The 57,671-nt window shown below is 63.1% G+C and carries 52 protein-coding genes, 1 other RNA gene and 1 riboswitch (1 of these 54 running past the window's edge); of the genes, 11 read left to right on the top strand and 42 right to left on the bottom strand.

Going from position 1 to position 57,671, the window contains the following annotated elements; all coding sequences use genetic code 11:
• The 24 genes from BHD06_RS09495 to BHD06_RS09380 form a co-directional block, all read right to left on the bottom strand.
• Positions 1-273: the 5' portion of a hypothetical protein gene (locus tag BHD06_RS09495; protein ID WP_080456764.1), read on the bottom strand. 39 nt of this gene lie to the left of the window's left edge; only the first 273 of its 312 coding nucleotides appear in the window; it begins with the start codon at positions 271-273; its stop codon lies beyond the left edge, outside the window.
• A gap of 13 nt (positions 274-286) precedes the next feature.
• Positions 287-673, bottom strand: a complete 387-nt coding sequence (locus tag BHD06_RS09490; RefSeq protein ID WP_217805654.1) for a hypothetical protein — start codon at positions 671-673, stop codon at positions 287-289.
• Between the two features lie 68 nt (positions 674-741).
• The gene (locus tag BHD06_RS09485) at positions 742-2,340 is read right to left on the bottom strand and encodes a nickel-dependent hydrogenase large subunit (RefSeq protein WP_080456763.1); all 1,599 of its coding nucleotides are present in this window, start codon (positions 2,338-2,340) and stop codon (positions 742-744) included.
• Between the two features lie 22 nt (positions 2,341-2,362).
• On the bottom strand, positions 2,363-3,325 hold the full coding sequence (locus tag BHD06_RS09480) for a hydrogenase (RefSeq protein ID WP_080456762.1): 963 nt from the start codon (positions 3,323-3,325) through the stop codon (positions 2,363-2,365).
• A gap of 230 nt (positions 3,326-3,555) precedes the next feature.
• Complete coding sequence (locus BHD06_RS09475) at positions 3,556-3,780, bottom strand: hypothetical protein (protein WP_080456761.1); 225 nt, start codon at positions 3,778-3,780, stop codon at positions 3,556-3,558.
• A 3-nt stretch (positions 3,781-3,783) separates the two neighbouring features.
• A complete protein-coding gene (locus BHD06_RS09470; protein WP_217805653.1) occupies positions 3,784-5,226 on the bottom strand; it encodes a sigma-54 dependent transcriptional regulator in 1,443 nt (480 codons plus the stop codon).
• A 558-nt stretch (positions 5,227-5,784) separates the two neighbouring features.
• Complete coding sequence (locus BHD06_RS09465; protein WP_080456759.1) at positions 5,785-6,504, bottom strand: alanyl-tRNA editing protein; 720 nt, start codon at positions 6,502-6,504, stop codon at positions 5,785-5,787.
• The gene (locus BHD06_RS09460) at positions 6,501-8,951 is read right to left on the bottom strand and encodes a DUF3772 domain-containing protein (RefSeq protein ID WP_080456758.1); all 2,451 of its coding nucleotides are present in this window, start codon (positions 8,949-8,951) and stop codon (positions 6,501-6,503) included. Before BHD06_RS09460 ends, BHD06_RS09465 begins: the two co-directional genes overlap by 4 nt.
• The gene (locus tag BHD06_RS09455) at positions 8,948-9,979 is read right to left on the bottom strand and encodes a cysteine synthase A (RefSeq protein ID WP_080456757.1); all 1,032 of its coding nucleotides are present in this window, start codon (positions 9,977-9,979) and stop codon (positions 8,948-8,950) included. The genes BHD06_RS09460 and BHD06_RS09455 overlap by 4 nt, the downstream gene beginning before the upstream one ends.
• Positions 9,980-10,037: 58 nt before the next feature.
• Positions 10,038-11,150: an NUDIX domain-containing protein gene (locus BHD06_RS09450; RefSeq protein WP_254892372.1), complete on the bottom strand. Its 1,113-nt coding sequence runs from the start codon at positions 11,148-11,150 to the stop codon at positions 10,038-10,040.
• Positions 11,147-11,605, bottom strand: coding sequence for a TrgA family protein (locus BHD06_RS09445; RefSeq protein ID WP_080456755.1), 459 nt, complete (start codon positions 11,603-11,605; stop codon positions 11,147-11,149). The genes BHD06_RS09450 and BHD06_RS09445 overlap by 4 nt, the downstream gene beginning before the upstream one ends.
• Positions 11,606-12,811, bottom strand: coding sequence for a cyclopropane-fatty-acyl-phospholipid synthase family protein (locus BHD06_RS09440; RefSeq protein ID WP_080456754.1), 1,206 nt, complete (start codon positions 12,809-12,811; stop codon positions 11,606-11,608).
• 84 nt (positions 12,812-12,895) lie between these two features.
• Complete coding sequence (locus tag BHD06_RS09435; protein WP_080456753.1) at positions 12,896-14,317, bottom strand: deoxyribodipyrimidine photo-lyase; 1,422 nt, start codon at positions 14,315-14,317, stop codon at positions 12,896-12,898.
• A gap of 48 nt (positions 14,318-14,365) precedes the next feature.
• Positions 14,366-15,586 (bottom strand): aminotransferase class V-fold PLP-dependent enzyme, encoded by a 1,221-nt coding sequence (locus BHD06_RS09430; protein WP_080456752.1) that lies wholly within the window; start codon positions 15,584-15,586, stop codon positions 14,366-14,368.
• A 98-nt stretch (positions 15,587-15,684) separates the two neighbouring features.
• On the bottom strand, positions 15,685-17,388 hold the full coding sequence (locus BHD06_RS09425) for a BCCT family transporter (RefSeq protein WP_080456751.1): 1,704 nt from the start codon (positions 17,386-17,388) through the stop codon (positions 15,685-15,687).
• Positions 17,389-17,679: 291 nt separating this feature from the next.
• Positions 17,680-17,907: a ribbon-helix-helix domain-containing protein gene (locus BHD06_RS09420; protein WP_080456750.1), complete on the bottom strand. Its 228-nt coding sequence runs from the start codon at positions 17,905-17,907 to the stop codon at positions 17,680-17,682.
• Positions 17,908-17,989: 82 nt separating this feature from the next.
• On the bottom strand, positions 17,990-18,172 hold the full coding sequence (locus BHD06_RS09415; RefSeq protein WP_080456749.1) for a DUF4169 family protein: 183 nt from the start codon (positions 18,170-18,172) through the stop codon (positions 17,990-17,992).
• Positions 18,169-19,560: a class II fumarate hydratase gene (gene fumC / locus BHD06_RS09410; protein ID WP_080456748.1), complete on the bottom strand. Its 1,392-nt coding sequence runs from the start codon at positions 19,558-19,560 to the stop codon at positions 18,169-18,171. The genes BHD06_RS09415 and fumC overlap by 4 nt, the downstream gene beginning before the upstream one ends.
• A 101-nt stretch (positions 19,561-19,661) precedes the next feature.
• Positions 19,662-20,117, bottom strand: coding sequence for an SspB family protein (locus BHD06_RS09405; RefSeq protein WP_080456747.1), 456 nt, complete (start codon positions 20,115-20,117; stop codon positions 19,662-19,664).
• 73 nt (positions 20,118-20,190) lie between these two features.
• A complete protein-coding gene (gene chrA, locus BHD06_RS09400) occupies positions 20,191-21,435 on the bottom strand; it encodes a chromate efflux transporter (RefSeq protein ID WP_080456746.1) in 1,245 nt (414 codons plus the stop codon).
• A 79-nt stretch (positions 21,436-21,514) separates the two neighbouring features.
• Positions 21,515-21,869, bottom strand: a transfer-messenger RNA (tmRNA) gene (gene ssrA, locus BHD06_RS09395).
• Positions 21,870-23,231 (bottom strand): cytochrome P450, encoded by a 1,362-nt coding sequence (locus tag BHD06_RS09390; RefSeq protein ID WP_080456745.1) that lies wholly within the window; start codon positions 23,229-23,231, stop codon positions 21,870-21,872.
• Positions 23,228-24,442, bottom strand: a complete 1,215-nt coding sequence (locus BHD06_RS09385; RefSeq protein WP_080456744.1) for a hypothetical protein — start codon at positions 24,440-24,442, stop codon at positions 23,228-23,230. The genes BHD06_RS09390 and BHD06_RS09385 overlap by 4 nt, the downstream gene beginning before the upstream one ends.
• A 54-nt stretch (positions 24,443-24,496) precedes the next feature.
• On the bottom strand, positions 24,497-25,249 hold the full coding sequence (locus BHD06_RS09380; RefSeq protein WP_080456743.1) for a cytochrome c biogenesis CcdA family protein: 753 nt from the start codon (positions 25,247-25,249) through the stop codon (positions 24,497-24,499).
• Positions 25,250-25,343: 94 nt separating this feature from the next.
• Between BHD06_RS09380 and BHD06_RS09375 the strand changes: the two genes are divergently transcribed.
• On the top strand, positions 25,344-25,574 hold the full coding sequence (locus BHD06_RS09375) for a sulfurtransferase TusA family protein (RefSeq protein WP_080456742.1): 231 nt from the start codon (positions 25,344-25,346) through the stop codon (positions 25,572-25,574).
• Positions 25,575-25,639: 65 nt separating this feature from the next.
• On the opposite strand, the gene BHD06_RS09370 is transcribed toward BHD06_RS09375, so the two are convergent.
• The 6 genes from BHD06_RS09370 to purC all read right to left on the bottom strand — a co-directional run bounded on the left by BHD06_RS09370 (position 25,640) and on the right by purC (position 33,733).
• A complete protein-coding gene (locus BHD06_RS09370) occupies positions 25,640-28,318 on the bottom strand; it encodes a ribonuclease E/G (RefSeq protein WP_080456873.1) in 2,679 nt (892 codons plus the stop codon).
• A 585-nt stretch (positions 28,319-28,903) separates the two neighbouring features.
• On the bottom strand, positions 28,904-30,238 hold the full coding sequence (locus tag BHD06_RS09365) for a sigma-54 dependent transcriptional regulator (RefSeq protein WP_176214322.1): 1,335 nt from the start codon (positions 30,236-30,238) through the stop codon (positions 28,904-28,906).
• A gap of 5 nt (positions 30,239-30,243) precedes the next feature.
• Positions 30,244-32,004 carry an ATP-binding protein gene (locus BHD06_RS09360; RefSeq protein ID WP_080456740.1) on the bottom strand — a complete coding sequence of 587 codons (1,761 nt, stop codon included), beginning with the start codon at positions 32,002-32,004 and terminating at the stop codon, positions 30,244-30,246.
• 45 nt (positions 32,005-32,049) lie between these two features.
• A complete protein-coding gene (gene purQ, locus BHD06_RS09355; protein ID WP_080456739.1) occupies positions 32,050-32,718 on the bottom strand; it encodes a phosphoribosylformylglycinamidine synthase subunit PurQ in 669 nt (222 codons plus the stop codon).
• Complete coding sequence (gene purS, locus BHD06_RS09350) at positions 32,718-32,957, bottom strand: phosphoribosylformylglycinamidine synthase subunit PurS (RefSeq protein ID WP_080456738.1); 240 nt, start codon at positions 32,955-32,957, stop codon at positions 32,718-32,720. Before purS ends, purQ begins: the two co-directional genes overlap by 1 nt.
• Before the next feature lie 14 nt (positions 32,958-32,971).
• A complete protein-coding gene (gene purC, locus BHD06_RS09345; protein WP_080456872.1) occupies positions 32,972-33,733 on the bottom strand; it encodes a phosphoribosylaminoimidazolesuccinocarboxamide synthase in 762 nt (253 codons plus the stop codon).
• 161 nt (positions 33,734-33,894) lie between these two features.
• On the opposite strand from purC, the gene BHD06_RS09340 reads away from it, so the two are divergent.
• From BHD06_RS09340 to lexA, 3 genes are all read left to right on the top strand, one after another.
• Positions 33,895-34,209, top strand: a complete 315-nt coding sequence (locus BHD06_RS09340; RefSeq protein ID WP_080456737.1) for a DUF1476 domain-containing protein — start codon at positions 33,895-33,897, stop codon at positions 34,207-34,209.
• Between the two features lie 176 nt (positions 34,210-34,385).
• Entirely contained in the window at positions 34,386-35,396 is a 1,011-nt protein-coding gene (bmt, locus tag BHD06_RS09335) for a betaine--homocysteine S-methyltransferase (RefSeq protein WP_080456736.1), read from the top strand.
• 71 nt (positions 35,397-35,467) lie between these two features.
• On the top strand, positions 35,468-36,166 hold the full coding sequence (lexA, locus tag BHD06_RS09330) for a transcriptional repressor LexA (RefSeq protein ID WP_080456735.1): 699 nt from the start codon (positions 35,468-35,470) through the stop codon (positions 36,164-36,166).
• On the opposite strand, the gene BHD06_RS09325 is transcribed toward lexA, so the two are convergent.
• On the bottom strand, positions 36,160-38,178 hold the full coding sequence (locus BHD06_RS09325; RefSeq protein WP_080456734.1) for a ComEC/Rec2 family competence protein: 2,019 nt from the start codon (positions 38,176-38,178) through the stop codon (positions 36,160-36,162). The two genes, lexA and BHD06_RS09325, sit on opposite strands and share 7 nt — an antisense overlap.
• A 77-nt stretch (positions 38,179-38,255) precedes the next feature.
• On the opposite strand from BHD06_RS09325, the gene gltX reads away from it, so the two are divergent.
• Together gltX and gltA are read left to right on the top strand one after the other, a co-directional pair.
• Positions 38,256-39,668, top strand: a complete 1,413-nt coding sequence (gltX, locus tag BHD06_RS09320; RefSeq protein WP_080456733.1) for a glutamate--tRNA ligase — start codon at positions 38,256-38,258, stop codon at positions 39,666-39,668.
• A gap of 74 nt (positions 39,669-39,742) precedes the next feature.
• On the top strand, positions 39,743-41,038 hold the full coding sequence (gltA, locus tag BHD06_RS09315) for a citrate synthase (RefSeq protein ID WP_080456732.1): 1,296 nt from the start codon (positions 39,743-39,745) through the stop codon (positions 41,036-41,038).
• A gap of 395 nt (positions 41,039-41,433) precedes the next feature.
• Here gltA and BHD06_RS09310 read toward each other — a convergent pair whose 3' ends face one another.
• Genes BHD06_RS09310 through BHD06_RS09300 form a run of 3 tightly spaced genes read right to left on the bottom strand, consistent with a single transcriptional unit; the run spans position 41,434 to position 44,426 of the window.
• The gene (locus BHD06_RS09310; protein ID WP_080456731.1) at positions 41,434-42,576 is read right to left on the bottom strand and encodes a PLP-dependent aspartate aminotransferase family protein; all 1,143 of its coding nucleotides are present in this window, start codon (positions 42,574-42,576) and stop codon (positions 41,434-41,436) included.
• Positions 42,577-43,329, bottom strand: coding sequence for an aspartate/glutamate racemase family protein (locus BHD06_RS09305; protein WP_254892371.1), 753 nt, complete (start codon positions 43,327-43,329; stop codon positions 42,577-42,579).
• Positions 43,326-44,426, bottom strand: a complete 1,101-nt coding sequence (locus tag BHD06_RS09300; protein ID WP_080456729.1) for an anhydro-N-acetylmuramic acid kinase — start codon at positions 44,424-44,426, stop codon at positions 43,326-43,328. The genes BHD06_RS09305 and BHD06_RS09300 overlap by 4 nt, the downstream gene beginning before the upstream one ends.
• A gap of 63 nt (positions 44,427-44,489) precedes the next feature.
• Between BHD06_RS09300 and tyrS the strand changes: the two genes are divergently transcribed.
• Positions 44,490-45,743 carry a tyrosine--tRNA ligase gene (gene tyrS, locus BHD06_RS09295; RefSeq protein WP_080456728.1) on the top strand — a complete coding sequence of 418 codons (1,254 nt, stop codon included), beginning with the start codon at positions 44,490-44,492 and terminating at the stop codon, positions 45,741-45,743.
• A gap of 188 nt (positions 45,744-45,931) precedes the next feature.
• On the opposite strand, the gene aroB is transcribed toward tyrS, so the two are convergent.
• Together aroB and BHD06_RS09285 are read right to left on the bottom strand one after the other, a co-directional pair.
• Entirely contained in the window at positions 45,932-47,050 is a 1,119-nt protein-coding gene (gene aroB / locus BHD06_RS09290) for a 3-dehydroquinate synthase (protein ID WP_080456727.1), read from the bottom strand.
• A complete protein-coding gene (locus tag BHD06_RS09285; RefSeq protein WP_376764846.1) occupies positions 47,047-47,649 on the bottom strand; it encodes a shikimate kinase in 603 nt (200 codons plus the stop codon). The genes aroB and BHD06_RS09285 overlap by 4 nt, the downstream gene beginning before the upstream one ends.
• 70 nt (positions 47,650-47,719) lie before the next feature.
• Here BHD06_RS09285 and BHD06_RS23700 point away from each other — a divergent pair, with 70 nt between their 5' ends.
• The 4 genes from BHD06_RS23700 to BHD06_RS09270 all read left to right on the top strand — a co-directional run bounded on the left by BHD06_RS23700 (position 47,720) and on the right by BHD06_RS09270 (position 51,734).
• Positions 47,720-47,869 (top strand): hypothetical protein, encoded by a 150-nt coding sequence (locus BHD06_RS23700; RefSeq protein ID WP_176214321.1) that lies wholly within the window; start codon positions 47,720-47,722, stop codon positions 47,867-47,869.
• Positions 47,856-49,385, top strand: a complete 1,530-nt coding sequence (locus BHD06_RS09280; protein WP_254892370.1) for a hypothetical protein — start codon at positions 47,856-47,858, stop codon at positions 49,383-49,385. Before BHD06_RS23700 ends, BHD06_RS09280 begins: the two co-directional genes overlap by 14 nt.
• A 23-nt stretch (positions 49,386-49,408) precedes the next feature.
• Positions 49,409-50,347, top strand: coding sequence for a tyrosine recombinase (locus BHD06_RS09275; RefSeq protein ID WP_080456724.1), 939 nt, complete (start codon positions 49,409-49,411; stop codon positions 50,345-50,347).
• A gap of 76 nt (positions 50,348-50,423) precedes the next feature.
• On the top strand, positions 50,424-51,734 hold the full coding sequence (locus BHD06_RS09270) for an HlyC/CorC family transporter (RefSeq protein ID WP_080456723.1): 1,311 nt from the start codon (positions 50,424-50,426) through the stop codon (positions 51,732-51,734).
• 106 nt (positions 51,735-51,840) lie between these two features.
• Here BHD06_RS09270 and BHD06_RS09265 read toward each other — a convergent pair whose 3' ends face one another.
• The 6 genes from BHD06_RS09265 to metZ all read right to left on the bottom strand — a co-directional run bounded on the left by BHD06_RS09265 (position 51,841) and on the right by metZ (position 57,361).
• Positions 51,841-53,289 carry a TrkH family potassium uptake protein gene (locus BHD06_RS09265; RefSeq protein WP_080456722.1) on the bottom strand — a complete coding sequence of 483 codons (1,449 nt, stop codon included), beginning with the start codon at positions 53,287-53,289 and terminating at the stop codon, positions 51,841-51,843.
• Positions 53,290-53,354: 65 nt separating this feature from the next.
• Complete coding sequence (locus tag BHD06_RS09260; RefSeq protein WP_080456721.1) at positions 53,355-53,582, bottom strand: hypothetical protein; 228 nt, start codon at positions 53,580-53,582, stop codon at positions 53,355-53,357.
• Positions 53,583-53,748: 166 nt separating this feature from the next.
• Positions 53,749-53,970: a hypothetical protein gene (locus tag BHD06_RS09255; RefSeq protein WP_080456720.1), complete on the bottom strand. Its 222-nt coding sequence runs from the start codon at positions 53,968-53,970 to the stop codon at positions 53,749-53,751.
• A gap of 126 nt (positions 53,971-54,096) precedes the next feature.
• Positions 54,097-54,759, bottom strand: a complete 663-nt coding sequence (locus BHD06_RS09250; protein ID WP_080456719.1) for a hypothetical protein — start codon at positions 54,757-54,759, stop codon at positions 54,097-54,099.
• Positions 54,760-54,951: 192 nt separating this feature from the next.
• A complete protein-coding gene (folE2, locus tag BHD06_RS09245; protein WP_080456718.1) occupies positions 54,952-56,052 on the bottom strand; it encodes a GTP cyclohydrolase FolE2 in 1,101 nt (366 codons plus the stop codon).
• Between the two features lie 124 nt (positions 56,053-56,176).
• The gene (metZ, locus tag BHD06_RS09240; RefSeq protein WP_080456717.1) at positions 56,177-57,361 is read right to left on the bottom strand and encodes an O-succinylhomoserine sulfhydrylase; all 1,185 of its coding nucleotides are present in this window, start codon (positions 57,359-57,361) and stop codon (positions 56,177-56,179) included.
• A 56-nt stretch (positions 57,362-57,417) separates the two neighbouring features.
• Positions 57,418-57,495: riboswitch (SAM riboswitch) on the bottom strand.
• Positions 57,496-57,671: the final 176 nt, after the last annotated feature.

The raw sequence follows: 57,671 nt of genomic DNA, 5'->3' as shown, positions 1-57,671 counted from the left end.
CGGCAGCATCAGCTCCGGCAGATCGCAGAACCTCGCATGGACCTTGTAATACATACAGGTCTCGCACGGCTGTTCGATCCCGTCGGCCTCGATGGTGTGATCGGTGAACCCGGCGATCACCAGTTTTCTCTCCAGATTATCACCTGCCTCGACCTGCAACCGCGCCACGATGGCATTGACCTCCTCGCTGGTGCCGGCACGGGGCCAGACTTCGGTTTCGAGGCCACAGGCCAGCATCCCGGCTATCGTCGCGCGCATCTGATCGTCGTCCATTTCGGCGCTCCCTTCAAATCCGCCACAGGCGACACCACCATTCCGGCTTGGCCGGAAGATCAAGCTCGGGCAGGTCGCACCAGCGCTTGTGCACAAGGTAATACATGCATTCCTGACACCGCATCTGGTCCTCGCCATAGGGCTGCAAGAGCCAGCCCGAGATCACCAGCTTCTCGCGCAGCTGATCCGCGCTCAGGGGCCGAAGCTTGTCCAGCAGGGCCCCGAATTCGCGGTCGGTTTCGGGAAACGGCTCGACCTCGGTGGTCAGGCCCTCCTTGAACATGTCCTCGATCATCTGGATCAACATGTCATGCCCCGCCTCGGCGGGCGTCAACCCGTATCGTTCGAGATAGGCCCGGCGCTGCTCCTCTCCGAAAGTCGTCTCTGAATCCTTTGACATTCAGCTTCCTCCCTGATTGCCGCATGGCACACGGTCGGCAGGCCTGACCCGCCGACCGATACGCAACATCAGGCGGTTCGGAAGCGGGCCAGTTCGTCACCGGATTTTGCATCATGCGCATGAACCGTGCACACAAGGCAACTGTCATAGGACCGGCAGACATGGCCGACCTCGACCGGGTCGGCGGTGTTCTTGATCGGGGTGCCGATCAGCGCCTCTTCGATCGGGCCGCGCGTGCCTTCGGCGGTGCGCGGACCGACATTCCAGGTGGTCGGCGCGATGATCTGGTAGTTGGCGATCTTGCCGTCGCGCACGTCGATCCAGTGGCACAGCGCCCCCCGGATCGCCTCGGTCGCCCCCCAACCCTGACCATCCTTTTCGGTGGGCTTGATGTACCATTCGTCGTTAAGCCTGAATTCACGCAGGTTACGCTCGGCCTCGCGGTAGAGAATACACAGCTCATGCATCCGCGCGAAATGGCGCAGCATGGTCGAGGCCCCGCCCATCTTGCGATACATATCGAGCACCAGCCCATCCTTGTGCTGGAAATCATGGCCCGCCTCGTTGCCCGCGATCAGCCGGCGCGCCAGCGGCCCGGCCTCCAGCCGCCCGGCCTCGGCATGCGATACCGCCGTCGACCACGAATATTTGCCCGCCGGGTCGATGGTGTTCTTGGCCACCGGGTTGGTGGTGCGGTCGAAGGGATGCACCGCCCCGCCCTCGTCATACCAGGCGTGCTGCGTGTCTTCGCGCACGAAGGATTGATCCATCGGGCTGAACGTGTCGCTCGCCCCGTCATAGATGCCCGATTTCATGATCACCGCATCGGCGCGGCCATTGATGGTCGGGTTTTGATACTTGTCCTCATGTGGCAGGTAGCCCCAGGTCGTGAACCGACCGTGACCCTTGCCGTATTTGTCGAGGCCGATATCCTTGGACATGCGCCAGAACAGGCCGAGATCCGAATTGGCGTGTTCGGGCTTCTCATCCAGCCACGCCTCGAACTGCTCCAGTGTCTGGATTTCCTCGTAGCGTTCCATCGAACAGCCAAACCACAGCGGCTCGATCCAGTTCTGGCGGAAATGCTCCAGGATCGACCAGGCCCGGGTGATATCGGTCAGCGTCGGCGAACACATCACGCCGCCCGGCACCATGAAGGACGAATGCGGCCACTGCCCACCCAAAAGCGCGTAGATCTCAACCGGACGTCCCGAAATCGTCACCCCAGCCTCGTAAGAGGTCCCGGTGAAGGGCGAATAGCGCTTGACGGCTTCCTCGTAGAACGGGCTCATCGCGTAGTTGTCATTGGTATAGTCGATCATCCACAGCCCGTAATGGTGTCGGGGCAGTGATTGCAGGGATTCCACGATCTGCCCGAGGTTGCGCGCCAGAATGGCGTTGCGCGGCACCGTCGTGCCCCAGGCGGTATCGAGCGCCCAGGCCGCGCAGGTCAGGTGCGACGCGCCGCAGATGCCGCAGGCCCGTGGCGTGACGACCAGCCCGGCCTGCGGGTCCTTGTCCTTGAGGATCACCTCGAAGCCGCGGAACATCTCCGCATGGGTCCAGGCATTGGTGACGACGCCGTTTTCGATATCGACCCGCACATCCAGATCGCCCTCGACGCGGCCGACCGGTGAAATGTCGAGTGTTTCGACTGCTGTAGACATGTTTCTCTCTCCCAAATCGCGGTCAGACCACGAAGATATCTTCTTCGGCCCAGGCCGGTGCCGCGCCCTTGGCGGCGGCGGTCAGCTTGATGTAGCCCTTCTTGTCCACGCCCTCGGGCATGTCTTTGGGCACGCCCATCACGGTCTGCGTCTTGAAGACCGTGCCCGGTGCCAGATCGAAGAATGGAAACTCCGGCTCGGTACAGCCCAGGCACGGCATGCCTGCGCGGGTCTTCGACGAATGGCGGTTCCACAGAATCCGGTTGCAGGGGCTATGGGTCATCGGGCCGCGACAGCCCAGATCATAGAACAGGCAGCCCTTGCGCTGCCCGAACGCCGTGGTCGAGACCTTGTAGGCGAAATGCATGTTGCGCGTGCAGCCGGTCTGGGTGAAGGACGAAAAGAATGTCTTGGGACGATGGAACTCGTCCAGAGTCAGATCACCGGCGCGGCCCGTCGCCACGGCGACAAGGATCTGCGTGACCCAGTCGGGATGTGCGGGGCAGCCGGGAATGTTGATGACCGGAAGGCCTGATTTTGCGGTAAAGCCGTCGCCCAATGCGCCGCCCTTGGCGCGCTTGAGAAATTGCAGCCCGACGCTGTCGGTGGGGTTGGGCGCGGTAGCCGGAATGCCGCCATAGGTCGCGCAATCTCCGATCGCGACCACGAAATCGGCGGCAGCGCTCAGCTCCTTGACCCAGTCCTTCATCGGCCGCCCGCAGAACCGGTTCCATTCCCCGGTGCCATTGGGCGCATTGATCACCGTGCCCTCGAAGACAAAGATATCGAGCTTGATCTCGCCCGAGATGCATTTCTCGATGATCTCCTTGACCTGATCACCCAGTTCGAGACCGAGCGACGGCTGCCACAACACGTTGATGCCGAAATCGGTCACCAGATCGCAAGCGCTTGGTTCCTCGGCATTCAGAAAGGACATCGTGTTGCCGGAACACGCCCCCCCCTGAAGCCACAACAGGTTTGCCATTTTTCTTCCTCCCAAAGATCGACGCGCGTGGCGCGAACCTCCTCTCCGGGATCCAAGATATAGGCTTGGCTGTGGCGAGTATGGCTCGGGCCTGACCATTCGATTGTGTCGCCCGACGGGCAGTGACACAAATCAACACTGACGCGTGGCGCGGTGAATTCCCGAAACAAAGTGTAAACTGATAATCAAGTTTTCTGTCGCGATGCTAACTTGGTTTGCGCCTCTTGCGCTTATCCGCGCCGCCCGCAGACCGGGCATTGCACCTCCGGAAAGTAGCTGTACCAGATGCCCTTGCAGTCGGCACACCAATGCCCTTTGGCACCGCGCCCCTCAGTCGCTACCGCCTTCGACATCGGCGTCAGGCCCAGGTTGCGCGGGGCATCCCGGCTCATCGCCACCCCGGAGCGGGCAAACGGAAATCTGATGATCTTGCTTTTCGGATCATCGTTCTGCATGTCTCACACCTTGCGCAGCCCATAGCGTTTGATCTTGTTGGCCAGACCGACGCGCGACAGGCCCAGATCCTCCGCGACCTTGCTCTGGTTCCAGTGGAAGGTCGTGAGCGCCTGCCTCAGAACGTCCTTTTCAAGGGTCTCCACCTTGTCCTTCAGGGTCGCCCCCGCAACCGCGAGACTCGCGTTTCCGTTGGTTTCAACCGGCGTGCGCGCGATCTTCTCGGAGAGGTGCCGCAGGGCGACATAGCCGCCCTGCTCCGCCACCGCGACCATGCGCTGAACCTCGCTTTCAAGCTCCCGTACATTACCCGGAAACGGGTAATGCTCTAGCCGCTTGAGCACGTCCGACGTCACCCCGAGCACCCGCCGCCCCACCACGCCCGCGTATTTCTCCACAAAGAACTGCGTCAGCACCGGGATATCCTCGGATCGCTCCCGCAGCGCGGGCAGATCGAGCTGAAACCCCCTGAGCCGATAATAGAGATCGCGCCGGAACGTGCCCTGCTCCACCATCTCGTCAATCGAGCGGTTCGACGCCGCAATTATACGGACATTGCTGTGCAGCGTCTTGTCCGAGCCCAACGGCTTGACCTCGCCCTCCTGCAAGAACCGCAGCAGCGCCACCTGAAAATGCGGCGAGACCTCTGACACCTCATCAAGGAAGACAGTGCCGCCATCAGCCGCGCGAAACAGCCCCAGCCGATCAGCGATGGCACCGGAAAAGGCACCGCGCACATGGCCGAAGAATTCCGAATAAAGGGCATCGTCGGACACGCCCCCACAATTCTGGCTGTGCATCGGAGAGTTCACGCGATGCGAGTTGAAGTGGATCGCGCGCGCCAGAAGCTCCTTGCCGGTCCCGGTTTCCCCACGGATCAGCACTGGCATGTCTGTTGTCGCCGCGACCTTGGCCTCGGCCACCAGATCGGCCATCTTGGGGCTGGCATAGACCAGCCGTTCAAAGCGCGAAACGCCCCCCTGAACCGATCCTGCCTCTTCCCCGCCGAAGATCTCGTCATCCAGCGACAGCTTCAGCTCGCGGCTCAGGATCCGGTGCCGGCGCGACAGTTCCGCATGTTCCAGCGCGCGCTTGACGACGATGCGAAGCTGCTGGTGTTGCAGCGGTTTGGCCAGATAGAGATAGGACGCGGTATCCTCGCAAAGCTGCGCCCCGGCGCTCACGTCGTCTTCGTCACAAATCACGATACGCCAGCAAGCGGCATGTGAGAGGCGGGATCGAAGCAGCGCATTCTCCGGCCCGAAATCGCCCTTGTCAAAATCATACAGGATCAAATCGACCTTCAACTCATCAAGCCTGCTCTTTGCCGCCTCGTCATCGGCGCAAAAGATCAGCCGATAGCCGTCCAACTCGCTCAGTGCCTGCGACGCGGCATTGATGACCGCCTCATCCTTCGATTTCAGCAGGACAGTCGAGATTGCAGACAATTTATTCGTTTCTCCGTTCACGCGATGATAGTGACAATCGACGTTCGCAAACCTAATTTGCATAACGGTAACAAGTTTGGCAAGATTAGGTATTGCTTCAAAGCCAAAGGGGCGCTGCAACATCCTCACCGAGACCTCTGTGCGTCGGTTTTTATCGTGCTTACCCGGTTTCCACGCCAGTAGACGCGCTGAAATGGCAACTGAAAGATCTTGTTACGGGCGGGAGGCATGAAATTGTGCAGCCACTTTCAGTCTCATGGCGGGGGGGATGCCGCCGATGGCCATGTTGGGGCGGTCGTTGTTACAGGTCCATAGCGATTGCGTGGCCTGGCCCTGGGCCTCCTCGATGCGTTCTAAGGACCTCAGCGTGATGCGATCTGATCCGCATCCCCGGAAAGACGCGATGCCGTCGTATGACGATCACGAACACACCGGAGGATTTCCAGCGGCTGCGTGCTGCTCTTGCCAGCTCGGTGCTGCCGGTGAGGGTCGGCTTCGAGGCGACCGGCATGTCAATCGGGCATTCCTCGCCCTACAGAGCATCTCTTGTGCCGGCCCCTACCCTTCCAGATTCAGGTAAACGCGACGGTTCTGGCGGCCTTTCTTCTCGAATTTCCCAAGCCGCAGCGCACCAATCTCGCCGGTTCGCGCGACATGGGTGCCGCCGCAGGGTTGCAGATCGACCTCGCGTTCGCCCTGCCCGATCCGGATCAGCCGCACCCGGCCCCCACCCCTCGGCGGGCGCACCGACTTTGTCTTGACGAGACCGGGATCCGCATCGAGACCGGCCTCGGTGATCCAGTCCTCGCTCACCGGCAAATCGCGATCCACCAGCAGGTTGAGATGCTCTTCGAGCGTGGCCCGATCCTCGGGCGCATCGGGCATGTCGAAATCAAGCCGTGACCGGGTCTCGCCGATGGCACCGCCCGTGACCTTCAACGGAATGACCACCGACAGCAGATGCAAGGCCGTGTGCATCCTCATATGCCGGTGCCGCCGCTCCCAGTCCAGAATCTGGCGCAGTTCGGTTCCTATCGGCGGCAGGGTCTGCGGCTCTGCGGGAACAAGGGCGATCTGCGCGCCTTCCGCCTTGACGCTGGTGGCGACGCTCAGACCGCCCCGCCCCCAGTCGAGCCGTCCGCTGTCGCCCGGCTGACCGCCCCCGGCGGGATAAAAGATCGTCCGGTCGAGCACGACGCCACCCTCGGGCGTATGCCCAACCACGCACGCCTCGGCCTCGGCCAGATAGGGGTCGGTGAGAAAGAGACGCTCGGTCATCGCCCGTCGCCCTCGCCGCCCGCCGCATCGGCGTCGAAATCCGCCTCGGTCTTCTGGACGGGGGCCGAGCTCGGCGAAGTCTTCTGCACCGGCGGGATCGAGGGCACATCGGCCCCGCCCGCCATCGAAGCGGGCGTGGCGTTGCGGAACCACACATCCTGCTGCGGGAGGGGAATCTCGATGCCCTCCTCGACAAAGCGGCGAGCGATCTCGTGGTTCATATCGGAATGCACGGTCATCACCCAATTTACGTCACGCAGGATCGCCCGGATCTCGAAGTCGAGCGAACTGGCGCCAAAACCGCGAAAAACGACGTTGGGCGGCGGGTTCATCAGAACCATCGGATGATCCTCGGCAATCTCCTGCAGGATTTTCTCGACCCTGTGCGTGTCCGTGCCATAGGCCGCCCGTACCGGCACAATCACCCGACCAACGGTGTTGCCACGCGTGTAGTTGGTCACCGTGCCGCTGACGAAATCGGCATTGGGCACGATCACATCGGTGCGGTCGAAGGTCTCGATCCGGGTGGAGCGCACCGAGATCGATTTGACATATCCGTGCTGGCCGCCCACCTCGATCCAGTCGCCTTCTGAAATCGGCCTCTCGATCAGGAGGATGATGCCCGAGACGAAGTTCGACACGATATTCTGCAGGCCGAAACCGATCCCGACCGAGAGCGCACCAGCGACGATAGCGAGCGAGCTGAGGTCGATCCCCGCACTCGTGATCGCAATCAGCGCAGCCAGGAATATCCCCACATACCCCGTGCCCGACACGATCGCATTGCGACCGCCTGTGTCGAGCCGGGTCTTGGGCAGGATGGTGTTGCGCAACGCCCCCTGCAACAGCCGGGTCGCCAGATAGCCAAGCGTGAAGACCAGCGCGAGGGTCAGGAAGATCGCCGGAGAAATCTGTGTGCCGCCAAGGCTGACGCCCTCGGTGAAGCGGGTCCAGAACTCCTGCAGTTGCGCCGGGCGCGCGCCCCAAATCAGCGCGAAGACCGGCAGCGACATCAGAATCAGAACAAAGCCCGCCAGAACCGGCAAGAGCGACTCCTGCGCGCCCTGACGATTGCCGGTGATCATCACATAGAGCTCTGTCAGTAGGCGTTGCAGGATCAGCAGGGAGGCCAGCAGCATCAGCGACAGCACGGTTGGCAGCAGCATCGCCTGCGCCGCCTTGACATAACCGATCGCCGCCAGCACCGGCGCCAGCAACGCAAGCGCCGTCAGCAGCCGCGACAGAAACCGCGCGATCCGTTCGCGAAAGCCGGTCTCACTGTCGGAATCGGCCTCACATGCACACACATGCAACGTCAGCAGGTGCGAGAGCCGCCACAGCAACAGCCCGGTAAGCACGATCACCGGGAAGACAACCACATTAGTCGCCAGTTCGCTCCAGTTCGCCCCTTCGGCCACCGCCTGAATAAAATAGAAGGCCGCCACCACCAGCCCCATGAGCGCCCCGTAGAGACGACCCGAATAGCGACAGCGGTCATCGAGCTTGAGCACCGGGCCACGCGGTTCGTGACGCGGAAACACCCGTTGCGCCAGCCAACGGGCCAGTAGGAAGATGAACGCCGCAGGCAACAGATTTGAGAGGACAAGATCGGCATGTGTCCCGGTGAGGCCGGTCGCCTCCGCGGATCGCAGCAGCGCATAAACCCCGGCATAGGGCAAGAACCATTCACCGAGCGAAATCAGAAAGGTGCTGATCCAGCGTCCCGCGCTCGGCTCGTCCTGGCTAAGTTGCCGCATCAGGCGCAGGGGCCAGTATCGCCCGCGTGCCAGGAGGACCAGACCGAGCAGCAACCAGCCCACCACCGCAGGCAAGCTGTCGTTGAATACGGAACGGGCGACCGGGTTGCGCCAGTCAAGCACAACCTCGGCCCGGATCGACTCGACAAAGCCGTAGATCTCGCCCAGTGCTGCAGGCCAGTGCAGCGGATTTACCGGCGTCGGCCCGAGGCGCAGCAATTCGGCGGTCTGCCGGTCGCGGATGGTCCGGTCTATTCCCTGGATCAGGCCGTCAGCGCGGCTGCGGGCCAATTCGGCGGTGCGCACCGGTGCCTCGAGCCGCGTTAACCGTCGGTTAAGCTCCTCGCGTTGCGCCGCGACCTCTTCTGCTTCGCTTCCGTCCTCGGGCACTGGCCCAAGTGCCGAAAGCTGGTCTCGAACGGTCTTGATCGTGGTCGCATTGGTGTCTTGGGCGTCGACGAATTCTTGCCGGAAATCGACGATGAGTCCACGCAGAGCTTCCAGGATCTGGGTATCGACCCGACCGCTTTCCAGCGCGTTCTCGACCCGATCGGCCAGCGATTCCCAGGCCTCGAAATCCGGACCACCCAGTGATTGCTGCGCCTGTGCCACCGGCACCGATGATATCGCCGCGATACCACCGAAGGTCACTGTCAGAACCAGGCAGAGGAGGCGCAGAAACCCTGTCACTCCGCAAAGACTCCGGGGATGGAGCGCGGGGCCTGATCGAGCCACGCAGGCGTCGGCAGGCCCTTTTCTCGCAGGAATTCCGGGTTGAACAGTTTGGATTGGTAGCGAGTGCCATAATCGCACAGGATGGTGACGATGGTATGCCCCGGTCCCATCTCGCGTGCCATGCGCATTGCGCCGGCGACGTTGATACCGGTCGAGGCGCCCATGCACAGGCCTTCATGCTCCAGCAGGTCAAAGACGATGGGCAGCGCCTCCTCGTCTGGGATCTGGCAGGCGAAATCCGGCGTGAACCCGTCGAGATTGGCGGTGATGCGCACCTGACCGATCCCTTCGGCGATGGACGACCCATCGCTCTCCAATTCGCCGCTGGTGTAGTACGAATAGAGCTTGGCCCCCATCGGATCGGCTATGCCGACCTTTACGCCCTTGGGCTGCAATGCCATGCCGACACCGGCCAGCGTGCCCCCCGAGCCTACAGCACAGATGAAACCGTCGACCTCGCCACCGGTCTGTTCCCAAATCTCGGGACCGGTGGTTTCAATATGCGCCTGACGGTTCGCCACATTGTCGAACTGATTGGCCCATATCGCGCCGTGAGGTTCGGTTTTGGCAAGTTTTTTCGCCAAACGCTCGGAGTAACGGACAAAATTGTTCGGATTTGAATAGGGCGCTGCCGGCACCTGAACAAGGTCCGCCCCCGCCAAACGCAGCATGTCCTTCTTTTCCTGGCTCTGCGTTTCGGGAATGACGATCACCGTCTTGAAACCGAGCGAGGCACCCACCAACGCAAGGCCGATCCCGGTATTGCCCGCCGTGCCCTCGACAATGGTGCCGCCCGGCTCCAGCTCCCCGCGCGCAATGGCGTCGCGGATGATAAAGAGCGCGGCGCGATCCTTGACCGATTGGCCAGGGTTCAGAAACTCGCATTTCCCGTAGATTTCGCAGCCGGTTTCCTCACTCGCGCGGCGCAGCCGGAGTAGCGGTGTATTCCCGACGGCGGCGGCCAGATCCTGTGCAATGCGCATTTCCGTTGCTCCTGTGCTCGGCATGTTCCCTCGGGTTTAGGCCCTCAGTTGACGGAACTCAAGCCGATGCGCGCAGCCGTGCACGTTCCCGTTCCAGCCAGATCAGGCTCAGCACCAGCGGCCCGTTATTGGCCTCGCCACTGTGCAACAGCGCCATCGCCTGAGCGAAATCAATCACATGACTGCGAATGTCCTCGTTCTCGGTCTCCAATCCGCCCTGCCACTGCGCGACATCCGGCAGATCACACAGCCCCAGAAAGAGGTGAAACACCTCCGTGGAATAGCCCGGCGTGCAGTAATGCGTCGAAATCTTTTCCAGCCCGCGCAGATCGAGCCGCGCTTCCTCGCGACATTCGCGCAGGGCGGTCTCTTCCGGCGTTTCGCCCGCGTCGATACGGCCCGCCACAGGCTCCAGCATCCAGGGACGCGGATCGCCGCGCCCATAGGGGCCCATCCTGAACTGCTCGATCAACAACAGCCGGTCGCGTAACGGATCATAGGGCAGAACAAGCGCCGCGTCGGTCGCCACGAACACCTCGCGATGCAGGACGGGGCTGGCCGTGCCGTCAAAACGCGGATGGCGCAGGTGATAGCCCCGCGTGCGAAAGAACCCGGCATGGAGCGTCTCGACTTGCAGTGCCTCGACGTGGTCCGCTCCGGCGGCGCTGCGCAACGCGGCAGGCACCGCGTCGCGGGCGGCGACCCGCGCGGCGGCACGCGACAGGATCATCGAGCGCGTGGCTACCAGATCGGCTGCCGGACGGTGTGCCATATCCTCCACGATCTCGCGCACCGCCTCGCATAGCGTCAACTGTGACGACCGCGACCAGCAATCAGCTTGCCAGGCCAACGTACCCGGTCGTCCGGTCAATGCGCACGCCGAGATGTCCTGAGCCTCGCAAGACAACCGCACCTGCTGCACGGGTTCTAGCCCCAGCACCTCTCCGATATAAAGCAACCGCGCGATCGCATCCGCGTCGCCCACGGCGCGCCCCTTGACCACTCCACGCCCGCTCGCGAGGCCCGGAAGCGGCAGCGACACGGGCTCTGCGCTCAGGTTGTGATCGCGCAAAAGTGCCTCCGGCACGGCATTGGCCCCGACCGCGCCGAGAGCCGCCTCCAGAAAATCGTGCTCTGCCATCGGCCCGTAAAGAAAAAGCGGGACGGTCATGACCAGCGGCGCGCCACCCATTCCGAGATCACGCCCACCACAACACCACCCGCAAGCAGAGTGCCTATCAATGTACCGTCGAGCATGGTCAGAACATATTCCGCCGCCAGTTCGACCATCGAAGTGAGGCCCTCAACCGCGCCGTCATAACGATTGTCGAGCGCGCGCTTGAGCATCTCGTTGAGGCTCTGGAGAAACACCGCCCAGAACACCAATGCGGCCACGCCCGTCAAACCGGCGCTGAAGCCCTGCGCATAGCCAAATCCTAGCCTGCGGCCCGTAACCCGCCAGCCGCACAGCATTCCGAGCCCGGCATTGACGTAATTGAACCAGCCAAAATTCGTGTCATCCGGCATGAGAGGGCGAAACAATTCAGACCCGACCCAGCCCACGATGCCGAGCCCGATGGCGGCGGCGAGCTTGCCCATCGTGGGCATACTATCGGTTACAGGCATCTATCCGGGCCTTGCGATGGTGATCTGTGTCACATCGCAACTACCCCCTTTGAAGGCTCCCGCGCAAGAGGTCAGATAGAAATTCCACATCCGGCGGAACCGCTCGTCAAAGCCCCTATCGGCAATCTGATCCCATGCTTCATTGAAACTCTTGTGCCAGCGGCGCAGCGTCTGGCTATAGCTTTCGCCGAATTCGATGGTGCTCGCGACAATCAGGCCGGCGCGCTCGATCTGCTGGCGCAGCACCGTCGGACTGGGCAGCATGCCGCCCGGAAAGATATATTTCTGAATGAAATCCACGTCATTGCGATAGCTGTCCCAGCGGCTGTCCTCAACCGTGATGATCTGCAACGTCGCCTGCGCCCCGGGGCTGAGCCGGTCGCGCAGGCTCTCGAAGAAGACCGGCCAGTAGCGCTCGCCCACGGCCTCGAACATCTCGATACTGGCAATGCCGTCATAGGTGCCGCGCTCATCGCGGTAATCCTGCAATTTCAGCGTCACCCTGTCCGACAGCCCGGCGCGGGCGATGCGCTCACGGGCATATTTCAACTGTTCCTCGCTGATCGTGAGGCCGGTCACGCGCAGGCCGCGCTCGCCCGCCGCATATTCCGCAAAGCCGCCCCAGCCACAGCCGATCTCCAGCACGTGATCGCCGGGCTTTACACCCATCCGGTCGACCATGCTGGCATATTTCGCGATCTGCGCCTGCTCCAGACTGTTGCGCCCCTCCTCAAAAAGGGCGCTGGAATAGGTCATCGTGTCATCCAGCCACAGCCGGTAGAAATCATTACCCAGATCGTAGTGATAGCTGATGTTGCGACGTGCCTGTGCCTTGGAATTACGCTTGAACCAAAAGCGGATGCGCTCGTAAAGCTGCGCGATCTTCTGGCCGGGATAGCCGTTGTAGATCCCGTCATCATCGTTCAGCAGATCCATGAATGATTGCAGATCAGGCGTCGACCAGTCACCGTCGAGATAGGCCTCGCAAAATCCCAGGTAACCCTCGCGCACCAGCCGCGCGAAAACCTCCGGGTCGTGGATTTCCAGCACCGCCACCGGGCCGGGGCGCGGCCCTTCGGCACGGAACGTGCGGCCATCGGGCAGCACGATGTCAAGCCGCCCGGCGCTGATATGGCGGGCCACGGCAAAAGAGCGGGCGAAGTAGCGCGGCAGGTCGGTCTGGCCGGTAGTGTCGGTCAGGATCATGGGGTCGTTTCCTCGTGCGTCATCGTCAAGGCTAGAGGCTTCGACCCCGGTGGGGCAAGATTTTTCAACTGTGGCACTGCCCATTCAGAACCCCCGCCCTTGATATGCGGCAAGCGCGCGTTCGCGCCCCTCTTTCAGATCCACGACCGGGGCCGGATAGCGATCCTGCGGCGAGAGCCCCCAGGCGCGCGGGATCGCATCGAAATAGGACAGTGCCGTCTCGCTCGGGCTGCGCGTGCCTTCCGCGATCCAGCGGCGGCTATAGGCACCCTCAGGGTCGAACTTGTGCAACTGCGTTTCAGGATTGAATACCCGGAAATAAGGCGTCGCATCGGGCCCGCAGCCCGCCGCCCATTGCCAGCCCATGGCGTTCGAGGCCGGATCCCAGTCGGTCAGGCAATCGGCGAACCACTCAAGGCCGATTTTCCAATGGGTCATCAGATGCTTGGTTAGGTAGGACGCCACGATCATCCGGGCGCGGTTGTGCATGGTGCCGGTCACATACATCTCGCGCATCGCGGCATCCACAAAGGGCACGCCAGTGCGCCCCTGTTTCCACGCGATCACCTCGGGCCTGTCGCCATCTTCATTCCACGGAAACGCATCCCATTCCTCGCGCCAGTTACCAGACGCGATGCGGGGTGTGTGATAGATCAGGTGATAGGCGAACTCGCGCCAGACCAGTTCCTTGAGCCACGTCTCGGCCCCTGTGGCCCCCTCATGCAGCGCGCGCAGCCCGGCATGCCAGCACTGGCGCGCGGATATCTCGCCATAGGTCAGGTTCTCGGACAGGCCCGAGGTGCCGGGCTTGGCGGGCAGATCGCGGGCAGTGCTGTAATCGGCGATGGCCTCACCGACAAAGGCCCCCAGACGCCCCTGCGCCGCCGCCTCGCCCACGCATTGATGCGGCAGGCAAACCTCGGCCCCGCGCTGCATGGCGGCCCCAAGGTTCCAATCCACCAGACGCTCGCTCTCGGGCCATGTCTCGGGCGCGGGAATATGCTGTGGCGTGCTCTCGGGCGCGGGCACATCGCGATCCTTCACCGCGCGCCACATCGGGGTATAAACCTTGTAAAACCCACCCTGCTGCGTTTGAACCGTCCAGGGCTCGAACAGCAGATGTGCGTTGTGGCTTGTCGCCTCGACACCACCCTCCTTGAGCACGGACTTGATGGCGCTGTCGCGGGCAGTCGCCTCGGGATCATAGAGCCGCGACCAATGCACCGCCGTCGCGCCCGTCTCACGGGTGAGGTCGAGCAGCACATCGCACGCCGTGCCTTTGCGCAGGATCAAACGGCTACCCTTGGCCGACAACGAGTGCGCTAGGTCACCGAGGGAAAGCCCAAGCCGCCATTTCGGGGCCGCACCCAAGCGCGCAACGCTGTCATCGTGAATGAACACGACAATGACCGGCCCGCCACGCGCGCAGGCCGCTGCCAAGGCAGGGTTGTCGCTCAGCCGCAAATCACGGCGCAGCCATACGATACTCGGTGTTATGTCGGTCATTTCCTGCCCCGGTCTTTGAATGACTTACGCAGGGCCGCCGAGGCCGGATCAAAGAATATCGTCGAGCGCGCTCAGAAGCTTATCCACCTCCGGGCGCGATGTGTAATGCACGAAGCTCAGCCGCAGAACGCCCTTGTCCGTATCCACACCCATGGCCTGCAAGGGCCGTACCGCGTAGAAATCACCGCCCCCCGCCATGATGCCACGCGCGGCCAGATCGGCCGCCGCCCCGGCCCCCGGACGATTGAGGGCAACTGCCACGGTCGGGGCCTTGGCCGCCGCATCGGTCGGCCCGATCAGGCGCACCGAATTCCGATCCTTGAGATAATCAAGCAGCGGCTGCAACAGCGCCACCTCATGCGCGCGCATCAGGTCATGCACGCCCGCATTGCGCGCGCCCGCATCCCCCTCGACCCCGTGATGCGCGGCGAGTGCGTCGATGTAATCGGCCACGCCGGCACTTGCCGCGATCTGCGCATGATCCGGTCCGGCAGGCGTAAAGCGTTTATAGAGCGTATCGGCGTTGAAATAATGCGCCTGATTGGGCAGCAGGTTGCCCAACTCGCGCCGCATCACCATGATGCCCTGATGCGGGCCATAGGTCTTGTAGGCCGAGAAAAGGTAGATATCGGGGCCCATGCCGCCCACATCGGGCAGACCGTGCGGTGCGTAGCTCACCCCATCGACGCAGACAAACGCCCCCGCCGCATGGGCAAGCGCTGTGATCTCGACCACCGGGTTGATCGCCCCCACCACGTTGGAGCAATGCGGAAAACACACCAGCCGGACACGCTCATCCAGCAGGTTTTCCAGATCGGCAGGGTCAAGCAACCCGCTCTCGGGATCGATCCGCCACTCGCGCACCTCAAATCCCTCATCGGCCAACCGCCGCCACGGGCCGGAATTGGCCTCGTGATCCTGATTGGTGACGATGATCGCGTCGCCCGGTTGCATCCATTGCCGGAACGCCTGCGCCAGAACATAGGTGTTCTGTGTGGTTGAGGGGCCAAAGCTGACCTCATCCGTCGCCACACCCATCATCGCCGCAAGCCGCGCCCGCGCCTCATCCATCTCTTCACCGGCCAGACGGCTGGCCTCGTAAGGGCCATAAGGCTGCACCTTGCGCTGCCGGTAATAGCGCTCCAGCCGGGCAATCACCGGCGCGCATGCATACGATCCACCCGCATTCTCGAAAAACGCCTGGCCCGCAAGCGACGGCTCGGCAAAGGCCGGAAATTGCGCGCGTACAAATTCATTATCCAGTATCACGTCACCGGTCCCCCATCATGATTTTGCCACAGCAAACAGCAAAGCCCCCCGGGGTGCAACACCCGGGGGGCCTCTCATTGGGTTAGGTCAGGCTGGGATCAGCGTTTCTCGGACGCCAGCCCCTTCCAGATCGCGTAGCACATCACCAACAGCACCAGCGTGAACGGCAGACCGGTCGAGATCACCGCCGATTGCAGCGCCGCAAGGCCCCCGCCGATCAGCAGCACAACCGCGACTGCGCCTTCGAAGATGCACCAGAACACACGCTGCGCAATCGGTGCGTCAACCTTGCCACCCGCCGTGATCGTATCGATCACGAGCGAGCCCGAGTCCGACGAGGTGACGAAGAACACGACAACCAGAATGATCCCGATCACCGAAGTGATCGTCGCCAGTGGCAGTTCCGCAAGCATCTGGAACAGCTTGAGTTCAAGCGCCGCATCCTGCGCCCCGGTATAGCCATCGACCACCACCTGATTGAGCGCGGTGCCGCCAAAGACGGTCATCCACAGGATACAGACCGTCGTCGGGATGATCAGCACGCAGATGATGAACTCGCGCACGGTACGACCGCGGCTGACGCGCGCGATGAACATGCCCACGAAGGGCGACCAGGAGATCCACCAAGCCCAGTAGAACGCTGTCCAGCCCTGCATGAAGTTAGTGTCTTCACGCCCAAACGGATTGCTCAGTGCAACGAGGTTCTGGAAATACGCCCAGATGCTGTCGAAGAAAAGCGTCAGCAGGAAGATCGGTCCACCCACGAAGAACACGAACAAGAGCAGGATCGCGGCCAGCCCCATGTTGATCTCCGAGAGCACCTTGACGCCCCCGTCGAGGCCACGCACGACCGAGACCAGCGCGACAGCGGTAATCCCGGAAATCAGGATGACCAGCAGAAGCGGATTGTTCGCCACGCCCGACTCGTCGCTGTTGCCATAGGTGATGCCCATGAAGGCGCGTGTGCCCTCCGCCGCGTCACCCGACCCGAAGAGAAAGGTCAGACCCGAAGCCGTCTGCTCCGCACCAAAGCCGAGCGAGGTGGCCAGACCGAAGAGCGTGGCGAACACCGCCAGCGTGTCGATGATGTGGCCCCACCAGCCCCAGACACGCTCGCCCAGAAGCGGGTAGAACGCCGAGCGCAGCGTCAGCGGCAGACCCTTGTTGTAGGAGAACAGCGCCAGCGCCAGCGCCACCACGGCATAGATTGCCCAAGGGTGGAGACCCCAGTGAAAGATCGTTGCCGCCATGCCAAGCCGCTGTGCCGCCGCCTCGTCACCTGCTGCCGCACCAAGCGGTGCCCAGTCGGTGCGCGCGCCCTCTTCCATCGCGGTGCCACCGAGCGACGACGAGAAGTGGCTCATCGGCTCAGAGACCCCGAAGAACAAAAGGCCGATCCCCATGCCCGCCGCAAATAGCATCGCGAACCAGCCAACATAGCTGTAATCCGGCCTGGCCTCGGTGCCGCCCAGCCGGACCGAGCCATAGGGCGTCACGATCAGCAGCAGGCAGAAGATCACAAAAATATTCGCGGCCCCGAGGAAAAACCAGTCAAAGCCCTTGGTCACCGCCGAAAAGAGCCAGCTGAACACGTTCGACGCCTGCTCCGGCAATGCCAGCGTGTAGAACACGAAGGCCACGACCGCGAGGCCCGAGATCATGAAGACGGGATTGTGAATGTCGAGCCCGAATGGCCCGATCCTTGTCGTGATGTTGTCCTGACCGATCTCGTAATCGGTCGCGATGATATCCGAGTCGCCCGTGGGCGCAGGGATACCCTGATTCTCTAATTCGTCGGCCATTGAGGCTCTCCCTTGTCCCTTCGCCATGTCGCGCCGCACCTGAACCCGGCCACCCTTTTTCGGACGGGCGCGGGCGCGGGCGGCGCACTGGCATTTTCAGCATTCAGAACCGGAAAGCACCCTTTCCCGGGACGTCTTCAGATGAAGGCCCCCGATCCCATTCGCCCCCTTAGGGTAACAAGCCCAGTTGTGAAAACACAACCAGTCAGCGGAGGATTGGGTGTGAAAAGCGACACATCGGAAGGGGCTGAAAATTGAAAACGATTCGAATTCGCGCGTTCGAGGCAAAGATCAACCGGAGTGTTTCGCGCGATAGTGGCGCAGAACATGCACCCGGATCGCCGAGGCAAGACCCGTCTCGATGCCGCGCTCCGCGTCGATCCGGGCCGCAAGCGCGTTCAGCGCGATGCCCTCCTCGGCGGCAATCTCGCGAAACGCGCGCCAGAATTCTTCCTCCAGCGAGACGCTGGTGCGATGGCCGCGCAGCGTCAGCGAATGCTTGACGGGGCGCGCACTCATGGCTGGCCGTGCAAGGGGGCGCTGCCCCCATCGCCGCAAGCGGCGAATCCCCCGGGATATTTATCGCAAGATGAACCTCGCATCAGTCATCCTCGCGGCGATGCAGGTCGAGGATGCGGCGCTCCTTTTCGGCCTGCGTCTCTTCAAGGGTCTTCTGCGCCTTGGTGCGTCCAAACCGCGCCGAATTCTCGTCGGCGCGGGCCTTGTTCTCAGCCCGCGCCTTTTGCTTGCGCACCCGGTTCAGATTGACCGGCGCGTCGCTCATTTCGGGCCGATCATGTCTTCGGGGCGCACCACGCGGTCAAACGTCTCCGCATCTACGAAGCCGAGCGCGATCGCCTCTTCCTTCAGCGTGGTGCCGTTCTTGTGCGCGGTCTTGGCGACCTTGGTGGCATTGTCATAACCGATGGTGGGCGCAAGCGCCGTCACCAGCATCAGCGACTCCCGCATCAGCTTTTCGATGCGCTCCTCATTGGCGCGGGTGCCCATCAGCATCCGCTCGGTAAAGCTGTCGCTGGCATCCCCCAAAAGCTGGATGGATTGCAACAGGTTATAGGCCATCATCGGATTGTAGACATTGAGCTCAAAATGCCCTTGGGAGCCTGCGAACTTGATCGCCGCATCGTTGCCCATGACATGGGCTGCCACCTGTGTCAGCGCCTCGGCCTGCGTCGGGTTGACCTTGCCGGGCATGATGCTGCTGCCCGGCTCGTTTTCCGGCAGGATCAATTCGCCGAGGCCGGAGCGCGGCCCGCTGCCCAGAAAGCGGATATCGTTGGCGATCTTGTAGCAGGAGCCGGCCACCGTGGCCAAAGCCCCCGACAGGAACACCATCGCGTCATGCGCGGCGAGCGCCTCGAACTTGTTGGGCGCGGTGACAAACGGCAGACCGGTGATCTCGGCCATGTTGGCGGCGACCGTCTCGCCCCAGCCATGCGCGGTGTTGAGCCCGGTGCCCACGGCGGTGCCGCCCTGTGCCAACTCGTAAATGCCGGGCATGCAGGCCTGGACCCGCGCGATCCCCTGCCGCACCTGATGTGCGTAGCCCGAGAACTCCTGCCCCAGCGTCAGCGGCGTGGCGTCCTGCGTGTGGGTGCGACCGATCTTGATGATGTCCTTGAACTCGGCGGCCTTCGCCTCCAGCCCCGCCGCCAGCTTGTCCAGTCCGGGCAGCAGCACATCGCGCACGCTCATCGCGGTGGCGATATGCATGGCCGTTGGGAAGGTGTCGTTTGACGACTGCCCCATGTTGCAATGATCGTTTGGATGCACCGGATCCTTGGAGCCGATCTCACCACCGAGGATCTCGATGGCGCGGTTGGCGATCACCTCGTTGGAATTCATGTTGGACTGCGTGCCCGACCCCGTCTGCCAGACCACCAGAGGGAAATTGTCGTCGAACTTGCCCTCGATCACCTCGCCCGCCGCCTGAATGATCGCATCCGCCAGCCGCGAGTCGAGCTTACCAGAGGCTTTGTTGGCCTGCGCGCAGGCCTGCTTGATCACGCCGAGGGCGCGCACGATGGCCACCGGCTGTTTCTCCCAGCCGATCGGGAAATTCATGATCGAGCGCTGCGTCTGCGCGCCCCAATACTTGTCGGCGGGCACTTCAAGAGGTCCGAAACTGTCGGATTCGGTGCGGGTGGCGGTCATTGCGGAATCTCCTTGACGGTTTGCCCCGTTCATAGCGAAGCCGGGCAAAAGATCAATACTGTATACAATGGAATACCGATGCTTGCGACGCGCACCCAGCCCTATTTGCGAAAGCTGTCGAGGCTGACCACATCCGCCTCGGTGGGCGTGTCATCCTCGGCCTCCAGATCGTCGGTATCCTCCTCGTCGCCCTCGCCCCCGACCTCCTGCGTCTCGAAGCGCAGGCCGAATTCCACCGACGGGTCGACAAAGGTCTGGATCGCATCATAGGGCACATAAAGCCGCTCCGGCGCATCGCCGAAATTCAGCGTGACACTAAACCCGTCATCCGTCACCTCGAGCCCGTCATACCAATGCTGCATGACCACGGTCATCTCGGACGGGTAGCGGTCGCGCAACCAATCGGCGAGTTCCGCCTTGGGGTGGGTGGTGTCAAAGGTGATGAAAAAGTGATGCGCGCCGGGCAGCCCGTTCATCTGCACGTCGGTCAGAACCTCCTGAATGAGGCCACGCATGGCGCGATGCATCAGGTTTCCGTAATCGATCGAGCGCGACATTCTTTACCTCGGGTGAGTTCCGGCATTCAGCATAGGGGATTCGGGACAAAACAAAAGACCCGCAATACGCACGTTAGATCAATAGATGCCACGCCCCCGCGAGCGCCGCAAGCCACACAAGAACCCAGACCATCGACAGCCGCACCCACAGCAACAGGGCCGCGGCCAACAGCACAAAAACAAGGCTGAGCGGGCTGAATGTCTGCCAGTCCGGCACCGGGCCGAATCCCGAATCGCGCACCCGGCCAAAGAGCACATGCAACGCGAACCAGACCGAAAGATTGAGGATCACCCCCACCACGGCCGCCGAAATACCGGCCAACGCCCCCTTGAGCCGGGGCCGCGCCAGGATGTGCGCGATATATGGCGCACCGGTGAATATCCATAAAAAGCAAGGGGTAAAGGTGACCCACAGGGTCAACACGGCGGCAAGGACGGCCATCCCCACCCCGCCCTGCGCATAGCCCGCCAGAAGGCTTACAAACTCGGTCACCAGAATCAGCGGCCCCGGTGTCGTCTCGGCCAGCCCGAGCGCGTCGATCATCTGCGCCGTGCTCAGCCAGCCCTTGGTCACCACCACCGTCTCGGTCATATAGGCCAGCACCGCATAGGCCCCGCCAAAGGTCACCACAGCCAGCTTGCCGAAGAACAGTGCAAGATCGGTAAGAAAATCGGCCCCAGCCGCCCACGCCACCAGCACCGGCGCAGCCCAGAGCGCACCCCAGATGGCGACGGTGACCAGCGTGCCGCGCAGGGGCACGACGGCGGGCAGCGCGGTCTCGGCCTCACCGCGCGCGCTCAGATAGCCCCAGAGCGCCGCCAGCGCGATGATGACGGGAAAGGGCACCGACAGCACGAACATCGCCACAAAGGCGAGCCCGGCCAGCACCCAGCTTGCCCGGTCGGTCAGCGCCTTGCGCGCGAGGTTCAACAGCGCCTGCAAAACGATCGCCACCACGGCCGCCTTAACCCCGACAAACAACGCCTGCACCAGAGGCACCCCGCCATAAAGCGCATAGCCAAGGCCAAGCGCCAGGATCACCAGTGCACCCGGCACCACGAACAACAGCCCCGCAATCAGCCCCCCCGGCACCCCCCGGAGCCGCCAACCCGCATAAGTGGCCAACTGCATCGCCTCCGGCCCCGGCAACAGCATGCAGAGCGACAGCGCGCCCAGAAATTGCCGCTCTTCCAGCCAGCCACGCCGCTCGACCAGTTCCGCATGCATCATCGAGATCTGCGCTGCCGGCCCGCCAAAGGACAAAAGGCCAATGCGCAGAAAGCTGCGGATGATGTCGGAGAGGGGTGGCCCGGTCATGCGGGTTTGTCTCCCGCGCGCACGACTTGCGCAAGTCATAGTTCCATGACGCGCGGCACAGTGTCTTTCAAAAAAGGGAAGTGCAGGCTTCTGTTGCCAGGTGCCTGCGAACCCCGCCTTACCTGGCTAGAGGCAAGGACTTAAGTTTCGGTCTTGTTACTGCTTACGCAGCAACGGCGACCGGAGCACGGTTGTCATTTGCAACTGTACGTTTCGGACCGATAACGGTGGTACCTCACCGGGACAAAGCATAACCCCTTTAGACGTTCGTCGATCCTGTTTCGGCCCCATGATCCCCAAATGAAGGATGTTTGGTGGAGCCGCCGGGTACCGCCCCCGGGTCCGATCCGCTTATTACGAGCGCGTTTATGTCCATAGTCCCCGTTGCCGGGAACACCCCATACATAGGGGCTTTGGCCGGGCTTGCAAAGGGGTCAGCGCGGCGAAATCGACAGCCAGATCCCATCGCGCCCGCGCACTGTCAGATGCGCCACCGGCATCGCGGGGCGCTCCGGCACCGCACCAAAGCGGTAGGCCCGGAGCAGCATCGCGAGCAAGAGCGGCCCCTCGATCATCGCGAACCCCGCCCCGGTGCAGACCCGCTGCCCGGCGGAGAACGGGATATAGGCGTTGCGCAGGCAGGTCTTGCCATTCTCGGTGCCATAGCGCGCAGGATCAAAGCCGTCGGGGTCGTCCCACAGCCGTTCATGCCGGTGCAGGTGCCACGGGCTGATCACCACCTGTGCACCGGGTTTGACGTCACGATTGCGAAAGCGCTCGGGGCATGTGCTCTCGCGCACCATCATCGGCACGGGCGGATAAAGGCGGAGCGTCTCGCGAAATACATCCCGCGCCACGCGCAGGCGCGACATGTCGGCGAACTCGGGCACACGGCTGCCGAACACCGCCTCGGCCTCCTCGGCAAGCCTGTCCTGCCACTCGGGGTAGAGCGCCAGCAGATACAACGCCCAGGCCAGCGCAGACGCACTCGTCTCATGGCCCGCAAGAAAGAAGATCGCCACCTGATCGACCATTTCCCGCGTGTCGAACCGCGCGCCGGTCTGCGGGTCGGCGGTGGTCATGATCTTGGTGGCCAGATCGTCGGGCGCGGTCCCGGCTTCGATCTCCCCCATGCGCTGCGCCGTCAACTGCGTGATCAGCGCGCGGATGGTGCGGGCGGTCTCTCGCGTTTCCCTGCGGTGAAAGCGCGGAAACCAGCGCGGCAGCGGGACAAAGGCCGCGAGGTTCAGCACCGGCTGCGTGCGCTGATGCGCCTTGAACTGCTCGAACACCGCGCTCGCGGTCGCGTTCTCGATCGGGATCGAGAACAGCGTGCGAAAGATCACATCGGCGGCGGCATGGCTCGTCTGCGGCTCGATATCACGCGGTGTGCCATCGGCCAGGGGCCCAAGCCGTGCCACAGCACCCTGCCCGGCCCTGACCATCGCCGCAAAGGTATCGCGCAGCCGACCGCCCTCGAAGGCGGGGTCGATGATCCGTCGCTGCCGCTTCCACGTCTCGCCGTTGGTGACGAACACCGATTGCCCCAGAAGCGGCCGTAATCCTTCGGACACGCGCGCGGATTTCGGGAAATCACCTGGCCGCGCGCGCAACACCAGATCGACCAGTTCGGGCTGATTGCACAGATAAGAGCGAAAGAACGGCGTGCGAAACTCGGCCATCCACGCGCGGTAGAGCCGCGCAGGCTGTGCCGACAGGATATCGGCCCGAAACAGCCGCATGTAGCGCCACAAAGAGACACGATCCGGCCGCGCAGGCGGCTTGGGCGGCGTCATGGCGCAAGGCTCGTATAACCCGAGGTCGCCCGCTCGATCCGGCTCTTGGAGGGGGGGCGCCCGGTAAAGCGTTGTGCCAAGGTTTGCGGCCCGGCAGTGATCTGGAAATAGTCGTAATCCTTGGGCCGGTCGAAGGCGCAAAGATACTGAAAATGCAGCCGGAAAAACCGCCAGCGCAGGGCGCGCCACCGCTCGGCACTTAAGCTTTGCGTAAATGCCGCCGAGATCACCAGCGGCCAGCGTTTACCCTCAGGGGCCACACCGCTTACGCTCACCGGATCACACAGCGCAAATGCGCAGCCATCGCCCGGCGCGGTCACGTCAAGCCAGAAAAGCTCCTCGCGCGTGCTCAGATAGGCCAGATCGGCGCGCAACCGGTGCGCGCGCGGCAGGAAAGACACCATCGGCACCACCTGCCCGAGACTGAGAAACGAGAGCGCGGGGCCATGTTTGGGCACGTCCCCGGCGCGGATCAGATCGGCAAGGATTGACACGCCCAGATGCGCGCCCGAGGAATGCCCGACGATCAGGACCTCATCGCTATCTTCTTGTAAAGAAATTGCAATTTCGGATGTGAACTCGGCCATCCGCGCCTCCAATTCCGGCGGATTGGCCCCCAGATGCCGCGCCGAGTAGGCGTAGTCATGCATGAGGTAATAGGCGAAGAACCGGCCATCCATGCGTCGAAACCATTCCAGGATGAGCGGCACCACGACCAAACCTCCCCAACCCGCCAGCGGATGTAGCAGGGAAAGACCTTGCCCCAGTATCCACGCCGCCAGCAGCGCCAAACCCAGTTGCGCCAGTAGAAAGCCCACCGGGTAAAGCGCTGCAATCACGGGGCCCTTGCGCAGACGCATCAACCGAAACAGCGCACCGGTACCGATATAGGTGGCGGCGGTGCGGATCAGTTGTGCATAGGTTGCCAGAATGCCCTGATCCATGCTGTGCTTGACGATATCGGACCAGACCAGCACCTCGATTTGGGCATCCACCTCGGCCCTACCTATCCGGCCCTGCACGCCCCAACCGAATCTCGCTTTAGCTTCGCTCGGCAAGATATTGATTTCATAATCAGAAATATCCGCCTGCACAGCGCTTTCCTTGCGATAAAGCTCGCGGTAGCGGCGCGGCGGAATCGGATCATAGCCGGGGATATAAAACACGCGCCTGCGGCGCACAGGGGCGTGAACGGGGGCGTTGCTGCTCATGACCAACCTCTTGACGGCCAGAGCCTAGCGCGAAATTCGGGCGAGCGTAAGGCGTTATCCAAGCACGGCTAGGGCCGGAAACACCTCCAGAAGCCAGAACGAAAACGCCGAGAAACCGCCGGTCAGCATCAGCAGACCGATCGTCCACAACAGCAGGCCCATGACCCGCTCGATCTGCTCCATGTGGCGCTTCATCCACCCCATAAGGCCTTGAAGACGCGGCAGGAATGCCGCCACCAGAATGAAGGGAACACCCAGCCCGATGGCATAGACCGCCAGCAATGAGGTGCCCCGCGCAACATTCGCCTCGGAGGCGGCAAGCGACAGGATCGCGCCCAGTTGCGGGCCGATGCAAGGCGTCCAGCCAAACGCAAAGGCGAGGCCAAGGATGTAGGCCCCAAAGGACGACCCACCCCGGTCGCCCGCATCAAGCCGCGCCTCGCGGTCGAGGAACTTGAAGCGGTAAACACCGACGAAATGCGCCCCGAAGACCATCACAAGTATGCCCGCTACCGTGTTGAAATAGCCTTGATATTGCAGAAACACCGTGCCGATGGCTGACGCGGTGAAGCCCAGAAACAAAAACACCGTCGACAGCCCCAGCACGAAGAACAGCGCGGGCACCACGGCGCGGGCGCGGTGGATGCCGCTCTCGGTCAGGTCATTGAGGCTGACACCGCTGATATAGGCGAGGTATGGTGGCACGATGGGCAACACACAGGGGCTCAAAAATGATATGGTTCCAGCAACTAAGGCCACGAGCATGGCCGGCAGCAAAGCGGCGTCTATGATTTCGATTCCGAACATGGGATCACACATAACCCGTCCACCCCGCCGCGTCACGCAGCAAAGGGTCACATCCTTGTGGACAGGCTGTAACAAGCCCGCTATCTGATCGGGCATGACCCCGAATGACACGCTCGACGCCTGTGGCCTCTTGTGCCCACTGCCCGTTCTCAAGCTGCGCAAGCGCTTGAAATCATTGGCCCTTGGTGAGGTGATCGCCTTGCATGCCGATGATCCGGCGGCAGTGATCGACGTACCGCATTTCTGTGCCGAATCCGGCCATGAACTGATCTCGTCCAGCGACGAGGCCGGGGTGCAGACCTATCTCATCCGCAAGGCGGTCTAAGGCCGCGACATGCAAAAGCCGCGCCCGTGAAACGGGGCGCGGCTTTTCTAGGAATGTCCCGCTGATTAGCCGAGCGACCACCAGCCGCGCCGCTTGGGCTTGGCAGGCGCCGGGTCTTCGGTGACGGTTTCGGTTTTCGGCTCGGGCTCAGGGGCCTTGGCGGGCTCTTCCGCAACCGGCGCGGGGGTCGGCTCCGGTTGCGACTGGACCTCTGCCTCAGCAACTGGCGCGGGTGCCGGTTGTGCCGGTTCCGGCTCGGGGATGGGGCCTGCCGCACCGGCGGCCTCTTCCACGACCGGGGTCTCCTCGGTCTCTTTCTTGCGCGAGACGGTGCGCGAGCGCGGTTTAGGCTTGGGTTTTTCGGCCAGTGACGCACCGCTCTGGGCCTCTGCCTCTGCCGGGGTCTCGGCCTCGCCTTCGATTTTGACCGGGGTCTTCTTGCGCGAGCGGCTGGAGCTTTTCGGTTTGGGCTTTGGCTCGGGAGCCTCGGCCGCAAGTTCGGAGTGTTCGGTCTGCGACGGTGCGTTGACTGCCTCTGCCACGGCGGGCTGAGCGGTCTCGGCCTGATCGCTGCGCGCATCGTCTTGCGGCTGCGCCTCGGCGTTCTCACTCTGGGTGCTGTCCGACTGGCCGTTATCGGTCTGGCCATTATCGGACTGGCCGTTGCTCCCGTTCTTGGGCTTGCGACGGCTGCGGCTGCGCGAGCGGCGGCGCTTTTTCTTGGGCTTGTCGCCCTCGTCGCCATTGGCCTCGGGGGTGGTTTCGACCTCGTCGGCGATCACGTCTTCCTCGGTCTCGTCGATTTCGACCATCAGCGCCGCCCCGGCAGAGACGAATTGCGCGGCGTCTGGCTCGGGCACGGTACGCGTCGCCGTCTTGAACTTCTCCATCGTGAAATCGGGGCTGACAAGCGTCGGTTCCCCCTCGATCCGGACAGAAAGGCCGTAACGCGCCTCGATCTGGGCCACATGGTCGCGTTTCTGGTTCATCAGGTAGTTGGCGATGCCCACCGGGCATTTCAGCAGCACCTCGCGCGAGCGACGGCGCACCCCCTCTTCCTCGACCTGACGCAGGATCGACAGCGCAAGGTTGTCATCCGAGCGAATGAGTCCGGTGCCGTGGCAGGTCGGGCATGGCTGCGTGGTTGCCTCGATCATGCCGGGGCGTAGACGCTGGCGCGACATTTCCATCAGCCCAAAGCCCGAGATGCGCCCCACCTGAATGCGGGCGCGGTCGGTTTTGAGCCGGTCCTTCATCCGCTTTTCAACTGAGGCGTTGTTGCGTCGCTCGTCCATGTCGATGAAGTCGATCACGATCAGCCCGGCAAGGTCGCGCAGGCGCAATTGACGCGCGACCTCGTCAGCCGCCTCGAGATTGGTCTTGAGCGCGGTTTCCTCGATCGAGCCTTCTTTCGTGGCCCGGCCAGAGTTGACGTCGATGGCGACAAGCGCCTCGGTCACACCGATCACGATATAGCCGCCGGATTTGAGCTGCACCGTGGGGTTGAACATACCGCTGAGGTAGCTTTCGACCTGGTGGCGCGCGAACAGCGGCTGCTGATCGACATAGTGTTTCACGTTCTTCGCGTGGGACGGCATGATCATCTTCATGAAGTCCTTGGCGATCCGGTAGCCCATCTCACCCTCGACCAGAACCTCGTCGATCTCGCGATTATAGAGATCACGAATCGAGCGCTTGATCAGGTTGCCTTCCTCGTAGATCTTGGCGGGCGCGATGGATTTCAGCGTCAACTCGCGGATCTGCTCCCACAAGCGTTGCAGATATTCGTAATCGCGCTTGATCTCGGCCTTGGTGCGCTTGGCCCCCGCCGTGCGAATGATCAGCCCCGCGCCCTTGGGCACGTCGATCTCGGTGGCGATTTCCTTTAGCTTCTTGCGGTCGGCAGCAAGCGTGATCTTGCGGGAGATGCCACCGCCGCGCGCGGTGTTGGGCATCAGCACGCAGTAACGCCCGGCAAGGCTGAGATAGGTGGTCAGCGCTGCGCCCTTGTTGCCGCGCTCTTCCTTGACGACCTGCACGAGCATGATCTGGCGGACCTTGATCACCTCTTGGATCTTGTAGCGCCGCGCGCGCGGCTTGCGGACCGGGCGCAGATCCTCGCTATCATCCTCATCGGCGACGGATTCGATGCTGTCATCGTGGCTGGCGTGATCGCGGGTGTCGGTCTCTTGCTCGTCACCCTCCGGCGTGGTGTTTTCGGCACCCTGCACGGCGGCGCTGTCGTCGGCGGGTTCCTCGACCGGGGTCTCGGCCACGCGCTCCATCGGCGACGTGCCTTCCTCCTCGTCCTCGGCGAGGTCGATGGTTTCCATGCCGGAGATATCGCCGGTAGTCACGGCGTCATCCGACGAGGTCTTTTCCGGTTTGGATTTCGAGCGTGAGCGGGAGCGAGAGGTGCGCTTTGGCTTTTCCTCTTCCTCCTGCTGGGCCTGCGCGAGCGCCTCTTCCTCGGCCATCAGCGCCTCGCGGTCGGCGACCGGAATCTGATAGTAATCAGGGTGGATTTCCGAGAAGGCGAGAAAGCCGTGCCGGTTGCCGCCGTAATCAATGAACGCCGCCTGAAGCGACGGCTCTACCCGGGTTACCTTTGCGAGATAGATGTTGCCAGCAAGCTGGCGCTTGTTCTCGGATTCGAAATCGAATTCTTCGACCTTGTTTCCGTCGACCACCACGACGCGGGTTTCCTCCGCGTGGGTGGCATCAATGAGCATTTTCTTGGCCATGTTTTCCATGTGCATCGCGGCGCAGCGCACACCCCCGGGGGGGCGGCGCGTTGCGGCTGATGTCTGATAGGGGCGATGGCGGGCGTGCGTATGGGCGGGATGCATGTGCTCCCTGCCTGTATGACGCTGTCAAGTCTCGCGCGCTTCATCGCGGTTCTTCTTCTCCGGCCCTCACGGGCCAATTCAAGGCCTGAGGCACCTTGTCGGGGTATCAGGCGTGTATGCGGCCCCGGTCCGGGGCCCAATCGGTCTGTCCGGCCCTCACGGATTTGTCGTTCCGACAGGGGGCTGTAACAGCGAATTTCTCGAGGCCGGGCGTGGAAATCCTCGCCCGTCGCCGCATTGTCACACTAAAGCGTTGGTGGCGGGGATTACAATGGAGAAAATGCGCGGTGGCAGGTCATGAGCCCTGCGCGGTCAGAAATCCGCAGTTATTTTCAGCCCAGGGGAGACCGTCCGTTTTCAGTGCACCGCCGTTTTCTTCGGAAGAAAACGGACAGGAAAACCCAGAGTTTTCAGGAACGGAATTCTTTGAAAATTCCGTTTGACGAGCGGCAGGGTTAGGGCGCAGACCGCAGCCGGGACTCAGAGATAATCCGAGCGTTGCAGGTTGTACTTGGCCATCTTCTCGTTGAGGGTGCGGCGCGGCAGGCAGAGTTCCTCCATCACCGCCGCGATGGAACCCTTGTGACGGCGCATGGTGTTGTCGATAAGCATCCGCTCGAACGCCTCGACATATTCCTTTAGCGGCTTGCCCTCAGTGGTCATCACCGGCTGCATTTCGTCATGATCCGACATCAGCAGCGAGGTCAGCGTGCCCGAACCGCGCCGCGATTGCAGCACCGCGCGTTCGGCCACGTTAAAGAGCTGGCGGACATTGCCCGGCCATGGCGCCTGCAATAGCTGCGTCGCCTCCTGCGCCGAGATCTGCGGTGCGTCGCAGCCGTAATCCTCGGCGAACTGGTCCGAGAACGAGGTGAACAGCGTCAGGATATCCTCGCCGCGCTGGCGCAGTGGCGGCACGGTGATGCGCAGGCTGGCCAACCGGTAAAACAGATCCGAGCGCAGCGCGTCCTCGCAGGTGCGGCCCTCGTCCTGCATGTTGGAGATCGCGATGATGCGGGTTTCGGGCGGGGTGCCCTCGTCGTTGACGAAGGTCAGAAGCCGCGCCTGCGCGGCATCGGACAGCGCCTCGACATCCTCGAGCACGAGCGTACCGCCGCGCGCTTCCTCGACCGCAGGCAGGTGCGGATCCTCGGGCTGAACCGGGCCGAAGAGCCGCGCGGACAGCGCCTCTTCGCCAAGGGCGGCGCAGGAAACCGAGACGAATTTCTTGCCCGCGCGCGCGCCCACGGCATGCAGCGCATGCGCCACCAGCGTCTTGCCGGTGCCGGTCTCACCCTCGATCAGCACATGACCATCGGCCTGGCCCAGATCGAGGATATCCTCGCGCAGCCTCTCCATCGCGCCGGAGGTGCCGATGAGCTTCTTCATCAGCTGGCCGCCATCCGACAGGTCGCGGCGCAGCGCGCGCGCATCCAGCACCATGCGCCGCGCATTGGTGGCCTTTTTCGCCAGCTGCGTCATGCGGTCGGGGTTGAACGGCTTTTCCAGAAAATCAAACGCCCCGATGCGCATCGCCTCGACCGCCATTGGCACGTCACCATGCCCGGTGATCATGATCACCGGCAATGAGCTGTCCGAGCCCATCAGTTTTTTCAGGAACTGCATCCCGTCCATGCCGGGCATCTTGATATCCGTCACCACGATGCCCGGATAATCGGGGCCGAGCGCCTTGAGCGCCTCTTCGGCCGAGGGAAACGCCTCGGTGTCATAGCCCGACAGCGCCAGCCACTGGCTGATCGACTGGCGCATATCCTTTTCATCATCGACAATGGCGATCTTCATGGCTGCCGGCATGTCATTCACTCCGCTGCTCGGGTCTCTTCGGGTAATATGGGAAGCTGGACCTCGAATACAGCCCCCCCGTCCGGCGCATTGCGCGCCACCAGACGCCCGCCAAGGTCGTTCACGATCCCCGAGGAAATGGCAAGCCCCAGCCCGACCCCGTCGCCGGGTTGCTTGGTGGTGTAGAAGGGCTCGAACAGGTTTTTGAAGTCGCCGATGCCGTGGCCGTTGTCGCGCACCGTCAGCACCGCCGTCTCGCCCGCCGCGAGCAGAATGTCGATGCCGGCATCGGGCACCGTCTCGGTTGCATCGATAGCGTTGCGCAACAGGTTGATGATCACCTGTTCCACGCGCACCCGGTCGCCCATGATCATCACCGGCTGATCCGGCAGGGTGCGGGTGATGGTGATCTTGCGCTGTCGCAGTTGCGGCTCCATCATGGCAAGTGCCGAGGCCACCGCATCGCCCATGTTTACAGGTGAAAACGTGTCGCCCGACTGGCGGGCGTAGGATTTGAGCTGCTTGGTGATCGCGCCCATCCGCTCGATCAGATCGTCGATCCGCTGGAACGAGGTCAGCGCCTCGTCGGGGCGATTGCGGGTCAGCAGCATACGCGCCCCCGCGAGATAGGTTTTCATTGCCGCAAGCGGCTGGTTGAGCTCATGGCTCACCGCAGCCGACATCTCGCCCAGCACGGCAAGCTTGGAACTTTGCTGCAGCGTCTGTTCGGCTTGGGCGAGGTTCTCCTGCACCCTCTGGCGTTCGGCGATTTCCCGCTGCAACCGAGCGTTCAATGCGCGAAGCTCCGCTGACTCGCGCTGAAAGAGCGCAACCCGCCGCGCCGCCTTGCGGTTGAGAAAGTAAAAGGCGAGCGCGAGCAGAATCGCGAATCCCATAATTTCGAGCGCAAGATACCCATTCACCTTGTCGCGCACCGTGGCGTAGGTGGTGAAACTGGCGATGCGCCAGCCGCGAAACGCCACCCGCCCCTCGACGCGCATCACTGCCTCGCCGCGCACATAGGCATCAGCCGGAAGCGCGGTCCAGTCCGAGGTGGCCTGAATGGCGCGCTGGATGGCGCTGTTCGCCGGCTCGCGCGTGAGCGCCTCCGCTTCGGTCAGCCCACGCCATCGCGGTTCGGTCGCAAGGATGATCCGGCCTTCGGAATCGGTGACCATCACCGCGTCCGAGATCCCCGCCCAGGCCCGTTCATATTTGCGCAGATCGACCTCGACGACGATCACGCCGAGCACACCGTTCTGGGTCTCAATCCGGCGCGAATAGGTAAAGTTGTATTGCCCGGCCTCATCCTGCAGCACCTTGAAAACCGTATCGCGCGAGCGCAGCGCATCGACGTAATAGGCGGCCTGCTTGTGGTTCTCGCCCAGCCGGTTGCGCTCGGTCGCGGCCACCGCGCGGCCGTCCTTGTCGAGCAGCGTGAGCGAGGCGGCACCGATCTCTTCGAGAAAAGAGATCAGGCGCTGTGTCGATTGCGCGTAATCCTGCGTATTAAGGGCCGAAATGAGCGCCGGATCGCGCGCCAGAAGCTGCGGCACGATTGCGTTCTGCCGAAGTTCCGAAAGAAGGTTGCCGGAATAGAGGACGAGACGCAGTTCAGCCCGATTCCGGGTGTTCTCGGTAAAGCGATCGGTGAGCAGGCGATTGGTGGTAAAAACCACGATCACCGCGATCAGGAACAACCCCAGAAGCACAAGCCGCGCGCGCCACGATATGGCCCGCGCACGTGGCACATTGGGTTTGGTTGGCAGATTGCTCATATGAGAAGCTTAGGCCGAGAGGCCCCTGCCCTCAAGCGCCGCGGTTCAGGCGTCGGCAAGCTGTCGCACAAGCCCCGCGAACATCGCCGCCCCGTCGCTTCCGCCATGCAGCGGCTCGGCCATACGTTCGGGATGCGGCATCATGCCGAGCACGCGGCGATTTTCCGACAGGACCCCGGCGATGTCGCGGGCCGAGCCGTTGGGGTTTTGGACATAAGTGAAAGCGACGCGATCCTCTGCCTGAAGCCGGTCGAGCGTCGCCTCATCCGCGAAATAATTGCCGTCATGGTGGGCAATGGGCACGGTGATGGTACTGCCCGCCTTGTACCCTTGGGTAAAGACGCTCTGATCGGTGGTGACACGAAGGTCGACCGGTTTGCAGACATATTTCAGCCCCGCATTGCGCAACAGCGCACCGGGCAGGATGCCTGTCTCGGTCAGTATCTGAAAGCCGTTGCACACACCAAGCACATAGCCGCCCTTGTCAGCATGCGCCACGACCGCGCGGCAAATCGGCGAATTGGCGGCGATCGCCCCGCAGCGCAGGTAATCGCCGTAGGAAAATCCGCCCGGCACACCGACGATATCGACGCCTTCAGGCATCGACGTGTCCTTGTGCCAGACCATCGAAACGCGCGCACCCGCACGCTCGAACGCCACGGCAAGGTCGCGGTCACAGTTGGAGCCGGGAAAGACGATGACGGCGGCATGCATCAGCCCAACTCCACCGAGTAGCTCTCGATCACGGTATTCGCCAGCAGCTTCTCGCACATCTCGGTGACGACCGCCTCAGCCTTGGTCGCATCTGCCTCCGCGAGGTCGATCTCGATAACCTTACCCTGCCGCACCCCTTCGACCCCCTCGAACCCGAGCGATCCGAGTGCGTGGCGCACCGCCTCGCCCTGCGGGTCGAGAACGCCGGATTTGAGCATGACGTGCACGCGTGCCTTCATCAGTGAGGTCCCTTTCAGTTGATCAGCGTCGGGCGGGTGACGGGCGCGCTCGACTTGGGCATCACGCCCAGACGGGTGGCGACCTCGGTATAGGCATCGGTGAGCGAGCCCAGATCGCGGCGGAACACGTCCTTGTCGAGCTTTTGCCCGGTCTCGATATCCCACAGGCGGCAGCTGTCGGGGCTGATCTCGTCGGCCACGATCAGGCGCTGGAAATCGCCATCATAGACGCGGCCCACCTCGATCTTGAAATCGACCAGCCGAATGCCCACTCCGAACATCACACCGGCCATGAAATCATTGACCCGCAGCGCGAGGCTGAGGATATCGTCCATGTCCTGCTGGCTGGCCCAGCCGAAGGCGGCGATATGTTCCTCGGTCACCAGCGGGTCGCCCAGCTTGTCATCCTTGAGGCAGTATTCCACGATCGGGCGCGGCAATTGCGTGCCCTCCTCGATGCCAAGCCGCTTGGCCATCGACCCGGCGGCATAGTTGCGCACGATCACCTCCAGCGGGATGATCTCGCAGGCGCGCACCAGCTGCTCGCGCATGTTGATGCGCTTGATGAAATGCGTGGGCACGCCCACGTTGTTCAGCCCGGTCATGAAATATTCCGAGAGCATGTTGTTGAGCACACCCTTACCGTCGATCGTGGCCTTCTTCTCGGCATTGAAGGCGGTGGCGTCATCCTTGAAATACTGGATGATGGTGCCCGGTTCCGGCCCTTCGTAAAGCGTCTTGGCCTTGCCTTCGTAGATTTTCTTGCGCCGCGCCATGATAACTCCGTCGCTGAGGGTTGGGGGCGTGAGTCCCCCCATGCCGATGCGCTCTCATAGTGCATGGGCCAACACGTCGCAAGATGGCGTTGGCCCCTTGCCCTTTTGCCCGCCAGATTGCATATCAGGTGAAACGGCAACGCATGCAAGGGGACCGGCCCATGACCACCTTTGACGACCGCGAAAGCGCATTCGAGAACAAATTCGCCCATGACGAGGAAATGGCGTTCCGTGCCGTGGCCCGGCGCAACAAGCTCCTGGGTCTCTGGGCCGCCGAGCTAATGGGCAAGACCGGCGAGGATGCCGAAACCTATGCCCGCGAAGTTGTGAAGGCCGATTTCGAGGAGGCCGGCCACGAGGATGTGGTGCGCAAAGTCGCGGGCGATCTGGGCGATATCGCAGATACCGACACGATCCGCGCCAAGATGGGCGAGCTTCTCAAGATCGCCAAAGGTCAGTTGGTCAAGGAAACCTGACCGGACCGAACCAACATGAAGGGAGGCATCCGCTGCGATGCGTGCCTTTCTCATGGGTTCATGGGGCCAGCGGGATAACAATCAAACGCGCCTCACCATTTACATGAAAATTATGAGTTTGCGCAGCGCACCCGTTCGGTGCGAGGTCTGTGCGGTCATAAACGTGGGATACAAACATGACCAACGCCCTCACCAAACTCATGGCCACACGCGACTGGATCCTGGCCGACGGGGCCACGGGCACAAACCTGTTCAACATGGGGCTGCAATCCGGCGACGCCCCCGAGATGTGGAACGAAGAGCACCCCGATCGCATCGAACGGCTCTACCGCGAGGCGGTGGACGCGGGCAGCGACCTGTTTCTGACCAATTCCTTTGGTGGCAACGCGGCGCGGCTCAAACTGCACGGCGCACAAAAGCGCGCGCGCGAACTGTCGCGCATCTCCGCCGAGATCGGCCGCGAGGTGGCGGACCGTTACGACCGACCGGTGATCGTGGCAGGCTCGGTCGGCCCGACCGGTGAGATCATGGCCCCGATGGGCGCGCTCACGCACGAACTGGCCGTCGAGATCTTTCACGAGCAAGCCGAGGGGCTCAAGGAAGGCGGGGCCGACGTGCTCTGGCTGGAGACAATTTCCGCGCAAGAAGAATACAAGGCCGCCGCCGAGGCGTTCAAGCTCGCCGACATGCCGTGGTGCGGCACCATGAGTTTCGACACGGCGGGCCGCACGATGATGGGCCTGACCTCCGCCGACATGGCGACGATGGTGGAGAAGCTGGGCAATCCCCCGCTGGCCTATGGCGCCAATTGCGGCGTTGGTGCCTCGGACCTTTTGCGCACCGTGCTCGGCTTTGTCGCGCAGGGCTCGGAACGGCCGATCATCGCAAAGGGCAATGCCGGGATCCCGAAATATCACGACGGCCACATCCATTACGACGGCACGCCCGATCTGATGGCGGACTACGCGGTGCTGGCGCGCGACGCGGGTGCCACGATCATCGGCGGTTGCTGCGGCACCATGCCCGAGCACCTTTCCAAGATGCGCGCGGCACTGGAAGAGCGCCCCAAGGGGCCGCGCCCGACGCTTGACCAGATCACCGATGCGATCGGCGCGTTCTCCTCGGCGGCCGATGGCACCGGCGACGATGTTGCCCCCCCACGCCGAACACGCCGCCGTCGCGCCTGACGCGCCGCGCTTGACACAAAACGGGAACATGAGTAGAACAAAATACCTGTGTCCCTGCGGAGTGTCGGCGTATGCTTACCAAGAAACAGCTCGATCTGCTCAAATTCATCCACAAGCGCGTTCAGCGTGATGGCGTACCGCCCAGTTTCGACGAAATGAAAGAGGCGCTCGACCTTCGCTCCAAATCCGGCATTCACCGCCTGATCACGGCGCTTGAGGAACGTGGCTTTATCCGGCGGCTGGCGCATCGCGCGCGGGCACTGGAAATCGTCAAGCTGCCTGAGAGCCTCGGCGGCGAGGCGACGCACCGATTTACCCCGCGAGTGATCGAGGGGGATCGCCCGTCGGCCCCGCAGCCCGCCAATGCGCAGCCGGTGGCGGCAGGCGCGATCGATGTGCCGCTGATGGGCCGCATCGCCGCCGGTGTCCCGATCGAGGCGATCGCCCATACCAGCGGCCATGTCGGCGTGCCGAGCGGCATGATCTCGGGCAAAGGCGAGCATTACGCGCTAGAAGTCAAGGGCGACTCGATGATCGAGGCCGGGATCAATGATGGCGACGTGGTCATCATCCGCGAGACCGCAACAGCCGATAACGGCGATATCGTGGTGGCGCTGATCGCCGAGGAAGAGGCGACACTCAAACGGTTTTTCCGCAAGGGCAACGCCATCGCGCTGGAAGCCGCGAACGCGGCCTACGAGACCCGCATCCTGCCAGACGATCAGGTCCGGGTTCAGGGTCGGCTTGTCGGGCTGATCCGCAGCTATTGACCGGACCAGAGCCGAGTGCCGGTCACGGATCTTGCGGTGACGATAAGCAGATCTGCGGGCTCGTCGTAAATGGCAAGCGATCCGGTTTCAAACAAGGACGTTGGAGTGATCGTGCGGCAGCCGATATCCCGGGTCAGGGTTTCGGGCTCGGCGGTGAATACAACGAGTGAGGCGGTGCCGCAGTCGGTGATATCACGCGCAGCCCGCGCCCCGGTGACGACGCGTAGCGACTGCTCCAGGGGCATATCTCCCGGCCAACGTGCGTGCGCGGCCTCCTGCGTGGCGGCATCGCCGTCATTCTCCAGCCAGTTTAGCGCCACGAACCCGCCGCCGCGCGGCTTGTTGAGAGCGCGGCCCTCGGGCGTGAGCACACCCACCAGCCCGCCGTTATCCGACACCAGAACCGTCGGCCGCTCCGCCCCGGACCAAAGCCAGAACCCGAAAACCACCGGCACCAGCCCGGCCAGCCGCGCCCGCCCCTGCCAGAGCACGAGAAAGAGCGCGCCCAAGGCGACGAGCGGCAGCACCATAGGCCCTGGCGTCACGACAAGACCGCGCGCGCCCTCCCAGGAGGAGACACGCGTCGCCACGCCGAGAATCCACTCCAACCCCTGCCCCATCGCCCAGAGAGGCACCCAGTCGAGACCGAGCGGCAAGAGCAGCGCCGCGACCACCGCAGCGGGCATCACCAGAACGCCCATCAGTGGCACGCTCATCAGGTTCGCAAGCAATCCATATTGCGCGATCTGGTTGAAATGCGCCGCCGCCACCGGGGCCGTCGCCGCCCCGGCCACCGCCGACGAGATCACCACGGCGAGCGCGGGGCGCAACCAGCGCGGCCCAAGCGGCACCCGTGCATCGCGCAGCCAGCCGAACACCGCGACCAGCGCCACCGTGGCGGCAAAGGACATCTGGAAACCCGGGCCAAGCAACGCCTCGGGTTGCAGGCAGAGCACGATCACCGCCGCCACCGCCACCGCCCGCAGGCTGAGCGCACGCCGGTCGAGCATCACCGCGACCAGCATCACAGCCACCATGACAAAGGCACGCTCGGTCGCGACATTGCCGCCCGAGAGACCGAGATAGCCGGCACCTGCGAGGATCGCGACACCCGCCGCGATCTTCTTGATCGGCCAGCGCAACCCGAGGCCCGGAAGCGCGGCAAGGCCAAGGCGGCAGGCCGCAAAGACGAACCCCGCCAGAAGCCCCATATGCAGCCCGGATATGGCCAGCAGATGCGCGAGATTGGAAATGCGCATCGCCTGCAACGTATCTTGCGACAGGCCCGCACGGTCGCCGGTCATGATCGCGGCAGCAAAGGCCCCGACCTGCCCCGGCAACCGCGCCTGGACATGGGTCGAAAGCGCCATGCGCGCCTTGAAGAGCGCCTGCGCGCCCTGGGCCTCGGCCACGGTCAGGACCGGCGTGCGCGTGTAGCCCACGGCACCGATCCCGAGAAACCACGCATGGCGGCGAAAGTCGAACCCGCCCGGCTCCACCGGGCCGGAGGGCGGGCTGAGATGGCCGGTCAGCATCACCCGCAACCCCGGTCGCGGCGTGACGAAACCCTGGTCACCGTGCAGCGAAACGCGCACGCGGTCAGGCACCCTGGCCGGGTCCATCCGATCTAGCACAACGTGATCGAGAGTCAGGCGCAGCGCGTCCGAGGCCGAGCGGTCGATGGCAACGATGCGCCCCTCGACAGGGCCATAATAGCGCCACCCCAGAACCGGCCCCGCCACCAGATGCGCGCGCGCACCTGCGACGGCAACGCCTGCCAGCACAAGCGCACAAAGAAGCAGGAGCGGCCCGGCCCATTCTCGTCCACGCAGGGACAGCAACCCGAGCATCACGGCACCCGCACCGCAGGCCCAGAGAAGCAGCGCAGACGGTTCCACCCGCAGCGCAAAGTAAAACCCCACGCCGCAGCCGAGCCAGACCGGCACCCAAGGGAACAGCGCGCCGCGCTGCGACAGCCATCCGTGTTCGATCAGATGCCAGACGCGCGCCACTTGTGTCCCTCCCGGCGGACCGATAGACAGTGTCAAATCCTAGCCCTTGCATCGTTACCGAAAGGTTAATCCGCCCTATGGCTACCCCAGTCGTGACTCGTTTCGCCCCATCGCCCACCGGCTTCCTGCATATCGGCGGGGCGCGCACGGCGCTGTTCAACTGGCTTTATGCGCGCGGCCGGGGCGGCAAATTCCTGTTGCGGATCGAGGATACGGACCGGGCCCGGTCGACCCCCGAGGCCACGCAGGCGATTCTCGACGGGCTGGCCTGGCTGGGGCTTGACCATGACGACGAGGCGGTGAGCCAGTTCGCCCGCGCCGAGCGGCACCGCGAGGTGGCGCATCAATTGCTGGCCGAGGGCCATGCCTATAAATGCTTTTCCACGCAGGACGAGATCGAGACGTTCCGCGATACCGCCCGCGCCGAGGGCCGCTCCACGCTCTTTCGCAGCCCGTGGCGCGACGCCACACCTGAGCAGCACCCAGATGACAGTGCCTATGTGATCCGCATCAGGGCCCCGCGCGAGGGCGTGACGGTGATCCGTGACGTTGTGCAGGGCGACATCACCATCCGCAACGACCAGTTGGACGACATGGTGCTGTTACGCGGCGATGGCACACCGGTCTACATGTTGGCAGTTGCGGTAGACGATCACGACATGGGGGTAACCCATGTCATCCGGGGCGACGATCACCTCAACAACGCGGCGCGCCAGATGCTGATCTATCAGGCCATGGGCTGGCCCCTTCCTGCTTACGCCCATATCCCCTTGATCCACGGGCCCGACGGCAAGAAGTTGTCGAAACGTCACGGTGCTCTAGGCGTCGAGGAGTATCACAAGATGGGCTATCCGGCGGCGGGCATGCGTAATTACCTTGCACGACTTGGCTGGAGCCATGGTGATGACGAGTTCTTTACCGACGCGCAGGCGCAGGACTGGTTCGACATCACCGGTATCGGCAAATCGCCTGCGCGGCTCGATTTCAAGAAGCTGGAAAATCTCTGCGGGCAGCATATCGCGGCGATGGATGATGCTGCACTGCTGCATGAATTGCAGGGATTCTTGGCCGTGACCGGTCAGACGCCGCTGTCTGACGCAAAGGTGACCCTCATGGAACGGGGTATGTACTGCCTGAAAGAGCGCGCGAAGACATTTCCGGAACTGCTTGATAAGGCGGAATTTATACTTTCTGAGCGGCCCATCGTCCCAGAGGAGAAGGCGGCAGCGCAGCTTGACGGTGTATCCCGTGGTATACTGAACGAATTGACGCCGCAGTTGCAAAATGCTAACTGGACGCGCGACGGTATCGAAACCCTCGCAACCCAATTCGCCGAAACCCACGGCATGAAATTCGGCAAGCTGGCGGGTCCGATCCGGGCCGCGCTTGCTGGTCGCAGCGCAACACCGAGCGTGTTCGACATGATGCTGGTTCTCGGGCGCGATGAAAGCATCGCCCGACTGACCGACGCCGCCTGCGGCGGGGCCTGACGCCCCGACGCAGTCTTACGTTTATCCAGCCCGGGGCGCTATGGCCATGCGGGCGTTGAGAGGGAGGACCCCTGATGTCAGAAAGCAACAGAGCCGCGAAGCTGGAGATCGACGGCAAAACCTACGAGTTGCCGATCTTTTCGCCTACGGTGGGCCCCGACGTGGTCGACATCCGCAAGCTCTATGGCACGGCGGGCGTTTTCACATACGATCCCGGCTTTACCTCGACCGCAAGCTGCGACAGCACCATCACCTTTATTGACGGTGACAAGGGTGAGTTGCTGCACCGTGGCTATCCGATTGATCAACTGGCCGAGAAATCGCATTTCCTCGAAGTTTGCTACCTGCTGCTCTATGGCGAACTGCCCTCGCCCGCCGAGTTGGAGGATTTCGAGAGCCGGGTGACCAATCACACCATGCTACACGAGCAGATGGTGTATTTCTTCCGCGGGTTCCGCCGCGACGCGCATCCGATGGCCATCATGGTCGGTGTCGTGGGGGCGATGTCGGCTTTCTATCACGACAGCACCGATATCAGCGACGAGTGGCAGCGCGAAGTGGCCTCGATCCGGCTGATCGCCAAGATGCCGACGATTGCCGCCTGGGCCTACAAGTATTCGATCGGGCAGCCTGTCGTCTATCCGCGCAACGACCTCGACTATGCGTCGAATTTCCTGCGCATGTGCTTTGCGGTGCCCGCCGAGGATTACGAGGTCAACCCGATCCTGAGCCGCGCGATGGACCGGATTTTCACGCTGCATGCGGATCACGAACAGAACGCCTCGACCTCGACCGTGCGGCTGGCGTCGTCGTCGGGGGCAAACCCGTTTGCCTGCATCGCGGCGGGCATTGCCTGCCTCTGGGGGCCGGCGCATGGCGGCGCAAACCAGGCCTGCCTCGAAATGCTGCGCGAGATCGGCACGCCCGACCGCATCCCCGAATTCATCGCGCGGGCCAAGGACAAGGACGATCCGTTCCGCCTGATGGGCTTTGGCCATCGGGTCTACAAGAACTTCGATCCGCGCGCCAAGGTGATGAAGCAATCCGCCGACGAGGTATTGGAACTTCTGGGCGTCGAGAACAATCCGACGCTGCAAGTCGCCAAGGAGTTGGAGAAACAGGCGCTCGCGGATGATTATTTCACCGACAAGAAACTCTTCCCGAATGTGGACTTCTACTCCGGCATCATTCTGGAAGCGATGGGCTTTCCGACCTCGATGTTCACACCGATTTTCGCGGTCTCACGCACCATCGGCTGGATCTCGCAGTGGAAGGAAATGATCAGCGATCCGCAGATGAAGATCGGTCGTCCACGGCAGCTCTATCAGGGCGAAACGCTGCGCGATTACGTGGATATCGAGAATCGCTGAGGCGCCGGTGTCGCTTGCTTTCAGAATCCCGGCCTCGCGCCGGGATTTTGCTCTGAAGGATACTGCCTTGCGGTGCTCAGCAAGTTTCTACCGATGGCCGATTCGAAACGGGCTTTCTGATCGCTAGAGATCGAGGGCGATCAATTTCGGTCGGCGACTGCCGGTGGACTAAGCCGCGCATCGTCGCGCGGCAGTGTGGCGATCTTAGACTGGTTTGGCAGTGTTTTATGCCAGCCGCGCCCGAAAAACATCCGAGCGCAGAGCGGGTTGCAGCCAAATCGCCGCGCCGGGGGCGGCGTCATGCCGAAGGCATACCTCTGGCATGGCAATGCGCGGCGGCCTTACGTCCGCGTTTCGCGCAAGAGCTTCAATCGGATGCCCGGTTCAAACCAGCCCTAGCCGTCCAGCGCCTGCGCGAGATCGGCGATCAAGTCGCCCGCATCCTCGATCCCCACCGACAGGCGAATAAGCGTCTCGGGGATGCCGGTGTGCGGCTCAATGGTGTGGCGGTGCTCGACGAGGCTCTCGACACCCCCAAGGGACGTGGCCCGATGGAACAACCGCAACCGCCCCACCACATCGAGCGCGCGCGCCTTGTCGCCCTTGACCAGCGCAGAGAGCAGGTAGCCATAGCCACCCTGCATCTGACGCGCCGCGATTGCGTGCCCGGCATGGCTGGCCAGCCCCGGATAATAGACCGCCTCGATATCGGCGCGCCCCTCCAGGTATTCGGCAACGTCCATCGCGTTCTGGCACATCCGCTCCATCCGCAGCGGTAATGTCCGCATCCCCCGCATCAAAAGCCACGCCTCGAACGGCCCGATAATGGCCCCCGCGTCATGGCGATCGGTGGCTATTTCCTGCCACATCGCCTGCCCCGGCTCGCGGCAGGACAAGACGCCCGCCAACACATCAGAATGCCCGTTCAGCGCCTTGGTCGCCGAATGCATCACGACATCGGCCCCCAGATCAAGCGCCCGGGTCAGCACCGGCGTCGCCGCCGTGCCATCGACCACGAGCACCGCGCCCCCCTTGTGCGCGATACCCGCCGCCGCCGCGATGTCAACGGACTTGAGCCACGGGTTCGACGGCGTCTCGATCCAGACCATGTCCGCGGAGGACCGGCACGCCTCGGCCAAGGCACCGGGGTCCGCCGCGTCGATCTCATCGAGGATGATCGCACGCCGCACGCAATAATCGCGCACCCATTTCAACGTGCCCCAGTAGATTCCGGACTGCATCACCACCCGCGCCCCCGAGGGCAGCGCCCGGAACACCGCCGCAATGGCCGCCATGCCACTTGGAAACAGCAGGCTTGCCGCCGCGCCTTCCAATGCACGCAAAACCTCCTCGCACTGCCGCACCGTATCGTTCTGATCGCGGCCATAGACATTGTCGGGCCGCATCAGCCCATAGTCGGCATCGCGCAGATAGGTCGTGGCCAGGTTGATCCCCGGCACCACGCCTCCGGTCTGCGCGTCCACCGCGCCTGCCGCCTGTGCGGCGATGGTCGCGGGCTTTTGGTGTTTCTTGGTCATTCAGTCCTCTTTCCGCCCCTCTAGATCAAACAGCCGCCCCGGCCCCCAGCCGCGCGCCGCGATCCCGGCGTGCCGCAACATGTCCCACAATAGCGCCTGATTGGAACTGATTACCGGCAACCCGAGCACTTGCTCGACCGCCTCGATGATCCCGAAAGTGCGCAAATTGGTGCAGCTTGTAAAGACCGCCTGAACATCCGCCGCACGCCCCGCCTGCACCATCGCGGCCCAGGTCGAACTCTCGGCGATTCGCGCCACTGTCCAATCCTCTTTCTGGCTGAAGCTCGCCTCGCTCACCACTGTAATCCCCGCCCCGGCCAGCGCATGGCGCAGCGGGCCATTCACCTCGGCCACGTAGGGCGTGACCATCGCCACGCGCGTCGCCCCAAATGCGTTGAGCGCGGCGATCACGGCACTCAGCGGGTTGGTCACGGGCGTGGCAGGCTGTGCCTTCTGCATGCGCCGCGCCACCTCGTCAGGGCCGATCACGGCACTGGCAGAGGTGCAGCCGTAACCAAGCACCGACAACCCCTGCGGCAAGAGCGCGGCGGTGCGCGTCATCTCGGGGGCCATGGCCTGCAAATCTTCGGGCGTGACATCGGCCTGCGCCGGAATGCGGGTGTGCAGCAGGTTCACATCGCGCCCTGCCAGCACGCCGCGCGCCTCGTATTCCAATGTTTCGTCGGTGCTCAGCACGATCAGGCCAAGCCGCCGCCCGGCCCCGGCACCCTGGTCAAGCTCATACTCCATCATCCCCCCTCTGGACGGCTGATCGTTCCGCCCGACACGGCGGCGCGCACGCCCGTCGTACCGGCACAGGACGTGGGCAATCCCCGCGCCACCCGCACCGCCAAATGCGCGAAAGCCTGCGCCTCCAGCATGTCGCCGTCAAGCCCCACCGCCTCCACCGGTGCCACCGGGCAATCGAGCGAAGCGGCAAGCATTCGCATCATCACCGGGTTGTGCCGCCCGCCCCCCGTCACCAGCAGACGCACAGGCGGCTCCGGACAATGTTCCATTCCGCGCAACACCGCCGCTGCGGCCATGCCGGTCAGCGTCGCGACGGCATCGGCATCGGCCAGTTCCGAAACCAGCCCGATCATCTCGGAAAACGTGTCGCGATCCAGCGACTTGGGTGGCATGCGCAGGAAATACGACTCGTCCAGGAACAGCTCCAGCGCGCCCTGCACCACCTGCCCGCACCGCGCAAGTGCGCCGTCGCGGTCATACGGCTCTCCCCGCCGCGCCATCATCAAATCGTTGATCGGGGCATTGGCCGGGCCGGTGTCGAACGCCAGTAGAGCGCCCTCCTCCTCGGGCCGCGCGCGGCGCGGATCGACCCAGGTCAGGTTGCCCACCCCGCCGAGATTGAGAAAGGCCAGCGGCGCCTCGGCCCCGATCCACTTGGCACAGGCGAAATGAAAGAACGGTGCCAGCGGAGCACCCTCGCCGCCCAGACGGATATCAGCGCTGCGAAAATCCCAGACCACCGGCAGACCCAAAGCCTCGGCCAGCCGCGCGCCATCGCCCAATTGATGCGTGCCGCGCCCCTGTGGCTCATGCGCCAGCGTCTGACCGTGAAAGCCCACCAGCGCGGCCCCGTCAAAGCTGCGGAGCACCTCCAGATGCGCACGCTCCACCAGCGCCTCGGCCTCGGCCAGTTCCTCTCCGGGCCATTTTCCAAGGGCGGCGGCCAGAATCGCCTGCTCGACCGTCGAATAGGCGCGATAGGCGGAAGGGCCAAAGCCGGTGATCACCTCGCCATCGGTTTCGACCATGGCCGCATCTACCCCGTCAAGCGAGGTGCCCGACATCGCCCCCAAGGCCCAGAGCCGCCCCGCCTTCAACATGGCCTTTTCCTTCGCCCAATGACTGCATATACATGCCGCGCAACGACAAGCGGGACAAGCCTTATGACCTACCACCCGAAATCAGATTTCATGCGCGTGATGATCGAGCGCGGCTATCTCGCGGATTGCACCGATTACCAGGGGCTGGACGAGGCGCTGACCAAAGGCACGGTCACAGCCTATATCGGCTATGACGCCACGGCGAAATCGCTGCATGTTGGGCACCTGCTGAACATCATGATGCTGCGCTGGCTGCAAAAGACCGGGCACCGCCCGATCACGCTGATGGGCGGCGGCACGACCAAGGTGGGTGATCCATCGTTCCGCTCGGATGAACGGCCCCTGCTCGGCCCTGATCAGATCGCCGAGAACATCTCTGGCATGAAACGCGTCTTCGCGCGCTACCTTGCGTATGGTCAGGGGCAGAGCGACGCGCTGATGCTCGACAATGCCGAATGGCTCGACGGGCTGAACTATCTCGACTTCCTGCGTGATATCGGGCGGCATTTCTCGGTCAACCGGATGCTGTCCTTCGAGAGCGTGAAATCCCGGCTCGACCGCGAGCAATCGCTCAGCTTTCTCGAATTCAACTACATGATCCTCCAAGCCTATGATTTCCTTGAACTCAACCGGCGCCACGGCTGCGTGTTGCAGATGGGGGGCTCGGATCAATGGGGCAATATCGTAAACGGCATCGACCTCACCCGCCGGGTGATCGACACGCCGGTGTACGGCCTCACCTCACCGCTGCTGACCACCTCGGACGGGCGCAAGATGGGCAAATCCGCGGGCGGCGCGATGTGGCTCGATGGCGACATGCTCAGCCCCTACGAATTCTGGCAATTCTGGCGCAACACCACCGATGCCGATACCGGGCGCTTCCTGAAACTCTATACCGAATTGCCCGTCGAGGAGTGCGAGCGCATGGGCAGCCTGCAAGGCTCCGAGATCAACGATGCCAAGATCATCCTCGCCAATGAAGTAACGACGCTGCTGCACGGGGCAGAGGCGGCACGGACCGCCGAAGCCACCGCGCGCGAGGTGTTCGAAAAGGGCGGTGTGGGCGATGATCTGCCGACAGTTGAACTGGGCGCCGAGGACCTGGGCGACGGGATTTCCATCGTGCAATTGATCGTGCGCAGTGGCCTCGCCAAGTCCGGTAAGGAGGCGAAACGCCTTATCGCCGAGAACGGCGCGCGCCTCGACGACGCGCCGCTGACCGATGCCGGGTTGATGATCGACGCCGCCGCCCTCGCCGCGCCGATCAAGCTTTCGGCGGGCAAGAAACGTCACGCACTGGTCAAGCTCATCCCCTAAGAGGATCGCGCGCCCAAGGGATTTTGAAATCCCTTGGGCAAGCCGCTCTCAAGCGGCTTGCAACGCGGTTTGGAAACCGCGTTGAAAGGCGTTTACAAACGCCTTTCCCCGACCGCCGCCCGATGTGCGGTGTTCTGCGGTATCATCCTGAATCGGCCCGGGGCAGCGAGGCGCGAACGCCGTACATCTCAGGCCCGCATGGCGAGCGCATCCTCTAGCACTTCACGTACTGTCTCGGACGGCACGTCAGCGGTGATGAACGCCTCACCGATGCCGCGCGCGAGGACGAAGCTCAACCTGCCATCGACGACTTTCTTGTCCTGCGCCATCAGCGCAATGAGCCCCTCCGGGTCTGGTAATTCTCCATCAATATCCGACAAATCAACCTTCATCCTCATGTCACGCAGATGCGCGCGCACGCGGCTCGGTTCCTCCTGTGCACACAGCCCGAGCCGCGCCGACAACTCAAAAGCCAGCGCGCATCCGATCGCCACTCCCTCGCCATGCACGAGCCGCGTCCCGTCATATCGCGTGGCGGCTTCCAAAGCGTGGCAAAATGTATGTCCAAGATTGAGCAACGCCCGCTCGCCCTGTTCGGTTTCATCGCGCATCACAATCTCGGCCTTCATCTCGACCGAGCGTTTCACGGCATGGATCCGCGCCGCCATATCACCCTCTGCAACACGTGAGGCGTGGCCTTCAAGCCATTGGAAAAATTCACGATCTCCCAAAAGCCCGTATTTCACGACTTCGCCGTAACCCGCCAGAAAATCGCGCTCCGGCAAGCTGTCCAGAACCGCGGTATCGGCGAGCACCAGGCTCGGCTGATGGAACGCGCCAATCAGGTTCTTGCCCTGCGGCGCGTTGATCCCGGTCTTGCCACCGACCGAACTGTCGACCTGCGCGAGCAGGCTTGTCGGCACCTGCACGAACCGCACCCCGCGCCGCAGCACGGCGGCGGCAAAGCCCACCAGATCGCCGATCACGCCGCCGCCCAGGGCGACAACCACGTCGTTGCGCTCGACCTTCTGCTCCAGCAGCCATTCGACCGCCCGCTCGAAATGCGGCCAGGACTTCGTCGCCTCGCCCGGCGGCAGACGCATTGCGACCGAGGAAATTCCGTTCGCTTCCAATCCGTTGCAAAACGTTTCGAGATGCAGCGTCGCGACCGTCTCGTCGGTTATGATTGCCACGCGCGGACGCCGCAGCAGCGGGCCGATCAGTTCCCCTGCGCGCGCCAAAAGGCCCGGCCCGATATGGATGTCATAGGCCCGCCCCTCCAGGCCCACATGCACGATCTCACTCATTTCACTGCCTCCAAAACATCACGCCGCGTGGCCAGCGCCGCCTCGACCCGTGCGGCCATGTCGTCAATCGAATAGCCCGGGTCCGCCGCCACGCTCGAATCCGCCTGTGCATAGATCGGCGCGCGTGCCTCATAGATCTCTCGCAGCGTCTCATAAGGATGAGCTGTGCGTAGCAAGGGCCTGGTATTCTTTCCTTTTACCCGTGACCACAACAAGCCAAGATCGGCATTCAACCAGACCGAGATCCCCTTATCGGACATCATCTTCCGGTTTTTTCCGGATAAGAAGGCACCACCACCCGTAGACAGAATGCCACGCTGCGTGTCGAGCAGGCGCTCGATCACCTCGCTTTCGCGCGCACGAAAGAATGTCTCGCCATCCCTTTGAAATATCTCTGAAATCGTCATATTGGCGGCTTTCTCGATTTCCGTATCGGAATCCAGAAACGGCACAGAAAGCCGGGCGGCCAACGCCTTGCCCACGGCTGTCTTGCCTGCTCCCATCATGCCCACGAGCACGACGGTTTTCTTCAGTTTCCAATCCGTTTCTGCCGACACGCTCGGCGCTCCCCCGCCCAATTCACACAGTTTTTCACTCAATGACGTGATCTTGCGCAAAACGCCAGTTATAACTTAGGTAAAACATCGTAGCGGGCAGGCAGGGGATTCCATGTTCCGATTGATCAAATGGCTATTTTATCTGGCCATTCTGGGTTTCGTCGCCCTTGTGGCCTATGCGTATATCGGGCCCTTTTTTGGTGCCGATTTCTCGCCGCCGCAAACCGAGATTCGCCAAGATGTCATTCTTGAAACCGAGTAGCCTTGTGGTTGTAGCCACGTTCTGGGCGGTGCAAGGTGCCGCGCAGGCACCGCTCTCGGCGATCGACTGGCTTGACGAGGCAGACACCGCAGTGCGCGGCAGTCCCTATGCACCGCAAACCGAGCCACCCGCCGCCGACCGCGTCGAGACGCCGGACGTGGTCGTCACCGCCCTCGACGCACCCCGCGCCGACGCCGTTGGCTTGCTACCATCCTCAACCACCGGCCTGCCCGGTACGCTCTGGCGGGACAGCAGCGAGGCCGCGCTTTTGCAACGTCTGCGCGCGCTACCGGAGGTGCCACTGCCAGCGGTGCAGGCGCTTTACTACACGCTGCTTCTGGCTGAGGCCGAGGCACCGACGGATTCCGGCCCAAGTGCGCAATTCCTTTCCGCCCGCATTGCGGCACTGCGGCGATTCGGGGCGGTCGAGCCCGCGCTCGCCCTGGTCGAGCGGGCGGGTGGTGCGACGCCCGAACTTTTTGAGCACTGGTTCGATCTGGCACTGCTCAACGGCAGCGAGGAGGCAGCCTGCGCCGCGCTCAGCACCGAGCCGCATCTCAGCGACAGTCTTGCCGCGCGGATCTATTGCACCGCGCGACAGGGCGACTGGGACACCGCGGCGCTGACCTATCACGGGGCCACCGCCACCGGCGGGTTGCCAGAGCCCGATGCGACCCTGCTCGCGCTCTTTCTCGACCCGTCGCTGATCGAGGAGATCGCGCCTCCCGATCCCCCCGCACGGGTCACCCCGCTGCGGTTCCGGTTGTTCGAGGCGATCGGCGCGCCGCTGCCCACCCGCAACCTGCCGCGCGCCTTCGCCATGGCCGATCTGCGCGGCACCGCCGGATGGAAGGCAGAGCTAGAGGCCGCCGAGCGGCTGGCGCGCACGGGTGCCGTTCCCGGCGCGCGGCTTCTGGGGCTTTACACGGCGCGGGATCCCGCAGCCTCGGGCGGGGTCTGGGACCGGGTCGCGGCGGTACAGGCGCTTGACCGCGCGCTCAGCCGGGGCGACCCTGCGGCAATCGGGCGCAGCCTGCCCGACGCGTGGCGCGCCGCGCGTGCCCTGCAGCTCGAAACCGTTTATGCCGAGCTTTTCGCCGAACGGTTGATCGAGGCTGATCTGCCGCCCGAGGTCGCCGCCCAAGCCTTCGACATTGCACTTCTCTCGAGCCGGTATGAGACGGCCGCGCAGAGCCTTGCCCCCGATGACGCCCGGCAGGACTTCGCGGCGGCGCTTGCCCGGGGCACCCCGTCGGAAGCCACCCCGACCGGCCCCGTGGCAGAGGCCATAGCGCGCGGCTTTGCCCGAAGCGCAGCCACACCCGAACATCAGACGCTGATCGACGAGGGCCGCCTGGGCGAGGCCATTCTCGACGCCGCGCGCGAGCTGGACCAGAGCGCGGGCAGCGCGCGCGACACGCTGAGCGAGGCCCTTGCGACGTTGCGCGCCGTCGGGCTGGAGGATACCGCGCGCCGTGCAGCCCTCCAGATTCTGTTGCTGGAACGCCTCAATTGAGCCTCGTAACCCGTTGGATTTCAATGTTTCTAGAAGCTCAGGCTGCCGAATTGGGTGCGGCGGCCAACACGCTCTCGGCCTATGAGCGCGACCTTTGTGCCTATGCCGACTGGATGGCCGACCACGCGCAGGATCCGGTGACAACGACGCAAACCGATATTGAATCCTACCTTATTCATTGCGAGGCGCAGGGCCTTGCACAATCGACCCGGGCACGTCGGCTCTCGGCGATCCGGCAATTTTACCGCTTCGCGTTCGAGGAACGGCTGCGCGCTGAAAACCCGGCGATCCGCATCAAGGGGCCGGGGCGCGCGCAGCGCCTGCCCAAAACGCTGAGCGAGGACGAGGTGACCCGACTGCTCGACACCGCGCCACAGTTCGGGCGCAGCAAGGCGGATCGCTGCCGCAACACCTGCCTGATGGCGCTACTCTATGCCACCGGCATGCGGGTGAGCGAATTGGTCGCGCTGCCGCTATCGGCCGCACGGGGCGACCCCAACATGCTGCTGGTGCGCGGCAAGGGGGGCAAGGAACGCATGGTGCCGCTCTCGCCGCCTGCGCGCGCGGCGCTGGCCGAATGGCTCTCTCTGCGCGACGCCGAGGAGGAGGCAGCCCGCGCCAAGGGGCGGCCCGGCTCGGCTTTTCTCTTTGCCTCCGGGGGCAAGTCCGGGCACCTGACGCGCCACAGGTTTTATCAATTGATCAAGAGCTTGGCGGTCGATGCTCATGTCGATCCAGACAAGGTGACCCCGCACACGCTGCGGCATGCCTTTGCCACGCATCTCTTGGCCAACGGGGCCGATCTGCGGGTGATCCAGACGCTTCTGGGCCATGCCGATGTGGCCACGACCGAGATCTACACCCATGTGCTCGAGGCGCGATTGCAGGCGCTGGTAGAGGAGCACCACCCGCTGGCTGCCGCCGCCCGGCGCAAGACCGGCGGCAACACCGACGAGCATTAGCCAGGAACGCGGGGGTCTCTTGATTACAGGGCCTTAAGTCCCCATAACCCCGTCAGTCACAAGGATCATTACGCAAATGGATGCGACAGCCGCGACCTTCGACCTGACATTCTGGATTACCACCGGGGCCATTCTCGGCCTTCTCGTGCTCTCGGGCTTTTTCTCGGGGAGCGAGACCGCTCTCACCGCCGCATCGCGCGGCAAACTGCGCGCGCAGGCCGAAAAGGGCTCGCGCGGGGCCGATACCGCGCTTTTCATAACCGAGGATAACGAGCGTTTGATCGGTTCAGTGCTTCTGGGCAACAACCTGGTCAATATCCTCGCCGCCTCGCTCGCCACCGCGCTTTTCACCCGGCTCTTCGGCGAAAGCGGCGTGGCGCTCGCGACGCTGGTGATGACGCTGTTGGTCTTGATCTTCGCCGAGGTACTGCCCAAGACCTACGCCATCACCAATGCCGAAGCCGCCGCCTCGCGGACCGCGCCGATCATCGTCTGGGTGGTCAAGGTGTTCTCGCCCGTCGTCTCGGCAGTGCGCTGGCTGGTGCGGCTGATCCTGCGCGCCTTTGGCGTACAGACCGATCCCGACAGCCATATTCTCGCGGTGCGCGACGAGATCGCGGGCGCGCTCTATCTGGGCCAATCCGAAGGCGTCGTCGAGAAGGAGGACCGAGACCGCATCCTCGGCGCGCTCGATCTGGGCGAACGCGCGGTCGAGGAAATCATGCTGCACCGTTCCCGCATCGAGATGATCGACGCCGAGGCGGAGCCCGACGCGATTCTCGATCAATGTCTCAGGAGCAACCACACCCGCCTGCCGCTCTATCGCGACGATCCCGACAACATCGTCGGCGTGGTCCATGCCAAGGATCTCTTGCGGGCAATGCACGGCCTTGTCACCTCGTCCGAGGAAGGCGCCGCCGAGGCGCTGCGCGCCTTTGACGTCCAGAGCATCGCCCGCGAGCCCTATTTCGTGCCCGAAACCACGACGCTCGACGACCAGATGCGGCAATTCCTGCGCATGCGCAGCCATTTCGCGTTGGTCGTGGATGAATATGGCACGCTGCAGGGGCTGATCACGCTGGAGGATATTCTGGAAGAGATCGTCGGAGAGATCACCGACGAGTTCGACCCCGACGCCGAACACCCGATTCGCAAGACCGAGGACAACCAGTTTCTCGTCGACGGCGCGATGACGATTCGCGATCTCAACCGCGCGACCGACTGGACCCTGCCGGACGACGCGGCGAATACCGTGGCAGGGTTGGTGATTCACGAGGCGCAGATGATCCCAGCGATCGATCAGGCCTTCATATTTCACGGCTTCCGCTTTCAGGTCGTGGCGCGCAAGGACAACCGGATCACGAAGCTGAAGATTCGAAAGCTGTAACTGTGGTGGGCGCGCGTTTTAGCCCGGAGCGGACCTTGGCGGCCTTAGGCCCTGACTCCACGCAGGAGAATAACGGCAAAGATTCGCTCCAGGCCAAAACCCATCCTCACGCCCGCCAGAAGGCCGGCACCAGAAGCACGATCACCGCCAGAACCTCCAACCGCCCCATCAGCATGGCAAGGATCATCAGCGCCTTGGCCGCGTCGGGAAACGCCGCAAGCGATCCCGTCACACCCACGGTTTCCCCGAACGCCGGGCCGACGTTGAAAATCGCCGTCCAGGCCGCAGTCACCGATTCCACCAGCGGCAGGCCGGTCATCTCCAGCGCCACCGAGAAAAAGCCGAGCGACAGGATGTAGCAGGTAAAGAGCAGCATCACCGATTGCAGCACCTCATCCTCGACGCGCCGCCCCTCATGGCGCAGGACCATGACGCTGGAGGGGTGAAAAATCCGCCGCGCCTGTTGGCCGAGCGCGCGTAACATCAGCTGGTACCGGAAAATCTTGATCGCGCAGCCGGTCGAGCCGGTGCAGCCGCCAATCGCGCCCACGACAATCAGGATGACAAAGGGAAAATTGCCCCAGGCGGTAACATCGCCATCGCCATAGCCGGTGCCCGTAAAGATCGACACGACATTGAACAACCGCAGCCGCAGGCTGTCCTCGTCGAAACGGCCGTTGACCACGAAATCATAGGCCGCGACAAGCGCCACGGCGTAGAAGATCCAGCGCAGATAGGTTTGCACCTGCGTGTCATGCAGGATCGGGCGGATATGCCCCTGCGCCCCCTGCATCATCCGCACAAAGGGCAGGGTCGCGAGGATCATGAAGACCACGCAGGCATATTGCGGCGCACCGGGAAAGGCAGCGAAGGAGGCGTCCTTGCTGGAGAACCCGCCGGTGGAGACGGTGGTCAGCGCATGCACCGTCGCCTCGAACGCACCCATCCCCAGCACCAAATAGGTCAGCGTGCAGATCAGCGTCAGGCCCAGATAGACGTTGAGCACCCCCTTTGAGATGTCCATGGTGCGCGGCAGGGCCTTGCCGAAGGTGTCGAACCCTTCGGAACGAAAGAACTGCATGCCCCCCACCCGCATCTCGGGCAGGAACACAAGCGCCACGATCACAATCCCGAGCCCGCCCAGCCATTGCAGGATACCGCGCCACAGCAAGAGGCCCTTGGGCAGATCGTCCAGCCCCGCGATCACCGTCGATCCGGTGGTCGTCACACCCGACATCGCTTCAAAAAAAGCGTCGATGAACCGCAGGTTGGTTTCACCCAGCATCAAGGGCAGCGCCCCGAAAAGCGGCAGCATCACCCAGACCAGCGTTGTCAGAAGAAACGCCTGCTGAATGGTCAGCCCCTTGCCCGCGGCGTTCTTGCACGCGAGCGCCACCAGCGCACCCATCAGGCAGGTCACGATCATGCTCTCGGCGAACACAGGCCAGTGTCCGCGCCCCTCGGCAATATCCACGAGCAGCGGCAGCGCCATGGTCGCACCCATGGCGGTGACCATCAGGCCAACCAGATATCCGACGGGTCGCACATCAAACATGACGCGCAGAGTTGGCGGTGCTTCGCGAGACTGTCAAGCACGATAGAGAGACGCAGCGTGCGACATCAGTCGGACAACAGGTCTTCGAAGACGAAAGCCGGGATATCGGCACGGCGCAGCCCCATCGCGGCCAGCTCCGAATCGCTCAGGCTGTGCATCTGCGCCACGCTCAGCAGACGCCGTCGCGTCAGCATGTAGGCGTTCATGCCCGGCGCGCGCTCTGCCATGAATAAATCCAGATCACGCCGCCACCCGGCGGGTAGAAATCGGGGTGTCAGGTCGGTCTCGGCCACTGGGTGCCCTTTCTTGGATCGAACGGGTCCCCTCCCTGCCTGCACCTTAACGCATCACGTCTCGGATTGCGCGGCACCAAATCCGGAATGCGCGAGGTGTTGCTGCAACGCAGCAAAACCCCGCCGAACCAGGTCCGGCGGGGCTCAGGGCTCTGCCGCGTCTTTGTCAGGTATAAAACAGATCCTTGAAGACGTGATAGGCGATCTCGTCGCGCCGGATACCCATCCGGGCCAGTTCTTCGTCCGTCTTCGCCTCGAGCGCCTCGATCTGGTTACGCCGGGCGCAGACCCGGATTTGCGAGTCAAAGCCGCGCTCCAGCGCCGCAACAAACCGCTTCCAGCCCTCGCGCAGAGGCGATGCGGTGATGTTCGTGGTGATATTCGCCATTTGGAAACCTCACAATCTAAGTGATCTGTTTCCTCCCTATGTCAAAACTAGGTCAGCGCCGTTGACATTACTAGCGTCAAATCGGAATGGCCGGGTTGCGCGTGACGCATCCCGACCTCTAAGCCCTTATTTCGCGTTATTTTTTTTCGACGAGCCGGGCATGGCTGGCGGGTTGGACGGCGCGCGCGGACGCTTTGCCGGGGCCGGGGCGGCGGCTTTGTTGCTGGCTGCGGGCTGTGCTTTTTCTGGTATCGGTGCCGGGTTGGCCGCCTTGTCCTCGGCGGGTTTGGCCGGTGCCGGGGCAGGCTGTGCGGGCTTTTCCGCCTTGGCCGCTGCGGGGCTTGGCTGAGCGGGTTTTGCCGCCGTGGCCGCTGCGGGACTTGGCTGAGCAGGTTTTGCCGCTGTGGCAGGCGTCGGTTTTGCAGCAAGCGTGGCCGTCGACGGCGCAGCGCTCGGCGTCGCTGGTTTTTCAACTTTGCCTGCGGGTGCCACGGGTGCCTTGCGCGCGGTTCGCTTGGGCGCGGCTTTCGTCGTGGCCGTTTTCGCCACTGTCTTCGCGCGGCCGCCGGCGGGGGCGTCGACCAGCTTGGCCGGTTTCGGGCTGGCGGTCGCCTTGGCTGCGGGTTTGACCGAGGCCGCAGTAACCGGTTTCTCCGGCATCGACAGGCGGCCTGACCGCATGGCTGCCTCGCCAAAGATCTGCGCCACGCGCAGATTGCTTTCGATCATGTAGCCGGTCAGCCTAATCCCGGCAGCGGAGAGTTTGAGCGGCAGATCGGGTGCAAGCATGGTCGGTTTCCTTTTCAAATCCGAGTACCGCCCACGATACCGCAGGCAGGTGACACGAGTATAAAGTGCGCACCATGCTGCGTTGCAGCAATTCGCCCAAAGGTCAAATCACAAAAGGGGCTGTGCGCAGATATCCGCTGAAAATACGGCCTGAACGCCCGAAAATCGGGCACTCAGCACAGATCGCGCCGATCAGCGACCGTGAACCAGCGTTTGAAAGAGACGCGGATCGAGGCTCTGCGCATCAAAGGTGTCGCCTTCGGTCAGAACGCTGACCGCGTCATGGCTGTGCAAACTTTCCTGATGGCTAGCCACCACGCGGAAATCGCCGATGCGCGGATCGGCCAGAAGCTGCTCGCAGAACAGCCGCGCAGCATCCTCGACGAAAATCGCGTTAGCGGCGTTCAACTCGGCAAAGGCCTGTTCGTCCTCGCGCTTGACCATGACCTGCGTTTCCGTGGGAACAGCGCGGCGCGCCAGTTCGATCAAGTCCTCGAACCACAGGCAATCGCCCTCGATCAGTTCCACGGAAATGCGCGCGACCGAGCGTTGCGAATGCGGAGTAGCCAGCTGCCCGCGCGTCGCGCGCGCATGCTCGCTCAGTTCCAGCGAACAGGGGCAGGTCGAGGAATAGACGAAGTCCAGGTGCATGAATTTGCGCTTGATCCCATCCTGTTCGACCAGCTCAAGCGCGATATCGTAATATTGATACCCCTCCAGCCCCGAGCGCAGGGACTGCACCTTCATCGGGTAGGAAATCCGCATCTGAAGGCGGGCATCCACGCTGTCGAGATCGGTGATGTAATCCGCAAGCACGGCCTCCATCACCTCGTAGCTGAAGGTCTCTTCGGCGTGCTTGTAAAAGCTGCGCATGATCCGGGACATGTTGATGCCCTTCTTGCCCGCCTCGAGGCTGACAGTGCCGGTGACCGAGGTCTCGAGCGTCAGGTCACCGGTGTCGCGGGTATGAAAACGGATCGGCAGGCGGAAATTGGAAATCCCCACATGCTGCAACTGCTGCTTTGTGCCACGGATCAGCGACGCCGGACCATTCTGAAGGTCCGGCAACGACGCGCGATAGGCGTCGGTCACCTCGAACCCGTCGGGATAGGCGCGCGACGGGGCCGGATAGTTCGACATCTCAGCCTCGGGCAGCAGGCGCGCGATCGCGGGATCGAGGTAGGCCACTTCTTCGGGGCTTGCCGCCCGCGCCCACTCACGCAGCAGATCGAGCGCCGCTTGCGCCGCATCGCGGTCAGGCGTGGGGTTCATCTCGGACGGATGCATGTTCATGGCAAAGGCTCCCTCTCCGCGCCGCCAATCCCTTACATAAGGCATTGCCGGAGGAATTGCTATTATCGTAGGGATTTACGACAAAAGCGGCACGGCGGATCATTTTTATCCCGTTGATTTCGCTTTATCCGCTCGCGTCGAGCGCGCGGGTGATATCTTCGATCAGGTCGTCTGGATCCTCCAGCCCCACGCTCAGGCGCACCAGACCGGGCGTAATCCCAAGCTGCGCCTTGGCTGCGTCGGGCAGGCGTTGATGGGTCGTGGTAGCAGGATGGGTCGCGATGGACTTGGCGTCGCCCAGGTTATTCGAGATCACCACGATATCGAGCGCATTGAGAAAGCGGAACGCGGCCCCCTGCCCGCCCGCAAGATCAAGCGCCAGCACCGTGCCGCCCTGTCCCATCTGCGCGGTCACCAGTTCATGCTGCGCATGGCTCGGATGGCCCGGGTAGATCACGCGCGCGAGCCGCGCATCGCCTTGCAGCTCATTGGCGATCCGCAACGCGGTCTCGGCCTGCGCGCGCACCCGCAGATCTATCGTCTCCAGCCCCTTGAGCATGATCCAGGCGGTAAAGGGCGACATCGAACCGCCGGTATGCTTCATATAGGGTTCGACTGTTCCCCGAATGAACTCGCGCGTGCCGAGGATCACTCCGCCAAGCGCGCGCCCCTGCCCGTCGATATGCTTGGTCGCGGAATAAATCACCACATCCGCCCCCTGCTCCACCGCGCGCGAAAAGACCGGCGTGGCAAAGACATTGTCCACGATCACCGTCGCGCCTGACGCATGGGCCAGATCTGCCACCGCGCGGATATCGACTACGTCGAGCGTCGGGTTGGAAACCGTCTCGAAAAAGACCGCCCTGGTGTCGGGACGAATCGCCGCGCGCCATTGGTCGATATCGGTGCCATCGACAAACGTGACCTCGACGCCGAACCGAGTCAGCACCTCTTCCAGCACATAGAGGCACGAGCCGAAAAGCGCCCGTGCCGACACTACGTGATCGCCCGCCCGCAGCATCGAGGTCAGCGCACCCGACACCGCTGCCATGCCGCTCGCGGTGGCAAATCCGTCCTCGGTGCCCTCGAGACCGGCAATCCGGTCCTCGAACATCGCAACGGTCGGATTGCCATAGCGGGCATAGATGAACTCGTCATCGCCTGCCTTGATAAACCGCGCCTCGGCCGCCTCGGCGGTGTCATAGACAAAGCCCTGGGTCAGAAAGATCGCTTCGCTGACCTCGTTATACTGGCTGCGGCGGCTGCCGCTGTGCACCATTTTGGTACGACGTTTCCAAGTCTCGCTCATGTTCGTCCTCCGGGCGAAATCGCCCACAAAAAAAGCCCCGACGCGGTCAAGCGAAAGGGGGCTTTCTCCTGACCTTTTAGCGGATGTGTTTAACGTGGCCCGCAATCCGGTAACAAATCGCCACGTGTGCCGATTACTCCTGCGGGCGGGTTTCGTCAACACTGTCACGCAGGTTTAACGAAAAGTAGTGTCCGCATTTTGTGTTGGTAAGCTCACAGAGCCCGCAGAACATCCTCTGGCTGCACTTTACTGACCCGCGCCACGAACCAATCGAGATACCCCTCGAGATATTTCGAGGCAGGCCCTCGAA

Source organism: Roseovarius sp. A-2, from assembly GCF_002072155.1.
GTDB lineage: Bacteria > Pseudomonadota > Alphaproteobacteria > Rhodobacterales > Rhodobacteraceae > Roseovarius.
Note: the sequence above shows the minus strand (reverse complement) of the source record. Positions and strands in the feature narration are given on the sequence as shown.

Bases quoted from the DNA above. Each gene is read 5' to 3' on its own strand.
- BHD06_RS09485 (WP_080456763.1), bottom strand. From the start codon at position 2,340: ATGTCTACAGCAGTCGAAACACTCGACATTTCACCGGTCGGCCGCGTC.
- purQ (WP_080456739.1), bottom strand. From the start codon at position 32,718: ATGCATGCCGCCGTCATCGTCTTTCCCGGCTCCAACTGTGACCGCGAC.
- BHD06_RS09310 (WP_080456731.1), bottom strand. From the start codon at position 42,576: ATGACCAAGAAACACCAAAAGCCCGCGACCATCGCCGCACAGGCGGCA.
- BHD06_RS09365 (WP_176214322.1), bottom strand. From the start codon at position 30,238: ATGCCGGCAGCCATGAAGATCGCCATTGTCGATGATGAAAAGGATATG.
- lexA (WP_080456735.1), top strand. From the start codon at position 35,468: ATGCTTACCAAGAAACAGCTCGATCTGCTCAAATTCATCCACAAGCGC.
- folE2 (WP_080456718.1), bottom strand. From the start codon at position 56,052: ATGAACATGCATCCGTCCGAGATGAACCCCACGCCTGACCGCGATGCG.
- BHD06_RS09490 (WP_217805654.1), bottom strand. From the start codon at position 673: ATGTCAAAGGATTCAGAGACGACTTTCGGAGAGGAGCAGCGCCGGGCC.
- BHD06_RS09450 (WP_254892372.1), bottom strand. From the start codon at position 11,150: ATGACCGTCCCGCTTTTTCTTTACGGGCCGATGGCAGAGCACGATTTT.
- BHD06_RS09455 (WP_080456757.1), bottom strand. From the start codon at position 9,979: ATGCGCATTGCACAGGATCTGGCCGCCGCCGTCGGGAATACACCGCTA.
- BHD06_RS09465 (WP_080456759.1), bottom strand. From the start codon at position 6,504: ATGACCGAGCGTCTCTTTCTCACCGACCCCTATCTGGCCGAGGCCGAG.
- tyrS (WP_080456728.1), top strand. From the start codon at position 44,490: ATGACCTACCACCCGAAATCAGATTTCATGCGCGTGATGATCGAGCGC.
- BHD06_RS09305 (WP_254892371.1), bottom strand. From the start codon at position 43,329: ATGATGGAGTATGAGCTTGACCAGGGTGCCGGGGCCGGGCGGCGGCTT.
- BHD06_RS09390 (WP_080456745.1), bottom strand. From the start codon at position 23,231: ATGACGCCGCCCAAGCCGCCTGCGCGGCCGGATCGTGTCTCTTTGTGG.
- BHD06_RS09435 (WP_080456753.1), bottom strand. From the start codon at position 14,317: ATGACCGACATAACACCGAGTATCGTATGGCTGCGCCGTGATTTGCGG.
- BHD06_RS09250 (WP_080456719.1), bottom strand. From the start codon at position 54,759: ATGCTTGCACCCGATCTGCCGCTCAAACTCTCCGCTGCCGGGATTAGG.
- BHD06_RS09405 (WP_080456747.1), bottom strand. From the start codon at position 20,117: ATGTCGCGCTCGATCGATTACGGAAACCTGATGCATCGCGCCATGCGT.
- gltA (WP_080456732.1), top strand. From the start codon at position 39,743: ATGTCAGAAAGCAACAGAGCCGCGAAGCTGGAGATCGACGGCAAAACC.
- BHD06_RS09380 (WP_080456743.1), bottom strand. From the start codon at position 25,249: ATGTTCGGAATCGAAATCATAGACGCCGCTTTGCTGCCGGCCATGCTC.
- gltX (WP_080456733.1), top strand. From the start codon at position 38,256: ATGGCTACCCCAGTCGTGACTCGTTTCGCCCCATCGCCCACCGGCTTC.
- BHD06_RS09375 (WP_080456742.1), top strand. From the start codon at position 25,344: ATGACCCCGAATGACACGCTCGACGCCTGTGGCCTCTTGTGCCCACTG.
- BHD06_RS09255 (WP_080456720.1), bottom strand. From the start codon at position 53,970: ATGGCGAATATCACCACGAACATCACCGCATCGCCTCTGCGCGAGGGC.
- BHD06_RS09340 (WP_080456737.1), top strand. From the start codon at position 33,895: ATGACCACCTTTGACGACCGCGAAAGCGCATTCGAGAACAAATTCGCC.
- BHD06_RS09440 (WP_080456754.1), bottom strand. From the start codon at position 12,811: ATGATCCTGACCGACACTACCGGCCAGACCGACCTGCCGCGCTACTTC.
- metZ (WP_080456717.1), bottom strand. From the start codon at position 57,361: ATGAGCGAGACTTGGAAACGTCGTACCAAAATGGTGCACAGCGGCAGC.
- BHD06_RS23700 (WP_176214321.1), top strand. From the start codon at position 47,720: ATGTTCCGATTGATCAAATGGCTATTTTATCTGGCCATTCTGGGTTTC.
- BHD06_RS09445 (WP_080456755.1), bottom strand. From the start codon at position 11,605: ATGCCTGTAACCGATAGTATGCCCACGATGGGCAAGCTCGCCGCCGCC.
- BHD06_RS09425 (WP_080456751.1), bottom strand. From the start codon at position 17,388: ATGGCCGACGAATTAGAGAATCAGGGTATCCCTGCGCCCACGGGCGAC.
- BHD06_RS09420 (WP_080456750.1), bottom strand. From the start codon at position 17,907: ATGAGTGCGCGCCCCGTCAAGCATTCGCTGACGCTGCGCGGCCATCGC.
- purC (WP_080456872.1), bottom strand. From the start codon at position 33,733: ATGGCGCGGCGCAAGAAAATCTACGAAGGCAAGGCCAAGACGCTTTAC.
- aroB (WP_080456727.1), bottom strand. From the start codon at position 47,050: ATGAGTGAGATCGTGCATGTGGGCCTGGAGGGGCGGGCCTATGACATC.
- BHD06_RS09475 (WP_080456761.1), bottom strand. From the start codon at position 3,780: ATGCAGAACGATGATCCGAAAAGCAAGATCATCAGATTTCCGTTTGCC.
- BHD06_RS09275 (WP_080456724.1), top strand. From the start codon at position 49,409: ATGTTTCTAGAAGCTCAGGCTGCCGAATTGGGTGCGGCGGCCAACACG.
- BHD06_RS09415 (WP_080456749.1), bottom strand. From the start codon at position 18,172: ATGAGCGACGCGCCGGTCAATCTGAACCGGGTGCGCAAGCAAAAGGCG.
- BHD06_RS09270 (WP_080456723.1), top strand. From the start codon at position 50,424: ATGGATGCGACAGCCGCGACCTTCGACCTGACATTCTGGATTACCACC.
- BHD06_RS09300 (WP_080456729.1), bottom strand. From the start codon at position 44,426: ATGTTGAAGGCGGGGCGGCTCTGGGCCTTGGGGGCGATGTCGGGCACC.
- BHD06_RS09480 (WP_080456762.1), bottom strand. From the start codon at position 3,325: ATGGCAAACCTGTTGTGGCTTCAGGGGGGGGCGTGTTCCGGCAACACG.
- BHD06_RS09370 (WP_080456873.1), bottom strand. From the start codon at position 28,318: ATGGCCAAGAAAATGCTCATTGATGCCACCCACGCGGAGGAAACCCGC.
- chrA (WP_080456746.1), bottom strand. From the start codon at position 21,435: ATGACCGGGCCACCCCTCTCCGACATCATCCGCAGCTTTCTGCGCATT.
- BHD06_RS09360 (WP_080456740.1), bottom strand. From the start codon at position 32,004: ATGAGCAATCTGCCAACCAAACCCAATGTGCCACGTGCGCGGGCCATA.
- purS (WP_080456738.1), bottom strand. From the start codon at position 32,957: ATGAAGGCACGCGTGCACGTCATGCTCAAATCCGGCGTTCTCGACCCG.
- BHD06_RS09265 (WP_080456722.1), bottom strand. From the start codon at position 53,289: ATGTTTGATGTGCGACCCGTCGGATATCTGGTTGGCCTGATGGTCACC.
- bmt (WP_080456736.1), top strand. From the start codon at position 34,386: ATGACCAACGCCCTCACCAAACTCATGGCCACACGCGACTGGATCCTG.
- fumC (WP_080456748.1), bottom strand. From the start codon at position 19,560: ATGACCGCCACCCGCACCGAATCCGACAGTTTCGGACCTCTTGAAGTG.
- BHD06_RS09385 (WP_080456744.1), bottom strand. From the start codon at position 24,442: ATGAGCAGCAACGCCCCCGTTCACGCCCCTGTGCGCCGCAGGCGCGTG.